This window comes from Pseudomonas sp. 14P5.3.2 (assembly GCF_057799175.1).
On the sequence record NZ_JBYOKU010000024.1, the window covers coordinates 1 to 57,671 of the forward strand.

Consider the following 57,671-nt stretch of genomic DNA (forward strand, 5'->3'; position numbering starts at 1 on the left):
CCCCCCCCCCCCCCCCCTCCCCCCCCCCACCCCCGCTCCCACAGGGTTTTGTGCATGGCAGGCATGAAAAAGGCGACCCGGAGGTCGCCTTTTTCAGTCGAGCGCGCGTGATCAGAACTCGTGATCAGCGTTGTCCGGGTTCAGGTCGCTGATGCCCAGCTTGCCGGCAGCCGCTTCGATCGAACCGGTCTGCTTGACCAGCGCAGCGATGGCGTCACGCACGATCTGGTTGCCAGCGGTATTGCCGGCAGCGATCAACTGGTCGTAGTGCTCACCCTTGTTGGCGTGATCGACCATGACCTGGATCTTGGCTTCGGTAGCGGCCAGATCGGCTTTCAGCGCGTTGTCGGCAGCCGGGTCGGCCTTGGCCACCAGCGACGACAGGCTGGCGCCGGTCATCTTGGTGCCGTCGGTGCGGGTGTATTCGCCCAGGTACACGTTACGAATGCCTTTGGCATCGTAGAAGTGCGAGTTGTGGGTGTTGTCGCTGAAGCAATCCTGTTCGTCTTCCGGGGAGTTGGCTTCCAGGGATACCTTCATGCGCTCGCCCGCCAGTTCACCCAGCGACAGGCTGCCCATGCCGAACAGCATTTTGCGCAGGCCGGTTTCGGCAGGCTCGGCTTCCAGGGTGGCGCGGTAGTTGTCAGCCACGTTCGGCTTCCAGTTACCGACCATTTCTTCCAGATCGCTGACCAGCAGTTGGGTCACCGCTTTGAGGTACGCACGACGACGATCGTTGTGACCGCCGGTGGCGCCCGCGCCTTCCAGGTAGTCGGAAGCAGGACGGTTGCCGGCGCCCGGGCCGGTGCCGTTCAAGTCCTGGCCCCAGAGCAGGAATTCGATGGCGTGGTAGCCGGTGGCGACGTTGGCTTCGGAACCGCCCAGCTCGTTCAGGCTGGCGAGTTTTTCCGGGGTGATGTCTTTGACATCGACCTTGTCTTCGCCGACCTGGACTTCAGTGTTGGCGATGATATTGGCGTTGGCACCCGGGTTACCCAGTGCGTGCTCGTAGGATTTGTCGACGTAGTCGATCAGGCCTTCGTCCAGCGGCCAGGCGTTCACCTGACCTTCCCAGTCGTCGATGATGGTGTTGCCGAAGCGGAATACTTCGCTCTGCAGGTAAGGTACGCGTGCGGCGATCCACGCTTCACGGGCGGCTTTCAGCGTCTCGGCATTCGGCTTGGCGAGGAAGGCGTCTACGGCGGTCTGCAGGGTTTTCGCGGTGGATTCGGCATCGCTGTAGACGGCGAAGACCATGTCGGCGTAGTGCGCGACCACAGCCTTGGCGGCGGCTTCGTCGACTTTCCCGGCTGCGGCAGGAGCAGCGGCAGCGGTGCTGGCGGCTGGAGTCGGCGTGGCCGCAGCGGCAGCCTTGTCTTTGCCTTCGCCGCAACCGGCGAGGGAAATAGCGATGGCCAGCAGACTGGCGGTAGCCAGAGGCATACGAATCATGGCGAACATCCTGCTTCGGTAATTGAATGGACAGGGCGCGGGGGTGCGCAAAGCTGCGACATAATGCAAATCTTTCGCATTATGTGTAAAGGGCTGTGGCTGGAAATATTTCTTGTTTACGCCTGTGTGATGGCGCAGATCAAAAGATCGCAGCCTCGTTTCACTCGACAGCTCCTGCAGGGGAATGCGATCCCTGTAGGAGCTGCCGCAAGCTGCGATCTTTTGACTTTATAAAATAGCCGCGTTGCTGCGTTGGGCTTGCTTGAGGTAGGCAGTCAGTTCCCGGGCAGGCAGCGGTTTGCTGTAGTGGTAACCCTGACCTTCGTGACAGCCTTCAGAGATGATGTAGGACTCCTGCTCGGCAGTTTCCACGCCTTCGGCGATCACCTGCATGCCCAGGCTCTTGCCCAGTTGAATGATCGCGCGAACGATGGTCGCATCATCGTCGTCATCCAGCAGATCCTGAACGAAGCTCTTGTCGATCTTGATCTTGTCCAGCGGCAGGCTTTTCAGATAACTCAGTGATGAGTAGCCGGTGCCGAAGTCGTCGATGGCGATCAGCGCCCCGGAACGACGCAGGCTGAGCAGATGTTGGGCGGCGGTGCTGATGTCTTCCATCAGGCCGGTTTCGGTGACTTCCAGCTCCAGGCTGCGCGGCGGCAAACGGTAGATCTGCAGCAGGTTGTTGACCACTCGCGGCAACTCGGCGTGGTGCAGTTGCACGGTGGACAGGTTGACCGCCATGCGCAGATCGACGAAGCCCTGATCGTGCCATTCGCGCAATTGCTTGCAGGCCTGATCCAGCACCCATTCGCCGATGGCAATGATCGTGCCGTTCTGCTCGGCCAGCGGGATGAACAGGTCCGGCGGCACCAGACCGTGCTCCGGGTGCTGCCAGCGAATCAGCGCTTCAACCCCGACCACGCGGTGATCGCGATAGCTGATCTGCGGTTGATAGACGAGGTAGAACTGATCGCGAATCAGCGCGTCACGCAGGTCTTTTTCCAGTTCGCGACGGCGACGCATCTCGCTGTCGACACTGGCGATGTAGAACTGATAACGGTTGCGCGAACGGGTCTTGGCCAGCGTCATGGTCTGCTCGGCCTTCTGCAACAGCTTCTCGGTGCTGTCGCCGTCCTCGGGGAACAGGGTGATGCCGATGGTTGCGCGCAGGCGGATTTCCTGATGGTCGAGGGCAAACGCCGCTTCCAGATCATCGAGGATGCTTTGCGCCAGCTCTGCCGCTTCGTAAGGTTGTTCGATATCGGCCTGCACCAGCGCAAACTGGTCGCCACCCAGACGGGCGAGGGCACCCAGGCGACCGCTATGGCCGCGCAGGCGGTCGGCCAGCGCCAGCAGCAACTGGTCGCCGGTCTGGTAGCTGAACTGCTCGTTGATCCCTTTGAAATCGTCCAGGCCCACGCACAACACCGCGACCCGGCGTTGCAGCTTGCCGGCGTCGACGAGAATCTTGTCCAGTTGCTGCTGCAATTGCTGGCGGTTCGGCAGACCGGTGAGGAAGTCGTACTGGGCCATGCGCAGCAGGCTGTTTTCCGCTTCGTGGCGCAGGTGCGTGTTGCGTTCGATGGATTCAAGCAACTGGTTGGCGGTGTTGATCCAGATGCCGAGTTCGTTCTTCTCGTTGCCCTTGATCTGCGGAATCTTGTGCTCGCTGGGGCGATCGGGATTGATTTCGGTCAGGTGCTCGATGATCCGCGACAGCGGCTTGGTCAGCAGCCAGTGATAGACCAGATACAGCACCAGGCCCATGGCCAGGGCGCGCAACACGCCGGAAATGAAAATGATCACCGAACTGACGATGAAACTCTCGCCATAGGTGGCGGTGTCGAGGGTGATGCTCAGGTCGCCGTAATACTCGCTGTACGGGCCGCGGCCAACCAGTTGGGTGGTGAAGGTGCGTTCCTGACCGAGGATCAGATCGGTCAGCCAACGGCTGTTGGAGTGCTGCAACTCGCGGGATTTTTGCGCGAGCATCGCTTCGTTGGGATGGCCGATGGAGGCCTGGCGCACGGCGTCGTCCTGGAACAGGCCTTCGATCACCTGCATGCCCATTTCCCGGTCCAGGCTGTACACGGCCTGAGTCGAGGGATCACGGAACATGTCGAGGATGCGCTGCGCATCGCCGGCCACCGCCTGGCGGGTTTTATAGGCATCGAAAACGATCTGGGCGCAGCTCAAGACCACGCCGACGATCAATGCCGAAAGGAGCACGACCCGGAGCAACTTCACCGACAAGCTGTTCTTGAGTTCCAGCTTCAAAGGGTTATTCCTTGTTCCGTGCGGGTAGCGTCAAGTTGCCATGAGTATTGGCAATCCCGTGTTGGCAGTCAAAGGGACAATCAAGCCCCGGAACATTTGCCCGTGGCCTTGGCCGAAATGCTGCTGTCTGGAGTCTCAGCTCTATTTGTACTGTGTCGGTAGTTTCGGCCCTCAACTTGAGCGGTGCGGAACAAATTTTCACTGATTTGATGGTAGCCCGCTACGGCGCGGCGGCAAGAGGTCGAAGGCTGCTTTCGTTGTGGGAAAACGGCCTGAGTGGGATTCGATGCGGTGCGGCTTTTTTCGGGCATAAAAAAACCCGGCCATAGCCGGGTTTTTTATCTGGCGCGCAGCTTAAGCGGTGAAGGTTTTGCCTTCGAACTGCTCAGCAACGAACTTCCAGTTGACCAGGTTCCAGAACGCTTCAACGTACTTCGGACGCAGGTTGCGGTAGTCGATGTAGTAAGCGTGTTCCCAGACGTCGCAGGTCAGCAGCGGGGTGTCGCCGCTGGTCAGCGGGTTGCCGGCGCCGATGGTGCTGGCCAGAGCCAGGGAACCGTCAGCCTTCTTCACCAGCCAGCCCCAGCCGGAACCGAAGGTGCCGATCGAGGTTTTGCTGAACTCTTCCTTGAACTTGTCGAACGAACCGAAAGCCGCGTTGATGGCTTCAGCCAGTGCGCCGGTTGGTTGACCGCCGGCGTTTGGCGCCAGGCAGTTCCAGTAGAAAGTGTGGTTCCAGACCTGAGCGGCGTTGTTGAAGATGCCGCCCGAGGAAGTCTTGACGATCTCTTCCAGGGTCTTGCCTTCGAACTCGGTGCCTGGCACCAGGTTGTTCAGGTTCACGACATAGGTGTTATGGTGCTTGTCGTGGTGAAATTCCAGGGTTTCCTTGGAAATGTGCGGCTGCAGGGCATCGTGTGCGTAAGGCAGCGGCGGCAATTCGAAAGCCATGATGATTCTCCTAATCAGGTCTGTTGCGGTGAGCGCAAGGCCGATCACGGGCGGCCAGAAATGCACCGACGAGTTTTTACTCTTTGCGGCGCAGGGTTCGGATCATAGCACCGGGGTCAAGGCTTAACCACGCAACAACTGTGTGGGATAGAGGTTCCAGAGCTGTTTGGAATAAATCACTGCGCCAATATCAATTGCCCTGCGACTGTAAACATCATCAACGCCACCACCAGATCGAGAATCCGCCAGGTACTCGGCCGCGCCAGCCACGGTGCAAGCCATGCGGCACCCAGTGCAAGAGTGAAAAACCACAGCAGCGACGCACTCGCCGCGCCCACGACATAAGCCCCCGGCACCGACTGCTGCGCACCGAGCGAGCCGATCAGCAACACCGTGTCCAGATAAACGTGCGGATTGAGCAACGTCACTGCCAGCGCGCTGAGCATCACCGCGCGCAACGAGCGTACGGTGTGGTTTTCGCCCTGATCCAGACTCTGTTTCGAGAACGCCCGGCGCAGCGCCTGGCTGCCGTACCAGATCAGAAAGACGGCGCCGCCCCAGCGCGCCACTGCGAGCAATGTCGGGTTCTGCGCCAACACCGTGGCCAGGCCGAAAACCCCGGCCGCCACCAGCAGCGCATCGCACGCCACACACAACGCCGCCACCGGCAGGTGATGTTCGCGCCGCAGGCTCTGGGCCAATACAAAAGCATTCTGCGTGCCGATCGCCATGATCAACCCGAACGCCACCAGCAGGCCGTTCACATAGCTTTGCCACATAACGATTACTCCGCGTTGGCTGCGAGATCGCGCAGTACGTGCATGGCGCGTTTGGCGTCGGCCTGTCCGACAAACAAATGGTCGTGGTAGTAACCGGCGATCACGTTGCAACTGATCCCGGCCTTGCCCAGTGCTGTGGCGAACGCAGCGGTGAGGCCGACCGCTTCCAATGCCGAATGCACGTTGAGGGTGATCCACGCCGCGACATAATCGAAACTGAACCCGGCGTGTTCCGCCTGAGAGCGTTCGAGGATCACGGTCAGGCCTTCCTGTTCACGAAAGCTGCCGACAATCTCCAGACCGTTGGGCAACTGAGCGTCACGCAGGGTGCAGAACACGTATTCACCGGCATTGAGCTGCGGGCTCATGCTGCGCAGCAACGTCGTGAGTGAGGTTTCGCCAGCCATTGCAGTGTTCCTTGATAAAGAGTGCTTGCTGGCTATTCTCCGGTCGAAAGCTGTATAAGAAAAACCAATAGTGCTGATCGCTCATTAGGAAAACTGATGTTCGACTATAAATTGCTTTCCGCGCTGGCCGCTGTGGTCGAGCAGGCCGGATTCGAACGCGCCGCACAGGTGCTGGGCTTGTCGCAATCGGCGATTTCCCAGCGGATCAAACTGCTGGAAGCGCGGGTCGGCCAACCGGTGCTGGTGCGCGGCACACCGCCGTCGCCGACCGAGATTGGCCGGCGGCTGCTCAACCATGTGCAGCAGGTGCGCCTGCTTGAGCGTGACTTGCAGACCCTGGTGCCGGCGCTTGACGAAGAGGGCGTGCCGGAGCGTTTGCGCATCGCCCTCAACGCCGACAGCCTCGCCACCTGGTGGGCCGAAGCCGTGGGCGATTTCTGCGCCGAGCAGCATTTATTGCTGGATCTGGTGGTGGAAGATCAGACCGTCGGCCTCAAGCGCATGCGTGCCGGAGAAGTCGCGGCGTGTGTCTGTGCCAGCGAACGCCCGGTGGCCGGTGCGCGCAGTGTGTTGCTCGGGGCGATGCGCTATCGGGCGCTGGCCAGTCCGGCGTTCATCGAGCGGCATTTTCCCGATGGCGTGCGTGCCGAACAGTTGCCGCGTACCCCGGCGCTGGTGTTCGGGCCGGACGATTTCCTCCAGCATCGTTACCTCGCATCGCTCGGTGTCGACGGTGGTTTCGAGCACCACTTGTGCCCGTCATCCGAAGGTTTTGTGCGTCTGACCGAAGCCGGGTTCGGTTGGGGACTGGTGCCGGAACTGCAAGTGCGCGAGCAGTTGCAACGCGGGACTTTGCGCGAACTGTTGCCAGATAAACCGATCGATGTGCCGTTGTACTGGCATCATTGGCGCAATGGCGGTCAGTTGCTGGGCTTGCTGACCGAACAATTGCTACGTTCTTCACCACGATGGCTGGTGCCCTTGGGCTGACGGTCAGCGTCAAGACAGACGTATCAGGTAAACGAAAGACATCGGAGCGTTACATGAAAATTCTGGTCACCGGCGCAAGCGGCTTCATTGGCGGACGCTTTGCGCGTTTCGCCCTGGAGCAGGGCCTGGACGTGCGGGTCAACGGTCGCCGGGCCGAGAGCGTCGAGCATCTGGTGCGCCGTGGCGCCGAGTTCGTCCCGGGCGATCTCACCGATGCGGATCTGGTGCGCGAACTCTGCGCCGACGTCGAAGCGGTGGTGCACTGTGCCGGTGCCGTCGGCTTGTGGGGGCGTTATCAGGACTTTCATCAGGGCAACGTGCAGGTTACCGAAAACGTCGTCGAAGCCTGCCTCAAGCAGCGCGTGCGGCGGCTGGTGCATCTGTCGTCGCCGTCGATCTACTTCGATGGCCGCGATCACCTCGGCCTGACCGAAGAGCAAGTGCCCAAGCGCTTCAAGCATCACTACGCGGCGACCAAATATCTGGCCGAGCAAAAGGTCTTCGGCGCCCAGGAGTTCGGCCTCGAAACCATCGCCCTGCGCCCGCGTTTCGTCACCGGTGCCGGCGACATGAGCATCTTCCCGCGCCTGCTGAACATGCAGCGCAAGGGGCGTCTGGCGATCATCGGTGACGGCCTGAACAAGGTCGATTTCACCAGCGTGCAGAACCTCAACGAAGCGCTGCTCAGCAGTCTGCTGGCGGCCGGTTCCGCGTTGGGTAAGGCCTACAACATCAGCAATGGCGCGCCGGTGCCGTTGTGGGATGTGGTCAATTATGTGATGCGCAAAATGGAAGTGCCGCAGGTCACCAAATACCGCTCGTACGGTCTGGCCTACAGCGTTGCGGCGCTCAACGAAGGCGTGTGCAAACTCTGGCCGGGACGCCCGGAGCCGACCCTGTCGCGGCTGGGCATGCAGGTCATGAAGAAAAATTTCACCCTCGACATCAGTCGCGCCCGGCATTATCTGGACTACGATCCGAAAGTCAGCCTGTGGTCGGCCCTCGACGAGTTCTGTGGCTGGTGGAAAGCCCAGGACATCCGTTGATACAAGTCGCCCGGCCGGCAATGAACCGCGCCGCCGCTTGAGGGTCAATCCCTGCGGCTGCGACGGTTATACTTCGCTGCATTCAGCCATCACCGCGTTCCACAAAGGTTGCCTCAATGTCCATGCGTAACGATGCCAACGACGATTTCGACGATGTACCGAGCCTGCGGGCCGACACCTTTGACGACGATGACATTCCGCCGACCGCCCGCACTTCCGTGCATTCGCGCACGCCGCCGGTAGTCAAGGTCAAGGCCGCGAGCACCGGGCCGTTGTGGGCGCTGGTTGGCGCGCTGTTCTTTGCTTTCATCGGTCTGGCCTGGTGGAGCTTCCAGCAGATTTCGCTGATGGAGCAGCAACTGGTGGCCACCCAGGAAAGCTTTGCGCGCATCAGCGAGGAAGCGGCGGGACGCCTGCAGGATATTTCCGGCAAGGTCGTCGCCAGTCAGAGCAACGTCAACAGCGACAGCGAAGCCTTGAAGCAGCAGATCAAACAGCTGGAAACCCAGTTGCTGGATCAGAGTAAACAGCAGCAAGGCGTGGTCGGTCAGACCAGCGATCTGGACAAGCGTCTGGCGCAGATGACCGCGCAGACCACCGAACAACAGAACGCCAATACCCAGTTGCAGGCTCAGGTCAAAGCCCTGAGTGCGGAACTGGCAACCCTGAAAAGCGCCCCGGTCGACACCGGCAAGTTCGATGCGCAGCTCAAGAGCCTGAGTGCCGACATTGCCGCGCTGAAGAAGCAAGGCAACCCGAGCGCGGCGATCGAGCGTCTGGAGCAGGAAATCATCGTCCTCAAGAGTGAACAGGACAACCGCCCGGCCGCTGCGCAGGGTGGCGGCAATACCGCCGAGTTCGACGCATTCCGCGGCCAGATGACCCGCAACATCAACACCCTGCAGGCGCAGATCCAGAACCTGCAGCAGCAGATCAATGCCCGGCCATAGGGCCGGAGTCAGGAACCTTTGTGGCGAGGGAGCTTGCTCCCGCTGGAGTGCGAAGCGCTCCCCTGCTTTCGTTCAGGTAGAGCGCATTTGCAGGTTTTGCGACTGCTTCGCAGCCGAGCGGGAGCAAGCTCCCTCGCCACAGGGGATACCGCAACTTCTGGATTCATCTTCGACCGCCTTCCTACCCCAAGCCGTCTACGCTCTTGAAACACCAACAAGAACGAGGGATGCGTTATGGGTTTTTTGCATAAAGTGGCGTGGCTCGGTGTGATGCTTTTGGTGGGGGTAGCGCAGGTCAACGCTGCCACCGCGCAAAAGGATGACAGCAAGGCCGCCATTGCGCTGCTGGAAAAGGCCCTGGCCTATTACCACGACAATGGCGACAAGGCCTTCGCCGCGTTCAGCCGTCAGGGCGAGTTCGTCGACAAGGATCGCTACGTGTTCGTGGTCGATACCAAAGGCGTGATGCTCGCCAGTGGTGGCCCATCCTCAGCCTTGATCGGCCGTGACGTCAGCGAGGTGCTTGCGCCGGATTTGCAGAAAGCCTTCAAGGACGCCTTGCTGGTGCCGGAAGGCAACGGCATTCAACAGGCCGAATACCGCTGGCAGAACTGGGCGGACGGCAAGGTCGAGCGCAAACATGTGTATTACCAGCGCATCGGTCAGCGCATTCTGGCGGTCGGTTATTACCTGCCGCGTGCTTCAGCCGAGCAGGCCAAGGCACTCCTCGACAAGGCTGCAACCGATCTGGGGAAAAACGAGAAGGGCACCCTGACGGCCATCAACTCGCTCAAGGGCGGTTATCTGCAGGATGACTTGTATGTGTTCGTCGTTGATTTGAACACTCAACGCTACGTTGCCCACGGCACTAACCTGCGCCTGATCAATACCGATTTCAGCAAGATCAACGACCCGGAAGGCAAACCGGTGGGCGAGCCGATTCTGGCGCTGATCGCCAAGCAGGATGACGGCGAATACGAATACCGCTGGAAAAACCCGGTGACCGGCAAGGTCGAGGACAAGCATGCCTACCTGAAGAAGGTCGGGCATTTTCTGGTGGCGGTGGGTTACTACAGCCCCTGAAAATACCTTTGCCCCCCTGTGGGAGCGAGCCTGCTCGCGAAGGCATAGTGTCAGCTGACATCACAGTTGAATGACACACCGCTTTCGCGAGCAGGCTCGCTCCCACAGGTTTCATGGCATCTGTGCCTATTTGGCGCCGTGCTCCCGCCCGCGCAGCAACTTGTTCGGCATCGCAATTGCCGCCGCCAGCCCCAACAGCGACACCGCCGTACTCACCCACAGCAAATGCCGGAACGTCACCGAAAGCTCGGCGCGCAAGGCGTGCTGTGCCTCACCCGGGGCGGCGTTCAAACCGTCGAGCAGCACATTGCCCGAATGCCCCTCGCTGATCAGCGCGTTGCTCGCCAGATGGGCAAAACTCGAGTCCTGCAAAAAGGCCAGCAACAGCGCCGACATCAACGCCACGCCCACCGCGCCGCCCAGCGAGCGGAACAGGTTGGTGGTGCTGGTGGCGACGCCGATGTCGCGCTGATCCACCGAGTTCTGCGTGCCGACCAGTGAGGTCGGGAACTGCATGCCGCCGGCAATCCCGCTGAGCAGCATGAACAGGCTGCTGACCAGCGTCGCGTCCGGTGGGCTGAACGCCATGCCGAGAATCGAGATCGGCATCAGCAGCGCGCCAGTCAGAATCTGTGGTTTGTAACGGCCGGTGACCGAGGTGCGGCGTCCGGCGAAATAAGCGCCAATCGGCAGCCCCATCGCCAGCGGCAGCAAGTGCAACGCCGCCGCATCGGCCCCGGCGCCGGTGACGCTCTGGAAGCGCAACGGCATCAACACGATCAGCGAGATCGCCTGGAAACTGGTGAAGAAAATCGTGCACCAGCACAGCAACGCATTGCGGTTGGTGAACAGGTGCATCGGCAGCAGCGGCTCCCGCGCCCGGCGTTCATGCCAGACGAACACCGCCAGTATCAGCACTGCACAGGCAAACAAGCCGAGCACTTCGCTGCTGCGCCACGAATGGCCCTGACCGACCTGAGTGATGCCCAGCAGCAGGGCGGTCAAACCGATGATCATCAGCAGCGTGCCGAGGTAGTCGATGATCGGCTTGCGCTGCGGAATCGGCAGCCCGCGCAGGTTGCGATTGGCAACCCACCAGGCGCCGAGCCCCAGCGGCAGGTTGATCAGGAACACCCAGCGCCACGACAGGTATTCGGTCATGTAGCCACCGAGCACCGGCCCGGCGACGCTGGCGACCGCGTACATGCTGCTGAAGTAACCCTGATAACGGCCGCGTTCGCGGGGCGGGACGATGTCGCCGATGATCGCCTGACTGACCGAAATCATCCCGCCGGCGCCGATGCCCTGGAGAATCCGCGCCAGCACCAGTTGTTCCATGCTTTGCGCCATACCGCAGAACAGCGAGGCGAGGGTGAACAGGCCCATGCCGAACAGCATCAGTTTGCGCCGCCCGTACAGGTCGCCGAGCTTGCCGTAGATCGGCACGGCCACAGTCATCGCCACCATGTACCCGGAAATTACCCAGGCCAGCAGGCTGACATCCTTGAATTGTGCGGAGATGGCGGGCATCGAGACGGCGACGATGGTCTGATCCAGCGCGCCGAGAAAGATCGCCAGCATCAGCGCGACCAGCACGCTGCGAATGGCCGGTTTGGGTGTTTCAGGCTGGTGAAGATTGGTCACGGGCGAAACCTGCGGGCAGTGAGAGTCCCGCGGATCGTCAGGCGAGCGGGAATGCTCGCCAGTGTAAGTCGGTAGGAAGCTATTCGATAGCCTCATAAGGAAGTCCGACGTAATTTTCTGCAATGGTTTTTCGCCCCGCTTCTGAACTGACAAAGTAGTCCAGTTCCGAGGCGCTGATGCGCTGACTGAAATCATCGTGTTCGTCGAAGCGATGCAGCATCGAGGTCATCCACCAGGAAAAGCGTTCGGCTTTCCATACCCGGCGCAGGCAGATTTCCGAGTATTTCTCCAACAAGTCCGTGCGTCCTTCGCGGTAAACCTTCAGCAGGATATTGAACAAAGTGCTGACGTCACTGGCCGCCAGATTCAGGCCCTTGGCGCCAGTGGGCGGGACGATATGCGCGGCATCGCCAAGCAGAAACATCCGCCCGTACTGCATCGGCTCGACGACAAAACTGCGCAGCGGCGCGATACTTTTTTCAATCGACGGGCCGGTCACCAGTTTCTCGGCAAGCGCCGTGGGCAAGCGGCTTTTGAGTTCATCCCAAAAGCGCTGATCGGACCAGGCGGCGACATTTTCCTCGGCCGGCACTTGCAGGTAGTAACGGGTGCGAGTGGCCGAGCGCATGCTGCACAGGGCGAAGCCGCGTTCGTGACGGGCGTACACCAGCTCATCGTGCACCGGCGGGGTGTCGGCGAGAATCCCCAGCCAGCCGAACGGATAGACTCGCTCGAAAATCTTCAGGCAGTCTTCGGGAATCGACTGCCGGGCCACGCCGTGAAAACCATCGCAACCGGCGATGTAATCGCAGTCGACGCGCCAGGTTTCACCGTCCTTTTCGAAAGTGACAAAGGCCTCGTCGCTTTTCATGCCGTGAGGAACGACATCGCTCACTTCATAAAACGACAGCGCCCCGGCCTCCCGACGAGCGGCCATCAGGTCGCGAGTGACTTCGGTCTGGCCGTAAACCATCACGGTTTTTCCGCCGGTCAAACCCTGCAGATCGATGTGTGCCAGACGTCCATCCAATGCCAGATCGAAGCCGGTGTGTACCAACCCTTCGGCATCCATGCGCGCACCCACGCCGGCCTGACGCAACAGCTCTACCATGCCCTGTTCAAGCACCCCGGCGCGAATTCGCCCGAGCACGTAATCGGGTGTCTGGCGTTCGACAATCAGGGTGTCGATACCAGCGTTGTGCAACAACTGACCGAGGAGCAATCCGGACGGACCGGCGCCGATGATGGCGACTTGGGTTTTCAGCGTTTTCATTGTTTTTATGACTCGCAAGCTTCACGCGACGGGAGCCGGTGAATGATTTTTATGGATCGAGTGCTTGCATTTTTCCCTTGCGGGTCTGTCAATTGAAGGTGAAAACTGAGCCGATACCTGTACATTCTGCCAATCGGTGCGATTATCGCCCGCAACCTCGAGGCCTGGATTGAAGTGATGAACAAGCCTGACCTGCCTTCGATTCCGGTGTTCAAGCTCTACGGTGAAAGCCTGGACTGGCCGACCCCTGACTTGCTGCACTGTGAAACCATTTCCAAACGCAGCCGCGAACATCAATGGGAAATCAAACCCCACCGCCACGCCGATTTGTGCCAGTTGCTCTTCGTCTTCAAAGGTCAGGCAGAGCTTGAAATCGAAGGTCAACGCACGCAGCTCAACGAACCCGCCATTCAAGTCCTGCCACCGTTGTCGGTGCATGGCTTCCGCTTTTCCGAGGACGTCGAAGGATTCGTCGTCACCCTCGCCAATCCGTTGATCAATCACTTGCAGGCGCAACTGGGCAATTCGGTGCACGCACTGGCCCAGGCCGAGCACTATCCGGCGGGCAAGGATGCGGAGTACCTGAACAGTCTGTTTTCAGCGTTGCAGGCCGAGTACAACGGCCATCAGCCAGCGCGGGAAATGCTCATGCATTCGCTGGTGAGCGTGATCATGGTCTGGGTCAGCCGACAGGCGATCGTGCGCCATAACGCCAGCCAGCGACCGCAACGCCAGCGCGAATACCTCAACGGGTTCATTCAATTGGTGGAGGAGACTTACCGCCAGCATGTGAAGGTCGAAGACCTCGCCCATCGCCTGGGGATTTCGGTGTCGCACCTCAACGGCACCTGCCGGGAACTGGCAGGGCAGCCGGCGCTGCAGATCATGCACGAACGCCAGTTGCTGGAAGCCAAACGTTTGCTGACCTACACCAGCATGACCATTTACGAGATGTCGGAGTTGTTGGGGTTTTCCGATCCGACCAACTTCACGCGCCTGTTCCGGCGCCGGGTGGGGATATCGCCAAAGGCCTTCCGCGACCGGCTGAAGGCCGAGCAGTGATCTGGTAAACGCTGCGGTCTCCTGTGGGAGGGGGCTTGCTCCCGAAAGCGGTCTATCAGTTTGCATCAATGCTGAATGACACATCGCATTCGGGAGCAAGCCCCCTCCCACAGGATCGCACTGCAGCTCAGGTCAATCAGCGCAGTGCATTAAGCGTCGCGTTATGCGGAATGCAGCGCTCGAAATTGCAACTCGCGAACTCGCGGGGCAGTTGTCGCAGTTGCTCGACCCGCCAGGCCGCGGTGCCGTACAGCGCCAGCGTAGCGGCGCAGGTGATGAAAATCGCGAAGTACCTTCTTGTTCTGATGTTCATGGCGTTGACCTCTGAACGCATACCCTGCGGTATTACTTTCAGCATAGGTCAGCGGTACAGAGTTGCCAGCCACCGCTCCCACAGGAATACCGGATTTACAGGCCTATATCCCATTTGGGATTTTCCGGGAATCGTTCGACGAGAAAATCCAGCATGCTGCGCAGCGCTGCCGGCATGTGCTTGCGTGACGCATACACCGCGTAGATGTTCATCTGCCGTGGCTCGGCATCCGGCAGCAGACGTACCAGTTCACCGGTATGCACGTGAACCCCGGCCTGATAGGTCGGCAGCATCGCCACCCCCGCGCCGGCCAGCGTCGCCCGCAACAGGGTGCTGGCTTCATTGGCGCTGATGTTACCCTGTACCGGCACCGACACCGGTTCGCCATCCTCCTCGAAATGCCACAGGCTCTTGCCGAAATACGAGTGCGTGAGGCAGTTGTGTCGGCCCAGGTCCTCGACCCGCTGCGGTGGCGGGTTATCGCGCAGATAAGCCGGTGCGGCGCAGACCACTGAGCGGCACACGGTCAGGCGTCGGGCGATCAGGTTCGGGTCCAGGTCATTGCTGGTGCGGATCGCCAGGTCGATGCGCTCATCCACCAGGTTCACCGTGCGGTCGAGCATCTGCAGATCGATGCTGACCCCGGGGTAACGTTTGACGTACGCCGCCATCGCATCGGCCAGTTGCGCCTGGCCGAACGAGGTGCTGACGCTGATACGCAGCAATCCTCGCGGTGCATCGTGCGGTTCACTGACTGCTGCCTGCATATCCGTCGAGAGTTCGAGCATCTGCCGACAGCGCGGCAGGATTTCACTGCCGGCGGCGGTCAGGCTCAACTTGCGCGTGGTGCGGTGCATCAGGCGCGCGCCGATCCAGTCTTCCAGCTCCGCCAGATAGCGCGACACCACCGGCCGTGACAGGTCCAGATGATCGGCGGCCGCCGACTGGCTGCCCAGATCCACCACCGTGACAAACACCCGCATTGCTTGAAGACGATCCATGATTTGCCCGCTTTCAGAAACAAACTATGTCCAAGCATCGCATTTTTTGTACCGAGTCAGGCAACTAAGCTCTGTCCCATCGCCAAACACGGCATTCGGACCACGGAGCAACAGATGATCGGCTTCACTACCCTCAAGCGCGTTTTGCTGGCCACCGCCACCCTCGGTTTCGCGGCCCACGCCGCTGCCGCCAACCTGACCCTGGATGTCTACAACCCGGGCACCAACGCGATTTTCCCGGTGACTTCGGTGCTGGTCAGCGGCGAGAAAGACGCGATCCTGGTCGACGCGCAATTCGGCAAGGCCCAGGCCGAGCAGGTGGTGGAAAAGATCCGCGCCAGCGGCAAGCACCTGACCACCATCTACATCAGCCACGGTGACCCGGATTACTACTTCGGCCTCGACACCCTGACTCAGGCTTTCCCCGACGCCACCGTGCTGGCCTCGCAGCCGACCGTCGATCACATCAAGCAGACCGTCGACGGCAAACTCGCCTTCTGGGGCCCGAAAATGGGCGCCGACGTGCCAGCCAAAACCATCGTGCCGGGCGTGCTCAAGGGCGACAGCCTGATGCTCGAAGGGCAGAAGTTGCAGGTGGTGGGACTTGAAGGCAAACAACCGGATCGCAGTTTCGTGTGGATTCCGTCGCTCAAGGCTGTGGTCGGTGGCGTCGTGGTCGCCGAGAACATTCATGTGTGGATGGCTGATACCCAGACCGCGCAATCCCACGCCGACTGGCTGCAAACCCTGCACTCGATCGAAACCCTGAAGCCGAAAACCGTGGTGCCGGGTCACTATCTGGGCGAGAGCAGCCGCTCGCTGGCCAGCGTGAAATTCACCGCCGACTACATTAAGGCTTTCGACGATGAAACCGCCAAGGCCAAAGATTCCGCCGCACTGATCAAGGCCATGCAAAAACGCTACCCGAAACTCGGCGAAGAAAGCTCGCTGGAGCTGAGCGCCAAAGTCGCCAAGGGCGAGATGAAGTGGTAACCCGATTGATCTGAAACAGAGGTCGAGAGGACTTTTGTGGCGAGGGAGCTTGCTCCCGCCCGCCTGCGCAGCAGGCGTAAAACCTGCCAATGCGTTGTATCTGAAACGGGCGGGGGAGTGCTTCGCCCTCCAGCGGGAGCAAGCTCCCTCGCCACAGGGAATACCGCTTCAAGATTAGATTTATGCCGTCGTTGAAACTCTCAAGCCAACTGGAGAATGTCATGAGCAAGATCGCAATCATTGGTGCCACCGGCCGTGCCGGTAGCCAACTGCTGGAAGAAGCCCTGCGTCGCGGCCATAGCGTCACCGCCATCGCCCGCGATACCTCGAAGATCGGTAACCGTGCCGGTGTGGTCAGCAAGAATGTCGATGTGCTGGATTCGGCGGCGCTGCAAGCCGCCGTCGCCGGTCACGACGTGGTGATCAGCGCCGCGCATTTCGCCACCGTACCGGCCAGTGCCGTGGTCGGCCCGGTGAAACAGGCGGGCGTGAAGCGTCTGCTGGTGGTCGGGGGGGCCGGTTCGCTGTTGCTGCCGGACGACACCCGAGTGATCGACAGCGCGGGTTTCCCCGCCGAATACAAAACCGAGGCCAGTGCGGGGGCGGCGTTTCTCGATGCGTTGCGTCAGGAGCAGGATCTGGACTGGACCTTCCTCTCGCCATCGGCAGAGTTTGTCGAAGGTGAGCGCACCGGCACCTTCCGCGTCGGCAAGGATCACTTGCTGATGAGTACCGAAGGTCGTAGCTGGATCACCTTCGCCGATTACGCGATCGCGCTGATCGACGAAGTGGAAACGCCGAAGCATTCGCGTCAGCGGTTTACGGTCGGCTACTAAGCAACGACGCGGAACAAATGTGGGAGCGGGCTTGCTCGCGAAGGCGGTGTGTCAGCGACATTTGAAGTGACTGACACTCCGCCTTCGCGAGCAAGCCCGCTCCCACAGGGGTATTAGTTTGTTTCAGCGGGTATGCGCCTGTTCCACCAGCCAGATCATCAACTCCTCCAACTGCGGCGATGCTTCCCCACCCTGCGGCATCACCACGTAGTACCCCAACCCCGTCTTCACCTTCAACTCAAACGGCATCACCAGCCGCCCGGCGCGCAGGTCATCGCCGATCAGCGACCAGTCGCCAATCGCCACACCCGTCCCGTGGGAGGCCATCGACATCGCCTGATCCAGCGTCTCGAAATGCTGCCCCGTGTCGACATTGCTCAATTGCAACCCGGCGGCTGTCAGCCATACGGTCCAGTCCTGGATATCGTGGGTGGGATGCAGCAGCAGATGCTGTTGCAGATCGGCCGGTTCGCTCAGCGCCGGTGGGCCCTTCAATAGCGCTGGCGAACAGACTGGCGTCAGTTGTTCATCGAACAGATGCAGGGCGGTCGACGAATTGTCCGGTGGCGTGCCGTAGATCACCGCGGCATCGAATGGCTCACGCTGAAAGTCCACGCCGTGGGCCAGTGTGGTGGTCAGTTTGACCGGCACATCCGGGCGTTCCTTTTGCCACTGCAGCAGGCGCGGCACCAGCCAGCGCATCACGCAGCTCGGCGCCTTGAGTTGCAGAGTTTGCCGCTTGAGACCGATCTGCTCGGTCGCTTCGCTGATCAGGCCAAAGATCTTCTCCACCCGTGGCAGCCACTCACGCCCTTCAGCGGTCAGCTCAAGGCCTCGGGCCAGACGAATGAACAACTCATAACCGAGATGATCCTCCAGCCCGGCGATCTGCCGGCTCACCGCGCCCTGGGTGATGTGCAACTGCTCGGCCGCCCGGGTGAAGTTGCAGCACTGCGCAGTGATCAGAAACGTGTGCAGGGCGGGCAGGGGAGGCAGTCGTTTCATGGGGATCCGAGGTATGACGTGAGGACATGGCTAGTATGACTTTTAATCGATTGTTGCCGCTACTCGCCGCCCGTTCAATGAGCCCATTCCACCCGGATCGATGTGGGAGCGAGCTTGCTCGCGAATACGGTTTTCTATTCAGCATCAATGTGGCTGATACACCGCTTTCGCGAGCAAGCTCGCTCCCACACTGGCACGGCGTATTGAACAACAAGAAGGGCAATCGGCATGGCGACGTGTGGCGAAGTACTGGTCAAGTTACTCGAAGGTTACGGGGTCGAGCAGGTGTTCGGCATTCCCGGGGTGCACACCGTTGAGCTGTATCGCGGCCTGGCCCGTTCGCGCATCAACCACGTCACTCCACGGCATGAACAGGGTGCCGGTTTCATGGCTGACGGCTATGCGCGCACCAGCGGCAAACCGGGTGTGTGCTTCATCATCACCGGCCCGGGCATGACCAACATCACCACCGCGATGGGCCAGGCCTACGCCGACTCGATCCCGATGCTGGTGATCTCCAGCGTGCAGACCCGCAGCCAGTTGGGCGGCGGTCGCGGCAAGCTCCACGAGTTGCCGAACCAGAGTGCGCTGGTCGGCGGTGTCGCTGCGTTCTCTCACACCTTGATGTCCGCTGCGGAATTGCCGGGCGTACTGGCGCGTGCCTTCGCCCTGTTCCAGGCCGGGCGCCCGCGTCCGGTGCACATCGAAATTCCGTTGGACGTGCTGGTCGAAGAGGCCGATGAATTGCTCGGCAGTGTTCCGGTGAACATCGATCGTGCCGGTGCAGCACCGAGTGCCGTCAGCCGCATGACTGAACTGCTGGCCAACGCCCGGCGTCCGCTGATTCTCGCTGGCGGCGGTGCCATCGACGCCGCACCCGAGCTGACCCGACTGGCCGAGCGCCTCGATGCTCCCGTAGCACTGACCATCAACGCCAAAGGCATGTTGCCGTCGAACCACCCGCTGCTGATCGGCTCGACGCAAACGCTGGTCGCGACCCGTGCACTGGTGGCCGATGCCGACGTGGTGCTGGCGATCGGCACCGAGCTGGCGGAGACCGATTACGACGTCACCTTCGCCGGTGGTTTCGAGATCCCCGGCAAGTTGCTGCGCATCGACATCGACGCCGATCAGACCGTGCGCAACTATCCGCCGCACGTGGCGTTGGTCGCCGATTCGCGCAACGCCGCGCAAGCGCTGCTCAGTGCGCTGGCACAGCAAAAACTCGCCGAACGCAGCAGCGATTGGGGTCAGGTTCGCGTCGCACAATTGCGCACTGAACTGGCCGCGAGCTGGGATGCGCCGACCCTGGCCCAGACCCTCTTTCTCGACACTGTGCTTGATGAACTGCCGGATGCGGTGTTCGTCGGCGATTCCACGCAACCGGTGTACACCGGCAACCTCACGTTCAACCCGGATCACCCGCGCCGCTGGTTCAATTCGTCCACCGGTTACGGCACCCTCGGTTACGCCTTGCCGGCGGCGATCGGCGCATGGCTCGGCGGCCGCATCAAGGGCGGCGCGCGCCCGCCAGTGGTGTGCCTGATCGGTGATGGCGGCTTGCAGTTCACCCTGCCGGAACTGGCCAGCGCAGTCGAAGCGCGCACGCCGGTGATCGTCCTGTTGTGGAATAACCAGGGCTACGAAGAGATCAAGAAGTACATGGTCAACCGTGCCATCGAGCCAGTTGGCGTCGATATCTACACCCCGGATTTCATCGGCGTCGCCAAGGCCCTGGGCTGCGCCGCCGAAGCGATCAGCTCGGTTGAACAGCTGCGTGGTGCGCTGCGTGCCGCCACTGATCGTCAGGGCCCGACCCTGATTGAAATCGACCAGACTCAATGGATGCAGGCGGTGGCCAAATGATCAATTTCCCAACCACACTCGATGGCCTGTACATCAACGGCCAATGGTCCGCCGGTCGCGAGCATCTGCGGGTGATCAACCCGGCCACCGAAGCGCTGCTGACCACGGTCAATGGCGGCGATGAACGCGCGGTTGATCTGGCCGTCAGCGCAGCCACTGAAGCGTTCAAGAGCTGGTCGAAAACCAGCGGTGCCGAGCGCGGCGCGATCCTGCGCAACATCGCTAATGGCGTGCGCAACGGTCGCGATCACCTGATGCAGCTGCAGTCGAGCAATAACGGCAAACCGCAGTTCGAAGCGTCCATCGACGTCGATGATGTGATCGCCACGTTCGAGTATTACGCCGAACTCGCCGAAGGTCTCGATGCGCAACAGGACAGCAACGTGCCGCTGCCCAGCGACGACTTCAGTGCGCGCCTGCGGCGTGAGCCGTGTGGTGTGGTCGGGCTCATCGTGCCGTGGAATTTCCCGATGGTCACCACCGCGTGGAAACTCGCGCCGGCGCTGGCTGCCGGTTGCTGCGTGGTGTTGAAACCGTCGGAAGTCACGCCGCTGCCGGAGCTGGAACTGGCGGCGATCATCGCCGAATCCGGTCTGCCCCAAGGCGTGTTCAACCTTGTGTGCGGCACCGGTCTGGCGGTCGGTGCGCCGCTGTCGGCGGATCCGCGCATCGCCAAGATCTCCTTTACTGGCAGCAACGCGGTCGGCGTGCAAGTGATGCAACGCGCCGCCGAAACGGTGAAGGGCGTGAGCCTGGAACTGGGTGGCAAATCTTCGCTGCTGGTGCTGGCCGATGCCGATCTGGAACTGGCGGTGGAGCTGGCCTGTGGCGGCGGTTTTTTCAACGCCGGGCAGATGTGTTCGGCCACCAGTCGGGTGTTGGTCGCCGATGAGCTGGCCGACGAATTTCTAATCCGATTGCAGGCCCGCGCGGAAAAAATCCGCGTGGCCGATCCGTTCGATCCTGAAGTGGAGATGGGCGCGCTGGTCAATCAGGCGCAGTACCAGCGCGTGCTCGGCCACATCGATCGCGGCTTGAGCGCCGGGGCGAAATTGATCTGCGGCGGCAATCGTCCGGCGGATCTGCCACGCGGGTATTTCCTGCAGCCGACGGTGTTCACCGAGGTGCCCCTCGACAGTGCGTTGTGGTGTGAAGAGATCTTTGGCCCGGTGCTCTGCGTGCGCAGTTTCAGCAGCGAAGCCGAGGCGATTGCATTGGCCAACGACAGCCAGTTCGGGCTGGTCGCCAGTGTGGTGACTCGCGATGCGGCTGCGGCAGATCGGGTGGCGAATGCGTTGCAGGCCGGGCTGGTGTGGATCAATGCGCCGCAGGTTATCTTTCCGCAGACCGCCTGGGGTGGCTACAAGCAGAGCAGCATCGGCCGCGAGTTGGGGCCTTGGGGGTTGTCTGCGTTTCAGGAGATCAAGCACGTGATCCGGGCGCTCTGAACGGCGTGTCGGGTCTTGGCGATCTGATCCGGATTTTTTGCTGAGCATTCCGGCCTCTTCGCGAGCAAGCTCGCTCCCACATTGGATGTGTGATCAACACTAGTCCACTGTGGGAGCGGGCTTGCTCGCGAAAGCGTCAGCGGCAGCAGAGCAGATTCCGGATCAGACCGACTGCCGCAACCGCGCCAGATCCCGCAACGGCGGCGCGCCAAACAAGCGGCTGTACTCGCGGCTGAACTGCGACGGACTTTCATACCCGACTCGATACCCCGCGGCCGAAGCTTCCAGCCCTTCAGCCAGCATCAGGCGTCGCGCCTCTTGCAGGCGCAGCTGCTTCTGGTACTGCAACGGACTCATCGCCGTCATTGCCTTGAAACGGTGATGCAAGGTCGAGACGCTGAGGTTCACTTCCTTCGCCAGATCATCGATGCGCAGCGGCTGCTCGAAGTTGCCGTTGAGCCATTTGATCGCCTGGCTGATGCGGTGGCTCTGGCTGTTGGCAATCGCGATTTCATACAAGCGATGACCCTGCGGACTGCGCAGCAGGCGATAGAGAATCTCCCGGCGAATCAGCGGCGCGAGCATGGCGATGTCTTTCGGCGCGTCGAGCAGGCGCGCCAGCCGCAGCACCGCGTCGAGCATCGCGCTGTCGATCTGCTCGACATACAGACCGCGTCCCGTGGGCCGGGTCGGCACACCCATCGGGCCGGCGTCGGCGATCAGTGCGGTGATTTCCGCCGGGTCGATGTCCAGGCGCACAGCGAGGATCGGCTCCTCCGGCGAGACATTCACCACCCGTCCGCTGAGCGGCATCGAGACCGAGACCACCAGGTAATTCAGCGGATCGTAATTGAAGTACTCATCCGCCAGCCGCACCTCTTTCCGACCCTGAGCCATGATGCACAGCGCCGGTTGCGCGAGTACCGGGGCGAAGTCGTGGGATTGGGTGTGGCGCGACATGAACAGCGAGCCGATGGCGGTCGCATAACTGCCATCGTCGGTGGTGTTGCGACGGATGATCGCCGCGAGTTCTGCGCGCTGTTTTTCCATGTCGGCATCGGGCGGGGCTTGGAAACGATCGAATGACGTCATGCACGGCATCCTCGGCAAGGGATCTGGAATGGGGCAGAGCATAAGTTTGTGCAAGCGCGAGCGGTAGACACATCCTGTCAAATGCTTGCCTGATTCTGCATGGGCTGGTTTTGCGCGTCGGCCATCAGCCCGCGACCGCCACCTTACCCCCTGCGGCGAATACCCCTGTAGGAGCTGCCGCAGGCTGCGATCTTTTGATTTTAAAAGCGAAAGTCAAAAGATCGCAGCCTGCGGCAGCTCCTACACAAAACGCGTATGACAGGGGTGTGACAGGGTTTTAGTGGTGGTTGCCGGACTTTTGTGCAGTCTCGCAGGATTGTGCAACGCAGCGGCAGGAATCGACTAACGGCGCCTTGTGCGCGGCCCTTAACCTTGGATCCTGTCGCAGCCCGTCCCCCGGCTGCCACGCGACTCCCTGGGAGGGTTGAACATGTCCAAGCAGATTCCCGTCAGTCATATGGCCTTCGTTCGAGCGCGCGCCGGACGCTCCGCTGAACTCGGTGTGCGCCTCAGTGCCTTGATCGAACCGTCGCGCGCCGCCCCCGGTTGCCTGAGCTTTGCCCTGCAGCATTCGCAATGCGATCCGGAGCTGTGGCTGGTCTCCGGTTTCTGGAGCCATCAACAGGCGATGACCGCGTATTTCAACAGCCCGTCGATGCAGATCTTTGCCGAGTTGGTCCAGGATCTGGTGGTCAACAGCCTGGATTTCCACACCTTCAAAGAGGTGTCAGCGGCGCAGGCGCTCGGACAATGTCCGGCACCGATACACAAACTCGCCGGTTGAGGGTTTAATGTCCGGCTTATTCGTCTGAGCCAGGATGTGTGCCATGGCACGTAAAGAGTTTGAACACTTCGAAGCAGTCTCCGCAGTCGTCCCCGTCGAGTTGGGCGGCAACAAGGGTTATCACGCGGCAATCGCGGTCAAGGCCCTGGTCGATGGCGGTGCGCCACGCTTCCACAAACTGCTGGGTGATCAGGTGTTTCCCGGCGCCATCGCTGCCGATGACGCGGCGACCCAGGAGCTGGACCGCCTCAAGGGTGTCACCGATGACGCCGAGCTGATCTGGTAACTGCGCTTACTTGCCCGCACCCGGGCGCCACATCTTGAACAGGGCTTCAGGCCCCAACTGGAAATAGTCCGCCGGCCCGCCGCCGCGCAGAATCGGTTCTGCCGCGGCGGTGTCGTAGATCCCGTCCTTCAACAGCCACTTGGCGATATGCACGGCGACCACTTCGCCGAGAATCAGCCAGCTCGGCACGGTTTCGCCATCGGCGCGCTGCAACTGAATGATCTGTGTGACCTTGCATTCGAAGGACACCGGGCTTTCGGCTACCCGTGGCACCGCAATCACCTTCGACGCCACCGGCGTCAGCCCGGCCAATTCAAACTCGTTGACCTCAGGCGCGACCATCGCGCAGCTCTGGTTCATCTGCTCGGCCAGCGGCCGGGTGGCGAGGTTCCAGGCGAACTCACCGGTCTGCTCGATGTTATTCAGGCTGTCTTTGCGCCCGACACTGGAAAAACCAATGATCGGCGGAATGTAATTGAACGCGTTGAAGAAGCTGTAGGGCGCCAGATTCAGCTGGCCGTGGGCATCCTGCGAAGAAATCCAGCCGATGGGGCGCGGGCCGACGATGGCGTTGAACGGATCGTGGGGCAGGCCGTGGCCATTGGCGGGTTCGTAGTAGTGGATGTCATCGGACATGGTGAATGAATTCCTGAGGCTGCGTTTCGGATGCGGCCATAGTGCAAGGACGCTCCACGTATTTCCAGTCAAGCGCTGATCCCCCTGTAGGAGCTGCCGAAGGCTGCGATCTTTTGATTTTGTTTTTTAAGATCAAGATCAAAAGATCGCAGCCTTCGGCAGCTCCTACAGGGGATTTGGGTGATTTGAGAATATGTGATGCTTCAGAAATGACTAAGCCCGGCCGAAGCCGGGCTGTGGAAGAACTGCTCATACTTAGCTGATGGCTGCAGCAGTACCGGTCTTGTCGAAGCCGTCAGCTGCGACGGTTTTGCCGATGTTGGTTTTATCAAAACCATCTGCGGCGTAAGTGCCCGAGTGGCCGGTTTCGATGACGGCGGAACCGCCGGTAATAAAGTCGGAGGATTTGGTTTTGTCCGAGCCATCGGCAGCGAAGGTGTTGGCGGCCAGTACGGACAGGGTCAGGGCGAGGATCAGTTTGGTTTTCATGTTCTTTACTCCAGATTCGTTGGTGGGTGTGTCTTGCATGGGTTTAATGCTACGCCAAATAAATTGATTGAAAATCGCAAATTAATGCTAAAAACAATCGATTAACTTGATATTAAGGGCGGCGCGTTGAAATCGCTTTCGTCGTCGGAGCGAGCGTCGCGCAGGTCATCGATCAGGTGATTGCAGAATGAGGGGGCAGCATTAATCAGCGATTAATCGGTGTTAACCGAAGGTGAGGGATTTTTCATACTTGCGATTGGCAAGCGGGTGCTGCCGAGTTGTCCTGATTGATCTGGAACCAGGGTGCGCCCCTCGCGAGCAAGCCCGCTCCCACAGAGGAGTGCATTCCAGTGTGGGAGCGGGCTTGCTCGCGAAGGGGCCCCTACAGCCACCGTTGCAGTGGCTGTGAAAGCCCGATCAGTCAGTCACGATCCGCGAGTGTTTCTGCGTGTCTTTCATGGTGATGTACACCAGCAGCGACACCGCGATGCACGCAGTCACGTACCAGTAGTAACCGGTCTCCATGCCGATGCTCTTGAACCACAGCGCGATGTATTCGGCGGTACCGCCGAAGATCGACACGGTCAGCGCGTACGGCAGGCCGACGCCCAGCGCGCGGATTTCGGTCGGGAACAGTTCGGCTTTCACCACGGCGTTGATCGAGGTGTAGCCGCTGACGATGATCAGTGCCGCCATGATCAGGAAGAACGCGCCCCACCAGGTCTGGATGGTGTGCAGGGTCATCAGGATCGGCACGGTGAAGATCGTACCGAGCACGCCGAAGGCGATCAGGATCGGACGACGACCGATCTTGTCCGACAGGCCACCGATGATCGGTTGCAGGCACATGAACAGGAACAGTGTGGCAGCAGAAATGGTGGTCGAGTCGGAGATGCTCATGCCGACGGTGTTCACCAGGTATTTCTGCATGTAGGTGGTGTAGGTGTAGAACGCCAGCGTACCGCCCATGGTCAGGCCGACCACGGTCAGCAGTTCTTTCGGGTGACGCATCAAGGTGCGCATCGCGCTTTCCTTGGACTTCTCTTTCTTGGTGAACGACTCGGTTTCTTCCATGCCGCGACGCAGGTACAGCGCAACGATCGCGCACAGTGCGCCGATGGCGAACGGAATACGCCAGCCCCACGCGTACAGCTGTTCGGTGGTCAGCATGTTCTGCAGCACGATCAGCACGCCCAGCGCGATGAGCTGGCCGGAGATCAGGGTCACGTACTGGAAGCTGGAGAAGAAACCGCGACGTTCCTTGGTCGCCATCTCCGACAGGTAGGTGGCCGAAGTGCCGTATTCGCCGCCGACCGACAGGCCTTGCAGCAGTCGGGCAAAGACCAGCAGGATCGGCGCGCCGATGCCGATGGTTTCGTAGTTCGGGCTGAGGGCGATCAGCAATGAGCCGAAGCACATCAGGTAGACCGAAGCCATCAAGGCTTTCTTGCGACCGACCTTGTCGGCGTACAGGCCCATCAGCCAGCCACCGATCGGACGCATCAGGAAGCCCACGGCGAAGATCGCGGCGGTGTTCATCAGTTGCGCGGTGGTGGAACCGGCGGGGAAGAAGGTCTTGGCGAAGTACAGCGAGAAGGCGGCGTAGACGTACCAGTCGTACCACTCGACCATGTTGCCGACCGAGCCGCTGAAGATCGATTTGATCCGGCTGGCGGTGGTTCTTTGTTTGGCGGGCGCGGCAGCCGACCCAAGGGGCAGGGCGTTGGAGTTATCCATTGAAGGATCCTTCGTTTAATTGTTTTTGTGGAGCGCGTAAAAACGCAGCCTGCCGGGGCTATAGCAGGAGCTGTGCCAACGGGGAGAGGGGCGGTTTAGAGGGGGGTAGCGGGATTTAATGAGCGGAAATCCGCTTATGGATGGATTGTGGTGAGCGGAAAATTGCTCATTCAGGCTGCTGATGGATCAATGTTGCCTGTGCCGGCCTCTTCGCGGGCTTGCCCGCGAAGAGGCCCGATCAAACACTGCAGAACTCAGCTGCCCGGAACAAACATCTCCCGGCTCAACCCATGCCGCTGCAGCTTTTCATTGAAGGTCCGGCGCGGCAGCTGCAGTTCTTCAAGCACTGCTTTCACATCACCCTTGTGCCGGGTCAGCGCCGCGCGCAGGCATTGCGCTTCAAACGCTTCCTGCTGCGCGGCCAGTGACTGGCCGGGGTCGATGCCTTGCACCGGTTCATCGAGGCCCAGTACCTGCCGCTCGGCGACGTTCGCCAGTTCCCGCACGTTGCCCGGCCAGTCGTGGCTGAGCAGGTGACTCAATTGCGCCCCGCTCAACGGCGGGAAAGTGCGGCCCAGACGCTGGGCGGCGCTGAAGGCGAACGATTCGAACAGCAGCGGAATGTCTTCGCGCCGATCGCGCAGCGGCGGCAGACGCAGTTCGGCGACGTTCAGGCGATACGCCAGGTCTTCGCGAAAACGTCCAGCCCGGGCCTCGTCCAGCAGATCAGGCTTGGTCGCGGCGACGATCCGCAGATCGACGTGAATGCTCTGGTTCGACCCCAGCCGCTCCAGCTTCTGCTCCTGCAACACCCGCAGCAGTTTCACTTGCTGGGCCAGCGGCATGCTTTCGATCTCATCGAGAAACAGCGTGCCGCCGTCGGCGTATTCCAGCTTGCCGATGCGCTTGCCGGAGGCCCCGGTGAACGCGCCGCTTTCATGGCCGAACAATTCCGCTTCGAACAACTGCTCGGGGATCGCCGCGCAGTTCAGCGCCACGAAGGGCTTGTCGGCGCGCGGGCCGAAATCATGCAGGCAACGCGCGATCAATTCCTTGCCGCTGCCGGTTTCGCCACGGATCAACACGTTGACCGGCAGCGCCGCCAGATCCAGCACTTGCCGGCGCAAGGTCTGCATGCCACGCGACACGCCGAGCAGCGTCGCATCGAGTCTGGCGCGGTGGTCGGCCTGCTCGTGCAGGGCACGGTTCTCCAGGACCAGCCGACGCTTGTCGAGCGCCCGGCGCAGGCTGCCGAGCAGGGTTTCCGGGCTGAACGGTTTTTCCAGAAAGTCGTAGGCGCCGTCGCGCATGGCTTCGACCGCCATCGGCACATCGCCGTGACCGGTCAGTAGAATCACCGGCAGATCGGCATCACGTTTCTGCACTTCGGCCAGCAACTGCAGACCACTGAGCCCGGGCATGCGCACATCGCTGAGGATCACCCCGGGAAAGTGCGCCGGTAGCGCGGCGAGGCAATCTTCGGCGCGGCTGAACAGCTGCACCGCGAACCCCGACAGGCTCAGCCATTGCTCGACGGCGCTGCGAATGCTGCTCTCGTCATCGACCACCATCACTGAGTTGAGCATCAGATGTGTGCCTCCAGATCGATCGGCAGGGTCAAGGTGAATATGGCGCCGGACTCGCCATTTTCGGCACTCAGCCGCCCGCCGGATTCATGCACGATGGCAAAGGATACCGCCAGCCCCAGGCCCAGGCCGTCACCCACCGGTTTGGTGGTGAAAAACGGGTCGAACACCTGGTTCAAGTGCTGTTCGGCAATCCCGCCGCCGTTGTCGATCACGCTCAGGCGCCACAGTTGCTCGTCGGCCTCCAGGCGGATTTCCAGACGCTTGCACGGTTTGCCCTGCATCGCATCGAGGGCATTGCGCAGCAGGTTGATCAGCACCTGCTCGAGGCGGATCGCGTCACCCCGCACCCAGGCCGGACGCGTCAGGTGCAGCACCAGACTGACCTGTTCGTCACGCAGGCGGGCGTCGAGCAGTTGCAGCGATTGATCAACCACGGTCGCCAGATCCAGTCGTTCGCGCAGGCCGCTGGGGCTCTTGCGGGCGAAGGTTTTCAGGTGGCCGGTGAGCGACGCCATGCGCGTGAGCATGTCGTCCACCGGTTTGAGCGCCTTGTACGCATCATCGACGCGGCCATGTTCGAGCAGCAAGCGCAGGGTCGCCAGCTGCATGCGTTGTGCGGTCAGCGGTTGATTGATTTCGTGGGCGAGTGCGGCGGACATCTGCCCCAGTGCGGCAAGCTTGGCCGATTGCACCAGCCCATCCTGTGCGGTGCGCAGATCGCGGGTGCGTTCTTCGACCAGCTGTTCGAGTTCTTCGCGGTTGCGCTGACGGACTTTCGACAGGCGCCAGCGCTGGTTGAGGAACAGCAGCAGAAACACCAACGCCAGCCACACACCCGCAGCGGCCAGCCCGGCATTGCGCAAATCTTCGAAGGCCACTTGCGGGCGGCGCAGCAAGTGCAGGGTCCAGCCTTCGGTGGTCAGCGGCAGCGATTCCCACAGGTAGTCCGCCGTTCCGTCCGGGCCTTCGACCCGCCGCAGGTCGCTGTTGTCGTCGAAGTGGCGCAAGGACAGATGCGTCAACGGCAGCAGTGATTGTTTGTCGTACTGCCGGGTGCGCTTGATCTCAGCCATGTCGCGGCTGTCCAGCGGCCGCAGAGAGCGATAGCGCCAGCCTGGCTGGTTGGCGATGAAGATGATCCCGCGCGCATCGCTGACCAGCAGCGTGTCGCTGCCCTGGCTCCACTCGCGCTCAAGCTCCGGGAATTCCAGCTTGACCACCATCGCGCCGAGGAACTCATTGTTGTCGCCCAGCACCGCGCTGGACAGGAAGTACCCGGGGATGCCGCTGGTCACGCCCACCGCGTAAAACCGCCCGCTGCCCTGAGTGCGGGTCTGGCTGAAGTACGGGCGAAAACCGTAGTTGTGGCCGACGTAGCTGCTGGGCAGGCGCCAGTTGCTGGCGGCCACCGCGAGGCCGGTGTGATCGAGCAGTTCGAGGGTCGATGACTGCGCCGCGCCGTTGATCTTCTCCAGTTTCAGATTCAGCGCGTCCTGTTGCTCGGCACTCACCGGCCCGCCGAGCGCCCCACGCAATTGCGGATCCAGCGCGAGCACGGCGGGCAGGGCGCGATAGCGGTCAATCAGGGTGTGCAGCGCATTGGCGTACAGCGTTAACTGCTGGCTGGCGCGGGCGGCGTCCTCTTCCAGCGCCTGACGTTCGGCGTGGCGGATGGCAAGGGTCGCGGCAATGGCCGCACCGGCAATGATCAGCAGGGTGTACAACGACAGACGCAGGATACGGGAAGTCGGCAGCATGCTGGGCTAATGGATAAGGGGACGGGCGGGCACGATAGCATGTGCTCGTCCGTCGTTCTCATTTGTGCGCGCGCAGGTCAGACAGATGTGAATTGGCTGGATCTGGAACGCAGCATAGTTCGCGTGTATTCCAGCTCGTTGATCACGGCCGCCGTGGCATGCCATAGATTTTGCGGTGTATCGCCTTCGTTTCGGCTCAATAGCCCATAGGTATTTATTGCCGTGAAGCCACCGGCTTCGAAGGCGTTTTCGATGTCGAGCATGTTGGCGGACAAATAATCGATCAGCCCACTCACATTGGCGATGCCCTCGGCAGATTTTTCAGCGCTGAGCTCTTGGCTGGCTCCGGCGAATTCATGAACTATTTCAACTGCACCCAAAAATACGCTCGCTGTGGCGCTGATTTCGGCGGCGGCTTGCGGCAGTATTTCCTTGGCACCGACACTGATCAGGGTGGACGTCGCTTCCTTGGAGGCCTTGAGCGCTCCCTTCTGCGTATCGGGGATCATTTTTGCGTACTTTTGCTGCAGGTACTCGATCGGTGCCATGGTTTTATATTCGGCTTTCTCGACAATTTTTTCCTTGGACAGGCGGCTGGCCTTGAATTTGATCGAGGCACTGGCGCCCGTGCGCTCGGCGGCGTAATCCCACAATCCACTGATCAGTTTCTTCGCGCCAATGCCCATCGCGACCCCTACGACATTACCCGCGCCGGGAGCGACGGCGGCCAACGCCTGTGCGCCAATGCCGACCAGAATGCCGCCACCGTAGGACACTATTTGTCCTGTCAGATGCACACCGGTGCGGCGCAGGGCGGCACCTGTTAATTGCGCTGGCGAGCGCTGATTGAGTACCTGCTGCTGGGCATCCAGACCCCGGCGCAGCGACAGTGCCAGAATGTTCAGGTGACGTCCGACCTGTTGTGACAGGTTCTCCTTGCCCCGGGTGCGCTGCCTTCTCTCGGCGCTCTGCGCTTTCCTCTGATCGCGCTGATCGGGGGTTTCGATAGCCAGAAAGTCATCCAGCCCCTGGCCATCGGTGTCGATGTAACCGACCGGGTTGTTGGCGACAAAGGCATAGAGATTCAGCCCGTCGATATCTCCCGCCGGATCGGCGCTGATCCAGCGTTGCAACCAGGGTGCATAGTAGCGGGCGCCATAGTAGTAGAGGCCACTACCGTCCATTTCCCGTCCCGAATAGCGCAGGGTTTTATAGCTCGCTTCCAGCGCCGAACGGGCAGCCCACCAGGCTGTGCCGCCAAACGCGTAATAGTGCTCCAGGCTGATGACGCCCGCATGGCGATCCAGTTCCAGCGCGCAGGAGCCGAGGTGGTCGTCGAGGCTGTAACGCATCTGATCGTCCTCGATGGCTGCCGGTCGACCGCTGAGCCAGTGCAGGCAACGCGCCCCCGGCAGGGCGATGACATGCAGCTGCTGACCATCGCTGCGGGTGTGAATTTCCAGGCCCGGCAGGTAACGTACCTCGCGGCGATGGGTGATCGACGGCGTGTGGCTCAGCGCGCATTTGTAGACGCGCTCACCCTGGCTGTAGCGGTAGATTTCTTCGTCGTCGGGCAAGCCATTGGCGTGTTGCAGCAGGGTGGCACGGGCCAGTTGATCGTAACTGTTCCACTCCAGAGGCAGGGCGCCGGGCTGCAGTTTCAACTGGTTGCCATGGTGGTCGAAGTGATCGCTGAACACCGGGTCGGGGTCAGCGGTTTTCCAGCGCAGCCCCCGATTGCTGTTCGGGTCGATCTTCATCTCTTGGCAGAAGTTGTGGCCCTCGCGCACGTGGACAAGCTCGACGAGATTGTTGCCCGCATCGTAATGATAATGCTCGGTGTAGTTGAAGCGCCGTCCGGGGTCGATGGGCTCGATCAGTTGCGGCAAGCCTGGCGACTGTTGCGGGATCTGGCCTTCGAAGCCGCGACTTTCGATCAGCCGATACAACGAGTCGTAGACGAAGTGGCGATTGCCATCGACGCGCTGATTGGCGAAATACACGGTGCCCAGGGTGTGGTCTTCGATGCGTAAGATATTGCCGACCGGGTCGTAGGTGTAATGCAGATCCTGCAGCGGTTTTTCCTGGTCTTTACCTGCCAGCAGGTGCAGCAGGCGGCCGTCGACGGGATCGTAGACGCGGCGGCTGCGAACACCATTGCCGGCCAGTTGTTCGAGTGGTTGACCGGAAGCGTTGTACGTGGCTGCGTCGAGCACCGTTCGCGCGGCGTTCGCTCCGGCAATCCATAGCGACGCCTGATGCAACTGTCCGGCGACGTCGTAGCGTGAGCATTGTCGATGACCGCCGGCATCGGTGAGCTGCAAGACGTTGCCGTGCGCGTCGAACGCCATTCGGGTGATGAACGTGGTGGGCTCGCCGGCCAGGGTGCAGGCTTCGCTGAGTGCCTGGCCGCCCAGACTGTAGCTGTCGATGAGCACCGTGGCGCCGGGGTCCGAGCGCTCACTCAGTTCACCCCGCAAGTTATGTTCGGGGGCCGCGTTGTGGTCGGCATAGGTGTAGCGCTCGACATCGGCTTGCGCATTTTCGGCAACGGCAATCAACCGCAGCATCGGGTCGTAATCGTAACGCCACCGGTTGCCGCGTTGATCGTGGCGTTGCCGCAGCTCATTCGCCAGACCGGGCAGGCTGATGCGCCAGCCGGCATCCACGCTGTCGACTTTCAGCGCCATACCGCTCAAGCCGTACACGGTGCTCAGACCGGCGGTGGTGGCTGTGTCGAACAGGCGTGGGTCCCACTGTTCGATCAGCCGTCCGGCCGCGTCATGCCGTTGCCGACTGATGAGGGTTTGCTGCGGCTGGCTATCATCCGCCCGCAGATAATCGACCTGACGCACCGTCAGGCCACGTCCATCAGTGACTGTCAGCTGTGGGGTGCGCCAGTGAATGTTGCGGTTCATGATCAAGGGTCGCCCGCTGTTGTCCGGGTCATGGTCGGCTCCCGGAACCGGCACGGTAGCGTTCACGGATGGCGGGGACTTTTTCCCGGTACATGCTCAGGAACTCGCGGGCGATTGCGATACTTTCTCGGGCGCGGCCTGTCTGGCGTGTGAGGTCTGCCTGACGTACGGTTCTGGCTTTTGTCGTACCGACACGGTTGAGGGCCAGATCGAACAGGTAGTCACGCGTGTGGTGGCGCTCATCGTAAAATTCGCTGATACCCAGTTCGGCGAAGGCTGCGTTGTTCGCAGCCGACAGTTGCGAAACCAGCGTATCGAGCTCATCCAGGGTGTCGTGGATTTTCCCCAGTTTCATCGATGACAGACCTTCCTCCGCTTCCTGGGCCTGCTGGGCGATGCTGCCCATGGCCATGGCTTCGCCAACCCCGGGCACGTAGGCGCCGGCAACTTTGCTGATGCTGTCCACCGCCAGTTGCTGCAGGCCTTCGCGGCTGCGTACGTCATATTTGTCACGGGGCGGAAGCAATGGCGCAGGTTGCCCGACAGCCTGAACGGCATCCCGGTTGAAGGTGGAGGTTTGCGGGACAATCGGGGTATTCAACGCCATTTTGTCTACCAGCGTATCGAACGTCGCGACGCCTTTGTCGGCCACCTGGTTGCCCAGCGTCAGCCCGATCAGATCACCGGATAGCTGCGGCAGTGCTTCGGCGGCAAACGTGGCGGCATTGAACGAAGTGAACCAGCCAGTGGCGGCGCTGCCGATTTGATAGAGCGTGTTTTTTGCCAGCGTCCGGCGCCATTGCCCGGGATGTTGCAGGTCGATGAGTTGACCCTGTAGCGTCTGCATCCCGCTGTCGATGGCGGACAGTTGCTTCGCGTTCCCGCTGATCAGGCGCTTGAGTTGCTGGGGCGAGCGGTTGTAGCCGCCGTCATCGAAATAGCCGATCGGGTTGTTGCCGACGAACGCGTACAGATTCAGGCCGTCAATGTCGCCCCCCGGATCAGCGCTGATCCAACGCTGCAGCCACGGCGCGTAATAGCGTGCGCCGTAGTAGTACAGGCCGCTGACGTCCATTTCCTTGCCCGAATAACGCAAGGTCTTGTACTCGACCTCTACGGCCGAGCTCGCGCTCATCCACGCGGTGGCGCCAAACGGGTAATAACCTTCGTGACTGATCAGGCGTGCCTGCCGGTCCAGTTCCATCACGCATGAACCCAAGTGATCGTCGAGGGTGTAGCGCAACTGGTCGTCGGCAATGCCCGGCGGTTTGCCGCTCAGCCAATGCAGGCAACTGACGTGGCCCGAGCCTGTGGCGAGGTCGATCACGTGCAGCTCCTCGCCGTTGTCCTTGCTGCGGATTTCCAGCCCGGGCAGATAACACACCTCGTGAAAGTGCTGACTGGAACCGGCGTAGGTTTCATGGCGTTTGTAGACGCGCACGCCCTGGCTGTAGTGATAAAACTCGGCGTCATCAAGAGCGTTTTCGCGTTTGATCAGGGTCACTGCCGCCAGTTGATCGCGGGCATTCCACTGCAGCGCCTGTCCCGGTTGCAGAGTCGTGAGGTTGCCATGGCGATCGAACAACCGGTCGAAATCCGGTTCGGGATCACCTTCGTTCCAGCGCACGCCACGGTTGCTGGCCACGTCGATACGCATTTGCCGGGTGTAGCAGGCGCCGTCACGCACGTGGCACAGTTCCGTCAGGTTGCCGCCCTGATCGTAGCGGTAGGTCTGCAGGTAATTGCGCCGATCGTTGGGATCGCTCGGCTGTGGCCGGCCGGGAAGGTCGCTGGGGGCGGCGTCGTCGTAGCCGCTGGCGCTGATCAGTCGATACAGCGAGTCGTAGCTGAATGCACGTTCGCCGTCGACCCGCTGATTGGCGAAATGACTGGGGCTGAAAACGTGATCGAGGATGCGTGTCGGGTTGCCGACCGGATCGTATTCATAGGTGAAGTCTTGCAGCGGTGATTCCGCACCCTTCTGCGCCCATTGCCGCAGCAGGCGGTCGGTGCCGGGTTCATAACACCAATAGCTGTCGACGCCGTTGCCGGCCTGCTGCGCGATGATTTGTCCGGCGGCATTGAAGCGGGCGTCGAGCAACACCGCTTGCCAGTCGCTGTGTCCGGCCAGCAGCAGTTGCAGATGCCGCAGCTGGCCGGCAAGGTCGTAGCGCGATTGCTGGCGGTGGCCGCCGGCGTCGGTCTGTTCCAGCACCGCGCCCAGTGGACTGAAACGGCGTTGCGTGACAAACAACCGGGCATCGGCAAAGCGGCGGCTTTCGCGCAGCGCCTCACCGGCCAGGCTGTAGCTGTCCAGGCTCAGGCTGCCGGATGCATCGAGTTGCTCCAGCAACCGACCGCGCTGGTTGTGATCGGCCGAGGCGCGGGCGTCGGCATAGGTGAAGGTCTCGCTGTGCGGTTCGGCGCTGTTGCTGATCTCGACGTTGCGCAGTTGCTCGTCGTAGCGGTAGCGCCAGTGCACGCCGCGCGCATCCCAGCGCTGCAAGGCTTGTCCGGCCAGCCCGGGCAGGCTCAGGCGCCAGCCGCCATCGACGCTGCTGATCTTCAATGGCTGGCCGCTGAGGTCGTACAGGCTGGCGACACCGGGTTCACTCAGGCGCGGGTCGAACCGCGCCACCAAGCGGCCGGCGGCGTCGTACTGCTGGCGTGTGACTTGGGTCTCGGCGCGCTCATCGGCATGGGCGCGCAGGTAGGCAATCTGGCGTACGGGCAAGCTGCGACTGTCGATCGCGATCAGCGACGGTGTGCGTCGATGCAGATTGGCGTTCATCACTGCAACGTCTGTGCTGATGTCGGCGGTTGCAGCAGGACAGACTCGTCAGTGTCATTGAAGTCCTCTTTGGCCAGGTACCACGGATGGTAATGCTCGCGGGAAAAATAGCCCTTGGCGTTGATCAGCTTGATTGCACGGCCGAGCGGGTCATAGAACAGCTGGTCGAAGTAGCCGTGCTGGCGCAGGGATTGATCGTTGACATAGCCATGGCTGTCGGCAAAAAACGGCCGGAACTGCCGCACTGCCAGCCCTTTGTTGTTGTACTCGACCCGTGCGCTGACCCGCCAGCGCGAATCGGTGTGTTCCTCGCGCAGCTGTCCGCGATCGACGATCAGCGACCCATCTTCGGCCACTGCATAGGCGATTCCGGGCTCTACCCGTTGCAGGGTTTGCAGCGGCCGGCCAAAGCCGTCCACGTAGCTGATGATGATCTGCACCAATGCCGGCACCGGATCATCGGGGTAGCGGTCGGCGTTGAATACCGCGCTGTGCACCGGTTGGCGTGCAACCCTGGTCATGAGTTTGCGCAGCGCCAGTTCTGCCGGCGTCGGCGCCTTCAGTTGCGCCAGCCGGCGACGCGCGCTGGCGCGAATGTGCAGGCTCGGCAACACATCGCCGCTGGCCTGCCACTGCGCCAGCAGATCCGGCGTGGCGTTGACCACGGACGGCAGCCGTCCCATCCAGCTGAACAAATCCTTGCGCAAGATACTCGCGGCTTGTTGCACCGCCGCCGCCGGGTCGGCGATGGCTGAATCTGGCGTCAGGTCCAGAGGGCGAACGTATTCGCTGAGCGGGCGGAAGCCGGCGGCGACCGCGTTTTCGGTGCCATGGAAACTGCTGGCCAACGGTTGGCCGGAAGGCTCGTAGAGCGCTTCCTGAATATTCTCGTTGGCGTCGATGATGCGCACTGGCGCCAGGGCGTGGTAGTCGTATTCGCAGCGGGTGACGCAGCCATCGGGCAGTTCGACGCTTTTGATCAGCAGGTGGTATTCGTCGTACTGCGCCTTGGTCCAGCCGTGGCTCAGGGTTTCGCGGTATTCAAAGACCCGGAAGAAATCGTCGGCGCTGGCGTACTTCGCGTAGTTGAACCTCGCGGACCAAAGGTTCTGTGAGGCCTTGGTTGCCGCCGGTTTTTCGAACAAGCGCGGCATTTCGGTGTAACCGATGTTCTGCAACTCGACCCGGATATCGAACGGCGGCGGCAGACTGGCGTAGGCGTCGAGGGCCGTCTGGTCAAGCTGTGCCAGTTCCATCGGCCCGGCCAGCGCTTCGAAGTCGGCTGCACCGTCGGGCAACAGGCTGCCGCCCTCGGTCTTGAGATAGCGTTGCACGGTTTGCCCGGTCAGCACCCTGAGCGCGTTCCATTGCGGCGAGTCTTGATGCGCCTTGAGTAATTCCCATGACACCTCCTGTGGGGTGAGGCCCTCGGGGTGCTTGCCTTTGGGCAGTATCAGCGCATTGCTGCGTTGCTGAAAGGGCAGGCCCAGACGCCACTCTTGCAACTTCTCGTGCAGATCGATCGCGCGCGCGCGCGTTTCGTTGAGATAAAAAAACTGCTGCGCCGGGTCATGCGCGTCCCGCCACCACTGTTGTTCATCGGGATCGTCGAAGGGCGGGGCATCGGCGGCGGTGCGACGTCGCGCGTAGCTGACGGTCAGGCTGTGCGTGGCGTGGCCGAACTGGCTGCTATTGAGCAACACTTCATGACGGCACAACGGGTCATCAATGTAACCGTCGTACTGATAGCTGATGGTTTCCAGCGGCAATGGCAGCAGCACGCTGGCCGGTTCGTGTCGGCCTGCGGGCTGCACGTCACGCACCAGATAACGGCGCTCCTCAGCCGCGAGCAGCCGTGTGCTGGCCGGGTCGTCGCTGTCGGCCCAGGTTTCGCTGCGGGCCACGGCGCCGGCCAGCGCCCGAGCGATTCTATAGCGTGTCGCTTCGTCCGCCGGTGTCACCGGTTCATCGCATTCATCGTTGGGGTGATAGCGGCTGAAGACCGTTGGCTGCAACGCGTGCGCCTCGGCATCGGCATCGAAGTAGCCGTGTCTTGGCCGGTCCATGGCTTGCCCGGTGAGGAACCAGGTCAAGACCCGCACCGGTGCCGTGAAGCCGACGTCGTCATCGCCGCTGGCGCTTTCGCTGTCAGTCTGTTGCAGATGGCCGAAGCCACTGAATTCGCGCTCGATGCTGTCGTAGAACCCTTCGCGATAGAGGCACGCCTGCGTCAGGCAATTGCCGGTGATTTCATCCAGCTGCTGTTGCCGGCTGACCACTTGCACCGCGAACGGCAAATGGCAGACCGGTGTCTCGGCGGGATGTTCGATCAGCCACTGCTGTTTTTCGTCCAGCCATTCCTGAGCGGAGCTGCGGTACACCACCTGCGTGGCGCAGCCCATATTGTTGTTGGTGGCCGTCAACAGGTAAGGCTTGGCTGCGATGAAATCGTAACGCCAGTGCTGCGGGGTCATGTGTGGCACGGTCAGGATCAGGCTGGCACAACCCAGGCCTTGCAGGTCGGCAAAACTGACATGGCACAGGCGGTCGTAGCTCACGCCCTCCGGCCACGGTACGAAGACGGGTGTCTGTTCCAGACCATTGCCGCCGCGATTGAGGTAGATCTCGAAGCCGGAGGTTCTCAGGTAAAACAGGGCCGGTGCACCGGAGCCGTCGATGTCGGCGATCCTGATTTGCTCGACGTTGAACTCGGCATATTGGAAGGGCAGTGCACTGATCACCCGACCTGTGCCGAATTTGCCATGTCCCAGATTGGGCCAGCATTTGATTTCGTTGTGGCGGATCCGGCACAGCTCGCTCATGTCGCTGCCGAGCATGTTGCCCAGAAACACCAGCTCGGTGGGTGAGTTGCTGAACAGCGGCAAACTGTCCTCATGGTCTTCACGAGGCACTTCTTCGGCGCTGGAAAAACCGTTTTCCCGGCGGTTGGCATACAGGCGCACGGCGCGTGGGCCGATCATCGCCAATGAGTTGAGGCCATCGCCCACCAGGTCGCCCAGTTGCGAAAGGGTGTTGAAAAACTCCAGTGGCATCCCGGTAAACGGCAGGAACGGCGCCCAACTGCGGTCGGCGTTCAACGTGCGATAACCGCTGATGCCCGGTTGGGCGACGATCCAGTCCAGCCGCCCGTCGCCGGTCAGATCGAGCAATATCTGCCGGGCGGCGCTGTTGCGATTCGCCACCGGGATCTGCTCCAGCGCCGACCAGGCGCCATAGGTAATGGCGTCCGGCCCTGATGGGGCGCGCAACGGTTCGCGGTAATACCAGCACTGATCGTAGCGGCAGAGGAACCCCGGCACGCCTTCACCGTACAGATCCACGCACTGGTAAAACTGTCCATCCTCAATGCCCGGCATGTTTTCTTCGGCGAACAGCCGTGCAGCGGTTTTGTTGATCTCGAAGGGCGAGTAATCGAACTCCACCGGCGGGGTCGTTTCCACTGCGCCGCTGGCATCGAAGGCCTGATAGTGAGCGGCGGTGATCCGGTTGTAAGTCCAGGGGCCGGCGTCCGGCGGATACTCCAGCAACAGCCGCCGCACCAGCAGCGGATAGTCTCCGGCGGGCCGCGAGAAGTGGTGGAACATCAGGATTTGCCGGCACAGACGCCGCGTGCCCAGCTCGAAACCCTGGCCATAGCTGGAAAAGGGATCCTGGCGTTTCCCCCACAGTTGCAGGCTGTCGCCACCGTACACGGGGGCCTGCGTCAGATCGCGGGTGCGCTCGCCGTAGTCAAACAGCAGATGAAAGTGCCAATCCAGTTCGGCCGGATCTTCCACGGTCCAGCTGTACAAGTGCTGGCTGGCGCTGACGTTGCCGTAGAACACCGCGCGCAGGTAGCGCTGGGCGCGGTAGTCGTGGATCGGGTCGGGGTCCTGATCATCGGCCAGGTAGTCGAAGCAGATGTGCTCGCCGCGCGGGTTCATGCTTTCGCACAGCAGCCAATGGCTGACCCGCAGCGCATCGTCCGGATCGGCCCGGCGCGAGGCGCTGGTCTTGCCGTATACCTGCAATGAGCCGTCAGCCCCGTGGATCAGCCAGAAGGGTGGCTCGGCTGCCGTTTTCGTTGCCCGTTGCCAACGCTCGCGGAGGGCAAAGTCACCCTCGACCCTCGGCCAGTAACGGACCACGTTGTGATAGCCGACTTCAATCCCGTTATAGGATTTTTCCAGGCGCGACTTCGGTGTGCCATCGTCGTTGAGTTCAGGCAACCACTCTTCACCGTCGTCACCGATGATTTCATCGAGATCGGTATACCGCGGTACGCCTTTTTGGGTACGACGGCTGATCTGACCAATACCCAGGCTCCAGCCGACGCCGAACGGCCCGTTGCCGGCCTGGCTGTTGTAAGTCAGGGAGAGTTGCGGGTCCCAGCCACGTCCGACGGACAGGGGCAGCGGCAGTTCAAATGAAGCGGCGCCGGTCGCGCCGACCGCGCCCCAGCTTTTGCCGATCGTGGTGATCGATGCGCTGCTGGCGATGGACGGGGTGATGATGCTCAGCTCTTGATCGGCCATGGTCGGATCCATTGCACACGCGAGGCGCGTGGGTGGATAGACGCTAACAGCAAGCGGGGACGTCGTAACCTGTCAGATCTGACAGGTGCCAAATAGCCATTAATGTGCAGGGCGGCCGCACGGGCATGCGCGCACAAAAAAAGGCCGGCCCGTCATACGACGGACCGGCCTTTTTCACGGCTGCGAAGCGCTTACTGCACTTCTACCGCTAGGCTTTCGGCGATCTTCTGTTGCCAGATCGCCGGGCCGGTGATGTGTACCGACTCACCGTTGCTGTCCACCGCGACAGTGACCGGCATGTCCTTGACCTCGAACTCGTAGATCGCTTCCATGCCCAGCTCGGCGAACGCCAGCACCTTGGACTTCTTGATCGCCTGGGCCACCAGGTAAGCGGCGCCGCCCACGGCCATCAGGTACACGGCCTTGTTGTCCTTGATCGCTTCGATCGCGGTCGGGCCACGCTCGGACTTGCCGATCATGCCCAGCAGACCGGTCTGCTCGAGGATCTGCCGGGTGAACTTGTCCATCCGCGTCGCGGTAGTCGGACCTGCCGGGCCAACCACTTCGTCACCGACCGGATCAACCGGGCCGACGTAGTAGATGAAGCGACCTTTCAGATCCACCGGCAGGGTTTCGCCCTTGTTCAGCATCTCGACCATGCGCTTGTGCGCCGCGTCGCGACCGGTGAGCATCTTGCCGTTGAGCAGGACGGTTTCGCCCGGCTTCCAGCTCTGCACTTCTTCCGGGGTCAGGGTGTCGAGGTTGACGCGACGGGCCGACGGGCCGGCTTCCCAGACGATTTCCGGGTAGGCGTCCAGCGATGGCGCTTCCAGCGAGGCCGGGCCGGTACCGTCGAGCACGAAGTGCGCGTGACGGGTGGCGGCGCAGTTCGGGATCATGCACACCGGCAGGGAGGCGGCGTGGGTCGGGTAGTCCATGATCTTCACGTCGAGCACGGTGGTCAGGCCACCGAGGCCCTGGGCGCCGATGCCCAGTTGGTTGACCTTCTCGAACAGCTCCAGACGGATCTCTTCGATGCGGTTCTGCGGGCCACGGGCTTTCAGTTCGTGAATGTCGATGGACTCCATCAACACTTCCTTGGCCATGACCGCGGCTTTCTCGGCGGTGCCGCCGATACCGATGCCCAGCATGCCCGGTGGGCACCAGCCGGCGCCCATGGTCGGAACGGTTTTCAGCACCCAGTCAACGATCGAGTCGGACGGGTTGAGCATGGCCATTTTCGACTTGTTCTCGGAACCGCCGCCCTTGGCCGCCACGTCCACTTCCACGGTGTTACCCGGGACGATGGAGTAGTGGATGACCGCCGGGGTGTTGTCCTTGGTGTTTTTGCGAGCGCCCGCCGGGTCGGCGAGGATCGAGGCACGCAGGACGTTTTCCGGCAGGTTGTAGGCGCGGCGCACGCCTTCGTTGATCATGTCGTCCAGGCTCATGGTCGCGCCATCCCAACGTACGTCCATGCCCACCCGCACGAACACGGTGACGATGCCGGTGTCCTGGCAGATCGGCCGGTGGCCGGTGGCGCACATGCGCGAGTTGATCAGGATCTGCGCGATCGAATCACGGGCCGCTGGCGATTCTTCGCGCAGGTAGGCTTCGTGCATCGCCTGGATGAAGTCCACGGGGTGGTAGTAGGAAATGAATTGCAGGGCGTCGGCAACGCTCTGAATCAGGTCATCTTGCTTGATCACGGTCATGAGTCGCGCTCCTCTAAAAGACGGGAACATTCAATAAGGTGCTTGCAGCTTGGGTGCATCGGTCGGTTGCAAGCACCTTTCAAGGCACGCCGGGGCTGCTGGCGCGACGCTAAAAAGGCGCGGCAGTATACCGCGCCTCTTCGGGGCATACACGCGTCGGCAGTCATTCGTTGGTCGCATGGTTGGGCGAATATCGAACATCGGGTTTGCACTTCAATACCCACCCCCTCACCCCAGCCCTCTCCCCCAAGGGGGAGAGGGGGGAAGGGAGCCGATTTGTGGCGAATTCAAAACCTGAGTTCGGCATGATGTATCAGGTCGGCGTATCTCAAATAAACAATGCGGTCAGTTCCCTCTCCCTCGGGGAGAGGGCTAGGGTGAGGGGCTTTTGAGGCCACACTTTTGACGTCAATTTTCGAGCCCGAAAATCGGTGGTCATTTATCGACCGCCCCTCTAAAGTGGCATCCGGTCTGTAGAGTAGGACACTCGGTCAGCCTCCTATCGCACGGTGAGTCAACGATTGACCCATAACGCCATTCAACGCCTTTTGCTCAAGCGCTTTGCCCTCGCTGCCGCCACTTACGGATTGGCTTTGCTGCTGCTGTGGCTGGCGTTTTTTACCGGGCATTACCCGCAATCGTTGAACAGCGTGGCCATCGGCAGCGCGTTGGTGGTCATCTGCCAGGCCACGCTGTTTGCGCTGTTCTGGTCCGGGCGCAACCTGCGTTTTTCCGACCCCAGCATGACCGAAGCGCAAGTGTTGCTCGGGCTCGGCTGGCAGACCTGGCTGATCGCTCACCTGGATGAAGCACGCGGCGCGTTTCTGGTGTTCTACGTGCTGATCCTGCTGTTCGGTCTGTTCCATTTATCCCGGCGCGCGTTCATTCGCTGTGCGCTGCTGGTGTTCTTCAGTTTTTGTGCAATCACCCTTTGGGATGGCTATCACTTCCGTCTGCCGGATCCGGCGCTGGCGGCGTTGCAGGTGTGCATTCTGGCGATGGTGCTGGCGTGGCTGGTGATTTACGCACGCTTCGTTCAGGTTTCACGGCAACGCATGCGCCAGCGCCGGTTTGCCTTGCAGGCGCACCAAGACACCCTGCGCGGGATGATGCGCCAGCTCGAAGACCTGGTGGCCACCGACGAGCTGACCGGACTGTTCAATCGTCGGCATTTTCTGCGCCTGGCCTCACGTGAACTGGATGAGATGGAGCCGGGCGTGGTGCATGGTCTGGCGCTGATCGACCTCGATCACTTCAAGCGCATCAACGATCTGCACGGCCATGCCGCCGGCGACCAAGTGTTGCAGGCGTTCGCCGGCGTGGCGGGTGCCTGCCTGCGTGACGGCGACGTGCTGGCGCGTTACGGTGGCGAGGAGTTCGTGGTGTTGCTGCCCGACTGCGATGCCGAACGCCTGACGGCCTGTTGTGAACGCCTGCGCATTGCTTTTACCGACGTTGAACTGGTGGGCCTGAACGTGCGCAACCTCAGCCTGTCGGCGGGCATGACCCTGCTGGAACTGGGCGATGATCTGGACGACGCCTTGCAGCGCGCCGATCAGGCGCTGTACCGGGCCAAGCGCGACGGGCGCAATCGCTGTGCGGCGGCGTGGGAGAACGTGGATGCCTGAACTTCGGGTCGGTGACCGGCAATGGTCGGTGGCGGCGGGCAGCAATCTGCTCGACGCCCTTAACCAGAACGGCGTCGCGGTGCCTTACAGCTGCCGCGCCGGCAGTTGCCATGCCTGCCTGGTGCAGTGCGTGAACGGCCTGCCCGCCGACAGCCGCCCGGATGCCCTGAGCGCCGAACAGCGTCAGGAGGGCTGGCGGCTGGCCTGTCAGTGTCAGGTCACAGAAGACCTGCAGGTGCACACCTTCGACCCGATCAGCGACGGGCGCCCGGCGGTGGTCGAGGCGCTGGACTGGCTCAGCGACAACGTTCTGCGTTTGCGCCTGACTCCGCAACGTCCGCTGCGCTATGCCGCCGGGCAGCATCTGGTGTTGTGGATCAACCACATCGCCAGACCCTATTCGCTGGCGAGCCTGCCGCAGGAAGAGCGCTTTCTCGAATTTCACCTCGACTGTCGCCAGCCCGGCGAATTCAGCGATGCGGCGCGGCGCCTGCAGATCGGCGATCCGATCCGCCTCGGTGAACTGCGCGGCGGCGCGCTGCATTACGACCCGGACTGGCACACCCGACCGCTGTGGTTGCTGGCGGCCGGCACCGGGCTGGGGCCATTGTTCGGCGTGCTGCGCGAAGCCTTGCGTCAGGATCACCAAGGCGCCATCCGTGTCATTCACCTGGCCCATGACACGCGCGAGCACTATCTGGCCAAACCCCTGGCAGCGCTTGCCGCGCAGCGCGAAAACCTTAGCGTCGAGCTGTGGACGGCGGCCGACTCAGCCGCCGCTTTGGCGCAACTGCGCCTTGTTTCCCGGCAGACCCTGGCCTTAGTCTGCGGCTCAAGCGCCAGTGTCGACGCCTTTGCCAAACGTCTGTACCTGGCCGGACTGCCGCGCAATCAACTGCTGGCGGATGTGTTTCTGGCCCGCGGTTGAGCGCAGATCCTTCTCTGGTTGAGGGCGCTTCTGTGGCGAGGGAGCTTGCTCCCGCTAGGCCGCGCAGCGGCCCCAAAAGCCTGTGAGCGCTGCGCACTCAAGCGGGACGGTGCGGCGATCCGACAAGCTCCCTCGCCACAGATGAACCTTGTAACCAGCCATGTTGAGACACGCCATGACCGAAGCCATCCTGCTGGAACGCGAACGCGGTTTGCTCACCCTGCGCCTCAACCGCCCGGACAAGAAAAACGCCCTGACCCGCGCGATGTACAGTCGCCTCGCCGAGGCCTTGCAGCAGGCCGACAACGATCCTGAAATCAACGCCGTGCTGATCACCGGCAGCGCCGAGTGCTTCACTGCCGGCAACGACATCGCCGACTTCATCCAGCAACCGCCGAGCGACCTCGATAGCCCGGTGTTCCACTTCATGCTCAACCTGCTCGAATGCCGCAAACCGGTGATCGCCGCGGTGGCTGGGGCAGCGGTGGGCATCGGCACCACGTTGTTGCTGCATTGCGATCTGGTTTATGTCAGCCGCGATGCACGGCTGCGTATGCCGTTCGTCAATCTGGGGCTGTGCCCGGAGTTCGGCTCCAGCCTGATCCTGCCGCGGTTGCTCGGGCATGCCAAAGCGGCAGAGCTGTTGCTGCTCGGCGAGGGTTTCAGCGGTGAACAGGCGGCGCAGTGGGGCATTGCCACCGAGTCATTGGGCAGCGGTGAAGCGGCATTGAGCAAGGCGCGGGAAATGGCCATGCGCTTCGATGAACTGCCCGCAGAGGCGGTGCGTATCAGCAAGCAATTGCTGAAAGCGCCGGAGCGCGAGTTGATCCGTAAAGTGATCGAGGAGGAGGGCATGTTGTTCACCCAACGCTTGCGCTCGCCGGAGGCATTGGCGGCGTTGACCGGGTTTATCAAACGCCATTGAGATCTTCGGGTGGCTGTACTGTCCTCATCGCGAGCAGGCTCACTCCTACAGGGGGAACGCATTTCAAATGTAGGAGTGAGCCTGCTCGCGATAGCATTGAATCAGCCAACACATCTTCAGGATCAGAATGCAAAAAGCCCCGGCATTCACATGCCGGGGCTTTGATGAGTCAAGACATTAATCCGCGTGCAATAGGACGTCTGCCCAAATCACCATCTTCGGGGAATGAAGACATTATGATTTTTTCATGAGAAATAACTGTACTGTCGTAGGCAGGAACTATTGTTTCTCTGTATTCAAACCAGCCCCCATTGCCATATTCTTTATCGTGAGCGCCGTTGGCTAAAAAGCGAGTAACCGCATAATGGTTCAGGGTGCCTTTTTTTGTAATTCCTGTAACCAGAAACTTTCCACTAGAAAGAAAGTCTGCTTTGGAGAAGTAAGTGTCTTTTGAATTGATCCGGAAAAAAACGGGTTCTCCGCCGTTGAATTGAATGTTGGTGTGGCCATTTTCTTCGAGGCTGATTAATAAGCCCTCATGGCTGGTCGAGCCTCTTTCAACTTTCGCACCCAGACAGAGGATGCGATTGTTGGTTTGATTTGTCGTGCTTGAAAGAGTGAAGTAGCTGGTTGTATTGCTGGGTTTTATTAACTTGAATCCGTCCGTTTGAAAGTCAGTGATCAGTTGCCCCTCTTTATCGTGTTTTACCAGAATAATGGCTTCAGGGATGCCCCCGTACTCGTGCCTGACGACGCCGGCACTAATGTAGTCGCCTGTACTGGTGATCGTGAGGCTTCTAAGCACAGTAAAATTAAACTTGTCATGAGCGACTTTGATAAAGCCGGTTTTATTAAATGTTGTGTCAAGTTTTCCATCTTGGGTGACTCGGATTATAAAGCTGCAGCCTTTGAAGAAAGAGCCAGAGTCATGGAGTAACAAAAGACGTCCATCGGCAAGCATTATTGAATTGGAAGTGGAAGGTGTAGTTGTATTCGATTGGGTATGTTTGAGTAATCTCGAGTCGGCGATTTTCTGACGTTTTTCATTGTAAGCGTCTTTGTTTGATGAGTCCTCACTGACGTCAGGGGTATAGAAAATGAACGCTCCTTTTTCGCCAAATGTCTCATCAATGGTGCCGTTCAAATTAAGACGGATGATGGTTTTGTCGTATCTCGGACCTTCGTTGTAGTAACCATTTCTCCGCTCACCAGGATTTTTCCTTCTGAGAAAGCAATTTGCTCAGCGAGAAGGTCGGCTCGATGAGTGCCAATAGTTTGGCTATAGAAAAACCCGTTGTTGCCGAAACTCTCGTCGATAGCGCCACGCTGATCAAGACGGGTGACCGTGTAGAACGCGCCATGGTCGCCGTACGCCTCGCCAGCGACGTAAATCATGTCATCAGGCCCGACCGTGACCACGGTTGAATGGTATTTCGGATAGTCAGGAAGCGGTGAAGTCAGATACTTGAATCCGTCTTCACCAAATTCAGGATCAAGCTTGCCGGACATAAGTGAGGAACTCGACTGTTGGGAAGTCATGGCCATTTCCTTGAGATGAGGAGCAACAATGTTTACCGGAATTACTCAGGGCATCGCCCTTCAGTCAGGCAAGTACCGCAAGATCACTGGATTTCCAGGATTCTCGTTGTTGGGGACTAAGGGAATGGCACTCACGAGGATTTTTCCATCAACGGGTTGCAAGGCAATTCTCGCGATATACCTTCCTTTTCCATCGGTTGGTAGAGTTTGTTTGACGTAACCCTCTCCATTGGCAAAGTCGGCATCCAGTGTCCCGTTGCCGTTAAAGCGGGCTACGACAAGCTGGTGAGTCATGGGCATGAAAGTGCCTGTCGACCCCACGACGACAGACCGGCCGTCCTCTTGAAATGCGCCGGCCTCCCACTGTGTTTCCTTGGCCAGGGCCGTCAGCAACGGTCGACCCTGATGGAATTGAATGTTCGGTTCACCATTGGGCTCGGAGCTGATCAGCAACGCTTTAATATCTGGAAACGCGCCCGCTTTACCAACGCCGAGAATCCGTCCATTGTTCTGTCGGACAAGTTGTTCGAAAGTTGAATCCCGCACATCGAACACCACAAAACCGTTTTGCAACTTGCCAAACGAATTATCGGGCTCGCCATTCTTGTGCAAACAGGCAAGCATGGCATGGTGAGTTGATGCAGCGAGCGTCAAGCCTCCAACCACATATTTCTCTTGCTTATCGTCAACCAGCAAGCTCTGCAACAGACTCGTTGGATTATGAGGGTTTTTGATATGGATAAAGCCTGTAGGGGAGAATGTTTTGTCCGGAGCTCCCTCTGGCGTCAGGCGTATGATCCATCCATAGTAATGAATAGTGAGAATCTTGCCGTCACGCAAGATCACCATACCCGTCTGGTCAGCGGCAGAGCTTTCCAGAACTTCAATTGGTTGCGAGGAAAGCGAACCGAGTTCCAGACAGACTTGGCCATCTTCGCCAAACGTTTTATCCAGTGATCCATTTTCTTCCAATCGGTAAAAATAAGAAAAATTGGTAGAAATAGACGATGTAGATGTGGCGTGAACGATAATCCTGCCATCTTGCAAAGCAAACGAGGAAAGGCCGGCAAACTCGGGAAGCGGGTGTTGGAATAAACCGTTCTCGCCATAATCAAGATCAGGATCGCCATTTAGATCCAGACGGCCCAGGGTGAAGTAGCTGGAATTTCCTTTGGAGGAATGCCCGCCGAAATAGATCCAGGAATCCTTTGCCAGCAGTTGTTTGATATGGATAGTTCCGTAGTCCGGATTTCCGTTGACTATCGTCACAATCCCGCTGTCGCCGAAATCGGTATCGAGCATCCCGCCGTAGGTTTTTTGACTAGTCATTTTTTCGACCTCGTGCAATTGCAGAAAAAGCAGGTCGTCAGCTCATCGCACGATAGAAAAGCGTAAAAACTCTGAAGATTAATGATCGGACGAGGTTCGATTAAAAGCTTCCAGCGTCACCGGCACAACTGTCAGGTCTGACAGTTGCAGGTCCGCCCAGCAGGTGGTAGCGGGTAATAAAAAAGCCCCGGCACTCACATGCCGGGGCTTTGTTTTTTCAGCGAATCACTCAGACCTGTGGGTCGCCCACGTGCAGGATTTTCATGCCGTTGGTGCCGCCGGTGGTGTGGTAGCTGTCGCCCTTGGTCAGGATGACCCAGTCGCCTTTTTCCACAACGCCGCGCTTGACCAGCTCGTCGATTGCCTTCTGGCTGACTTCGTTCGGCGCCAGCGAGGCCGGGTCGAATGGCACGGTGTACACGCCACGGAACATCGCTGCGCGAGCCTGGGCTTCGCGGTGCGGGGTGAACGCGTAGATCGGCACCGAAGAACGGATACGCGACATGATCAGCGGGGTGTAGCCGCTTTCAGTCAACGCGATGATCGCTTTCACGCCCGGGAAGTGGTTGGCGGTGTACATGGTCGCCAGGGCGATGCTTTCGTCGCAGCGCTCGAATTCCTTGCCGATACGGTGGCTGGAAGTCTTGCTGGTCGGGTGCTTTTCAGCGCCGACGCAGATACGCGCCATCGCCTGCACGGCTTCCAGCGGGTACAGACCGGCAGCGGATTCGGCCGAGAGCATCACGGCGTCGGTGTAGTCGAGCACGGCGTTGGCCACGTCGGACACTTCGGCGCGGGTCGGCATCGGGTTCTGGATCATCGACTCCATCATCTGGGTCGCGACGATCACCGCTTTGTTGTGGCGGCGTGCGTGCAGAATGATCTTCTTCTGAATGCCCACCAGCTCGGCGTCGCCGATTTCCACACCGAGGTCACCACGGGCAACCATCACTGCGTCGGAAGCCTTGATCAGACCGTCGAGGGTTTCGTCATCGGCCACGGCTTCGGCGCGTTCGATCTTCGCCACCAGCCAGGCAGTGCCGCCGGCTTCGTCGCGCAGTTGACGGGCGTAGTTCATGTCGGCCGCGTCACGCGGGAAGGACACCGCGAGGTAGTCGACTTCCATTTCGGCGGCGAGCTTGATGTCGGCCTTGTCTTTTTCAGTCAGGGCCGGCGCGGTCAGGCCGCCACCGCGACGGTTGATGCCTTTGTGGTCGGACAGCGGGCCGCCGATGGTCACGACGCAGTGCAGTTCGGTAGCGGTGGCGGTTTCGACGCGCATGACCACGCGGCCGTCGTCGAGCAGCAGCTCGTCGCCCACGCCGCAGTCTTTCACCAGATCCGGGTAGTCGATGCCGACCACTTGCTGGTTGCCTTCGGTCAGCGGATGGCTGGTGGAGAAGGTGAACTTGTCACCGATCTTCAGCTCGATGCGCTTGTTGGCGAATTTGGCGATACGGATTTTCGGGCCTTGCAGGTCACCCAGCAGGGCGACGAAGCGGCCGTGCTTGGCGGCGAGGTCACGCACCAGCTTCGCGCGAGCCTTGTGCTCGTCGGGGGTGCCGTGGGAGAAGTTCAGACGGGCGACGTCCAGACCAGCCAGAATCAGCTGTTCGAGAACTTCCGGCGAGTTACTGGCCGGGCCAAGGGTAGCGACGATTTTGGTACGACGGACGGACATGCAAAGACTCCTGAGTTCAAGCGCCAGCGAAGGCTACTATGCTCCGAGGGTGTAGTCATTGTTCGAATGCACTACTTATCGTTTTCTTTATTGAACGTGGCAACTTTGGGACAAACGCGCCTGAAGATTTCCGACCAGGGGTCGATACAGAACTCAAGACAGGAGAACCCCCATGCGATTGTTGCCCATTGCCGCCCTTGCCCTCAGCGCCCTTGCCGCCTCGGGATGTACCCGTTGGGCGATGAACCACCATCTGAACAACGCCTACAGCGCCTATGACCGGGGCAATTGCGAGCAGGTGATGCTCGAACTGTCCAAGGTCGAACGCGACAGCCGGGCGCGTCCTTATGTGTGGCCGGAAGTGTCGATGATGCGCGGCCAATGCCTGGAACGGCAAAAAATGTACATCGACGCGGCGCAGACCTACCAGTTCATCATCGCCTCGTACCCTACCAGCGAATACGCCTTCCGCGCCCGTGCGCGCCTGGAAACCCTGCAGAGCCTGGGCCATTATCCGACCCGCAGTTCGGCAGCGGTGGTACCGGCACAGCGTTTCTGATGGTGGTTGTCATACAAAATCTGGCCTGTTGTACAAGCTGAGCTATAGTCCAGTGATCCGGTTCGGAGCCTGACTTTGAACCGGGGCAACACCTGCGACTGGTCGTTGTTGAGGCGATGGCGTATTGGCGACCATCCCACCGGAAGCGGGGAGAGCGCGGCTGCCATACAGGCGCGTTCCGAAGCAAAGGTGCGGCTCTGTGATGGAGCCTTGCATGGCGAACTGCGCATGTTTACCGACCGCCGAATCGAACGGCATCAGTTGCCGTACTTCCTCAGAGTGTTCAACAGCGTCACCGACAAACCCATCGGCTTTCTGGGCAACGTGTCTGAAGACGGGCTGATGCTCATCAGCCAGTTGCCGATGATGATCGGTGCCGAATTCCATCTGCGTCTGAAAATCCCCGCCAGCGATGGTTGCCAACAGGTGATCGACCTCAATGCGTGCTGCCTGTGGTGCCACGAAGACGCGACCCCCCTGCATTACGACGCCGGGTTCAGCCTGCAGCGCCCGCCCCCGGAATATGCGCAACTGGTGCGGGCATTGAAGCAGTACTTCAGTTTTCAGCCTCTGCCGGCGTCTGCCTGACGTCTGCGGTGCTCTCTCTATTGCCATCGCGGGCAAGCCTGCTCCCACAGTGTCCGGTGTTGATCACAGGAGGTGTACACACCGCCAATCCCTGTGGGAGCGGGCTTGCCCGCGAAGGCGTCAGCACAGACAACATCTGTCTATAGGCTAACCCAGAGCAATCGCCCGCTCACTGTCCAGCGTCTTTTCCGCCAGCAACAACCCCATCTCGCTCAACTGATAAATCGCCATTGCCAGATGCCGTGGTTTGTCTTCCAGGCTGTCCGCCAGATCCAGCAGCAGAATGCTCACCGACGAAAAGGTTTCGTAGGTCTGGATGGCGATGGCTTCGGGATTGAGGTCGGGGGCAACGCGGAACATCTGCATGCCGCGATCCACGGAATTGCGCGAGGGCGGTTCAGGTTTGAGGTAGTGATCGAGGGCACGCTCGGCGGCTTCGTGGAGCTTTTTTGAATCGGGGGATTGGTAGGGGGAGGTATCAGCCGGATTTGTTTCGGGCGGATTAGGGGTTGCTTTGAACATGATCGTATTGCCTCTAAGTCGGGCCACGACCGATTCGCGACTAAACGAATTAGGGTGGCGGCTGTAAGCAGGTTAGTCGACCGGGAGGCATACGAAATACCGGCGCGCCCGAGGGCGCCCTGCGAACAGCCACCATCGAGTGCGGGGATAGGGAATACCCGACTTGATGACGCTTATGCACATTCGTATACCCCCCGGGCGACTAAACCCGACCACTGATTGGCAGCGGCACGGACCACGTTACGGGGCATCACCAGAGCGCACAAGCCGGCGGATTCTGGCGGATCTGTAGGCAAAGGCGCAAGGCGTTGTAGTTTGCTGCGCGTGTCGAAGTAGGGCGTGGCAAGCGTTAGCTATTTTGGTGAGCAACCAACGTTTTTTTAGACGTATTTGATCTTTTCAACTGTCAGTTCTGACAGTGGTGACACGCAATCAGCGCACGTATGTTGATCCCACAACGTGAGCGACTGATTGCCCGGAGCACTGCTGACATGAACGACACGCTTGACGACGAAAAAGGCAGTACCTGGCTGGATGCCGAAAAAGTTCAGATCAGTGCTGCTCAGGTCACGGAAATGGAAGGCGGATCGCTCCGGGAGCAGGGCGACGGTGAGCAGTTTTCCGAAGTGTTCTGGGCGCAAGCGGTCGAAACAACGCTTTACCAGACCCACCCGCGGGTGCCGACACTGCAAACTCAGATGGTTTGCCAGTACCAGTTCGAGAACAACCGGATCTATGTGAGGACCTTGCGTTACAGGATGACCACGCGATATGGCCCCGTATACAGGGCAAACATAGATCTTGGCCTGCAGGCCGGCACATGGGTGCGCAAGAATTCCCCTGACGAAATGCGACAAGACGAGGAATGGCATAACTATGTTGTGTATATCGACTCCCCGCTCGGGCCTCCTGATTTTGGCGTTACCCTGGCAATCCGGGTCGACTATGACGGGCGGGATAATGACGTGGGCCCGACTGAAGGCTGGGGGCTGGATATTTACCCGGCGCAGAAACCGATCATCGAGGTACCCGCCAATAACGCAGAAGTGACGATGCCGTTCTCTGTGGCCGGAAAAAACGGCTTCTTTGGCGGCAGAATTCATCTGAAGTACCTGTACGACAATACTGAAACCATATTCCGCGAGCTGAATGTGGAGCAGGATGGAACCTGGGGGGGCACCACCAGCCTGCCGGACAATATCCTGTCTTTCCACGCCGAGCAGGTCATTCGCGGAGAGTATTCGGGTAACTCCAACACCGTCACCATCCGGGTGGCCCCACCGTACGTGGCACCCCGCATCGAGTCCCCGGCAAACGGTGCAGTGCTCAACCTGGCCAACGGCTTACTGATCAAAGGGCGCGGTACTCGGGGCAAAGTCATCGATGTGATGACACCCGGGGGCGCCGTTTTACACGCCACGGCAGTCGTCCAACCTGATGGTTCATGGGAAGGCCGATTCAACGAGGCCAACTATCCTGTCGGCGGACGCGTCGAAATGACCGCTGGCCACCGTGACATGAATGACTGGACCGCCGTGCAATCCTTCACGTTGCTGCTGCGGCCGACAATCACGACGCCGGCCGAAGGTGCGGTGACCGATCCGAGAGGCCCGATAGCAGGGGGCAGGGCTGTATCAGGCGCGATGGTCGAAGTCGTCAAGGATGCCGAGCATTCATTCAGGATTGGCCAGGGCACGGCAGGTGCCAATGGGGTCTGGAATGTCACAACGTTCATCCAGGACATGCCGCCCGGAGCGTTCACCATTGTCGCGCGGCAAACAGTGTCCGGCGTTGCCTCCGAGTTCAGTTTGCCCCATTCATTCAAAGTCCGCCCTCCAGCACTGACGGCTGTCAGCGTCACCTACCCATCCCTCACCACCGTCGAGTTCTCAGGTACCGGTTTCACCGGCGCCACGGTCGGGATCACGATCGTGAGCGGCCCGCAAGGTGCAACAGCGCCACCTGACGTGGTTGTGACCGCAGGCACCTGGAAAACCACTTCACAGAACTGGCCCATCGGTACCTACGAGCTGACGGCTGTGCAAAAAGTCTGGGACAACGTTGGAGGCTATATCCTGTCGCAGGCGTATCGGTTCACCGCTTCCTCGAAGCTGCTGCCGCCCACTGACATTACCCATACCGTGAACGAATACAGACCGACCTTCTACGGAAAGGGCATAGCGGGGGCATCGGTCCTGGTGAAGGATAAAGCTGACGGCACGGCGCTGGCTCCGGCAGCGTTGGTCACCGCTCAGGGCTGGTCGACCACGGCCAATGCGCCCTGGACGCCAGGTTCGACGCGCACGGTGCTGTTTGTGCAGACACTGGGTAACGCCGAGTCGGAGCCGGTGGAATACCCGGTCAAGATCGATCGTTACCCGGCACCGTTCGACCTGCGCTTCAGCGTTGTTGACTACATCCCGATCCTCACCGGCAAGGGCATCAACGGGGCGACGGTGGTGGTCACGGACAAGGTGACCGGTGCGCAGCTGGCGCCGCCGGCAACGGTAACATCGCAGAACTGGACGACGCGGCCTGCAAGCCCCTGGGAGCCGAACACGACCAAGGTCGTGCTCGTGGTTCAGAAGAACGGCAGCCTGGAATCCGATCCGGTGGAGATGAGCATCAGCGTGCCGTTAGTGGCGCCGCAGATCAGCGTCATCGAGGACGACGGGCTGTCGCCGAAAATCTCCGGCAGATGCTGGCCCGGCGCAGTACTGAGGCTGACCTACAGCGATGACACCACCGTGCATGACCCCGATGGCGCCAGTGGCAACTGGACCTTCAAACGCCCGGCCGGGTTTGCGCCGGACAAGGAACATACCGTCACGGTGATCCAGACCGTCGCCGGCACCCCTTCGCCGGCGGCCTCGCAAACCTTCCGGGTCAGTCCGGAAAAACTGCTCATCACCGAACCTGCGGAAAACACCGAGGCCGGTCGCACCCTGCTCGTGCGTGGCGAACAGGGGTTCAATGGCGCCACCTTGCAATTGCGCGATGCCCAGTTCGGTTGGGCATTGGGCGCGCCAAAAAAACTGACCAGTCACGGTGCATGGTTCGTTGAACTGAGCGGGCTGGAATTTCGCACCTACCAGATCGATGCCACGCAAACCATCGGCGACCGGCCTTCAGCGCGCAGCGATGTGCGCACTTTCGACGTGGTGCTGCTGCCGCCCGTCATCGAGGTGCCGGCACCGGGTCAGGCCCTGCCGCGCACCGCCATGCTCTCGGGAACCGGCGATCCCTATGGCCAGGTGTCGGTCTGGCGTGAAGGGGTGCCGGAACCGCTGCTCGATAAAATACCGGTCAGTGCCGAGGGCCAATGGCAGGCCGAGGTGGTGCTGCCGGTCGGCACCTACACCCTCAAGGCCAGGCAATTCCTTGATAACAGGGAGTCGAAGGACAGCCCTTCGCTCACCTACCGCGTGGTGCCGGCCGCACCGTTTATCGAAAGCCCGGGTCGGGACACGTTTGTCGGTCGCAGCGTGGTGGTGTCCGGGTTCGGCGATCCGGAGGACACGGTGACGGTGTCGCTGACGAACAGCAAAGGCTCGGTACTGGGCAGCGCCCCGGTGCTCGAGGATCGCACCTGGACGCTGACGCTTGCGCTGAGTCAGGCGGCTGGACGCTACAACCTGCAAGCGGTCTCTTCGCGCGACGGCTACGAGTCGGACGCTTCCGCTGCGCACCCGGTATTGCTTGGCACTTATCTGCCCGGGATTGATGAGCCGGCGGCAGGCGCCTGGGTTGCAGGACAGTTCGAGTTGGCCGGCACCGGCCGCGCGGGAGTGGGGCAGGTGGTGAGTTGGTACGACCCCGGACAGATTCTCAGCGCCAACATCGCCGTCACCGCGCAAGGCTGGCGCAGCCAGGGTGGACAAGGCCTGCGCGCCGGTGGCCACTGGTGCCGCTTCCAGCAGACCGTCACCGACGGCGCGGATGGCTCGACCCTGTCCGACTGGGTCGAGAGCGGACGTTTTGACAAGATCGCAACCCCACCGGGAGCCGGCCATGAATGAGCCTGTGATTCGCCCTGTCGAACAATTGCTGTCGCAGGTGTTCGATGCCGAACAGCGCAAGACCTACGCCGATCTTTCCACTTACCTTGAGAGCGGCGGTTCGATTTTTCCGCTGGTGGAGCGCGGCGTGCGCGGGCTGGTCCGGGACTATCAGCTGCAGCCCGAGGACGCCCAGGCGTTTCTGCGCAGAGCCAACGCCCTGGCGGTGTTCGTGCGGCGCCAGTTCATTGAACACACGTTGCGCGGTTCGGCCACCCAGCTCACGCGTCCTGACAGTGGGCTGTTGTCGATGGTGAACGGGCCGAGTTTCGAGCAACTGTTCAGCCCCGGATTCGGCGATTTGTGCCCGCCGCAGGCACTGGAATCGATCGCATCGCCGGTGGCCTATCTGATCGAGTTGCTGCGCTGGATCCGGGACTGGATCTTTGCCGAGGCTAAAGAGGGCAAGTTGGATTTGCATGATCGTCGCCAGGACCTGAAGCGTCTGCAGGTCGACTTCAGTGCGGTGCATCAGTCGATCTCGGCGCTGGACATCATCGTGCCGGTGCTGGAAACGTTCATCGAGGAAAACAAGGACAAGGACACGGATCTCGAAGACGCACTGATCACCGCCCGCTACCCCAACGGCCTGCCTTATTACCAGCATTGGGTCACGCTGGATTTCGCCGCCCGTCAGCAGGGGATGTCGGTGGGCAACTTTGCGCACATGGTGGATCTGGCCTATCCGTATTTTCTACAGCCCGAGGCCTGGGACAACGATGCCGGGCGGGCCCTGAGCCATGCCTCGCGGCTGGGGCCGTACCAGCGTGAGTTACTGACGCAAGCCCCCACCCCGGACGTGGAGAAGGAGAGAGAGGCGTATTACCTGCACAATTTTGGCGCGGGGAATTTGGATTGGCAGAACCTCAATCAAGTACCGTTTTTCGGTGAACGCACCCGCCTGAGCGCGCAAGACCTCGAGGCCTTGCTGTCGATTCGCGAGTTCGCCCCGACACGCTCGGCCCATGTCACCTACGCCGCAAGCGCGCCACTGGCGGGTGACGAGAGCCAGCTGAGCGGTTCGGTGTATCTCAATGCTGCCGAATCTCCAGCGCTGAGCATCAACTACAACGACGCAACGTTTGCGCATCGTCTGACCGAGGACCCGATCCGCATCGATCGCTACGAACGCATGAACCGCAAACTGCGTCTGGATCAATGGCTGGGCTTGCCGCCCGAACAGGTCGATGCCCTGCTGGTGGCGGCGATCAACGCAGAAAAACGCGGTAAGCCGCCACAATTCTCCTGGTGGATTTCCACCCACACGGTGCATGCCGTGGGCCTGTTCCAGTCACTGCGCGAGCGTTATGACTGCCCGGCCGAGGACTTTGCGGCGTTTATCGATGACCTGTCGCTCTATGGCCGTGGCCCGGTGCTCTCGCTGTTCGACCGTACTTTCAACAGTCAGGGCAGCTACCGTCAGCCGTTGTTGCTGGACAACGGATTGTTTACCGTGCTGCCGGGGCAAGGCGTGACCGACCTGACCGTCAGCCAGTTGTGCAGTGGCTTGAACATCGACCTGCAGACCTACGCTTATCTGGCGGTGGTCATTGCCCGGGCACATGGGCTGGGTGACCAGCTCACACGTACCCCGGAGGTGATTTCGAGTTTCTACCGCCTGGTGAAATTGCCACGGCTGCTCGGTATTACGCCGGTCGAAGGGGGGCTGATGCTGACCCTGCTGGGCGGTGAGAACTGGCTCAATGGGCTGGCAGGCAAACCGCGCATCATCGAGCGCAGTGACAACGATAGTGTTCCGGACGCGCTCAACCTGATTTATGCGTTGCACTCTTGCGTGTCCTGGTGCAGGGAGCGCGACCTGCCGGTGCAATGGGTATTGCAACAGGTATCGCCGCTTCAGGCATTGGCGGTTGCCTCCGAGGCGGAGCGGAGCCTGTTCGAGCAGCTGCGCAATCTGCTGCCTTCGGCACTGTTCAGCAATGCCGGGTTGCAGGCGGCGGGGGTGCCCTTGCAGCCAGGCCTGGACTGGCTGCATTTTCTCGGTGACCTGGTCGACGCTTCCGGACTGATCGTCAATTCGTCGTTGCCCGAAGCGGACTACCTGAATTTTGCCCGGGAAAAACTCGATCAGGCCATCAAGGACGGGCTCGGTGAGGTCGACGCCGACACGCTTGCGAGTATTGGCGAGCGCATGCTGAACGTGTTGTTGCAGGCGCGGGAAGCACAAGTCTCGGTCGCCCGGGAA

Annotated in this window: 43 protein-coding genes (1 of these 43 running past the window's edge); 18 read left to right on the forward strand and 25 right to left on the reverse strand. The window is 60.7% G+C overall.

Annotated elements, in window-relative coordinates; all coding sequences use genetic code 11:
* Window positions 1-111 precede the first annotated feature (111 nt).
* The 5 genes from AC27VU_RS18980 to AC27VU_RS19000 form a co-directional block, all read right to left on the reverse strand.
* Complete coding sequence (locus AC27VU_RS18980) at window positions 112-1,452, reverse strand: imelysin family protein (protein ID WP_003227663.1); 1,341 nt, start codon at window positions 1,450-1,452, stop codon at window positions 112-114.
* 228 nt (window positions 1,453-1,680) lie between these two features.
* Window positions 1,681-3,732 (reverse strand): putative bifunctional diguanylate cyclase/phosphodiesterase, encoded by a 2,052-nt coding sequence (locus AC27VU_RS18985; RefSeq protein ID WP_003227662.1) that lies wholly within the window; start codon window positions 3,730-3,732, stop codon window positions 1,681-1,683.
* 354 nt (window positions 3,733-4,086) lie between these two features.
* Window positions 4,087-4,683 (reverse strand): superoxide dismutase, encoded by a 597-nt coding sequence (locus AC27VU_RS18990; RefSeq protein WP_003227660.1) that lies wholly within the window; start codon window positions 4,681-4,683, stop codon window positions 4,087-4,089.
* Between the two features lie 176 nt (window positions 4,684-4,859).
* Window positions 4,860-5,462, reverse strand: a complete 603-nt coding sequence (locus tag AC27VU_RS18995; protein ID WP_103486325.1) for a LysE/ArgO family amino acid transporter — start codon at window positions 5,460-5,462, stop codon at window positions 4,860-4,862.
* Window positions 5,463-5,467: 5 nt separating this feature from the next.
* On the reverse strand, window positions 5,468-5,869 hold the full coding sequence (locus tag AC27VU_RS19000) for an ACT domain-containing protein (protein ID WP_488724655.1): 402 nt from the start codon (window positions 5,867-5,869) through the stop codon (window positions 5,468-5,470).
* A 96-nt stretch (window positions 5,870-5,965) separates the two neighbouring features.
* Here AC27VU_RS19000 and AC27VU_RS19005 point away from each other — a divergent pair, with 96 nt between their 5' ends.
* From AC27VU_RS19005 to AC27VU_RS19020, 4 genes are all read left to right on the forward strand, one after another.
* Window positions 5,966-6,859: a LysR family transcriptional regulator ArgP gene (locus AC27VU_RS19005; protein WP_003227656.1), complete on the forward strand. Its 894-nt coding sequence runs from the start codon at window positions 5,966-5,968 to the stop codon at window positions 6,857-6,859.
* 53 nt (window positions 6,860-6,912) lie between these two features.
* Window positions 6,913-7,905: an NAD-dependent epimerase/dehydratase family protein gene (locus AC27VU_RS19010; protein ID WP_047296149.1), complete on the forward strand. Its 993-nt coding sequence runs from the start codon at window positions 6,913-6,915 to the stop codon at window positions 7,903-7,905.
* Window positions 7,906-8,021: 116 nt separating this feature from the next.
* Complete coding sequence (locus tag AC27VU_RS19015) at window positions 8,022-8,855, forward strand: hypothetical protein (protein WP_003227652.1); 834 nt, start codon at window positions 8,022-8,024, stop codon at window positions 8,853-8,855.
* Window positions 8,856-9,089: 234 nt separating this feature from the next.
* Window positions 9,090-9,938 (forward strand): cache domain-containing protein, encoded by an 849-nt coding sequence (locus tag AC27VU_RS19020; protein ID WP_473018053.1) that lies wholly within the window; start codon window positions 9,090-9,092, stop codon window positions 9,936-9,938.
* 126 nt (window positions 9,939-10,064) lie between these two features.
* On the opposite strand, the gene AC27VU_RS19025 is transcribed toward AC27VU_RS19020, so the two are convergent.
* Both AC27VU_RS19025 and pobA read right to left on the reverse strand, forming a co-directional pair.
* The gene (locus AC27VU_RS19025) at window positions 10,065-11,582 is read right to left on the reverse strand and encodes an MDR family MFS transporter (protein WP_488724656.1); all 1,518 of its coding nucleotides are present in this window, start codon (window positions 11,580-11,582) and stop codon (window positions 10,065-10,067) included.
* 79 nt (window positions 11,583-11,661) lie between these two features.
* Window positions 11,662-12,855: a 4-hydroxybenzoate 3-monooxygenase gene (gene pobA / locus AC27VU_RS19030; RefSeq protein ID WP_488724657.1), complete on the reverse strand. Its 1,194-nt coding sequence runs from the start codon at window positions 12,853-12,855 to the stop codon at window positions 11,662-11,664.
* Between the two features lie 177 nt (window positions 12,856-13,032).
* Here pobA and AC27VU_RS19035 point away from each other — a divergent pair, with 177 nt between their 5' ends.
* On the forward strand, window positions 13,033-13,917 hold the full coding sequence (locus AC27VU_RS19035; protein ID WP_103486318.1) for a helix-turn-helix domain-containing protein: 885 nt from the start codon (window positions 13,033-13,035) through the stop codon (window positions 13,915-13,917).
* 136 nt (window positions 13,918-14,053) lie between these two features.
* Here AC27VU_RS19035 and AC27VU_RS19040 read toward each other — a convergent pair whose 3' ends face one another.
* Both AC27VU_RS19040 and AC27VU_RS19045 read right to left on the reverse strand, forming a co-directional pair.
* Window positions 14,054-14,230, reverse strand: coding sequence for a hypothetical protein (locus AC27VU_RS19040; RefSeq protein WP_003227641.1), 177 nt, complete (start codon window positions 14,228-14,230; stop codon window positions 14,054-14,056).
* A 95-nt stretch (window positions 14,231-14,325) separates the two neighbouring features.
* A complete protein-coding gene (locus tag AC27VU_RS19045; RefSeq protein ID WP_488724658.1) occupies window positions 14,326-15,231 on the reverse strand; it encodes a LysR family transcriptional regulator in 906 nt (301 codons plus the stop codon).
* Window positions 15,232-15,345: 114 nt separating this feature from the next.
* On the opposite strand from AC27VU_RS19045, the gene AC27VU_RS19050 reads away from it, so the two are divergent.
* Both AC27VU_RS19050 and AC27VU_RS19055 read left to right on the forward strand, forming a co-directional pair.
* Complete coding sequence (locus AC27VU_RS19050; protein ID WP_488724659.1) at window positions 15,346-16,224, forward strand: MBL fold metallo-hydrolase; 879 nt, start codon at window positions 15,346-15,348, stop codon at window positions 16,222-16,224.
* 221 nt (window positions 16,225-16,445) lie between these two features.
* Complete coding sequence (locus AC27VU_RS19055; RefSeq protein WP_226499499.1) at window positions 16,446-17,060, forward strand: NAD(P)-dependent oxidoreductase; 615 nt, start codon at window positions 16,446-16,448, stop codon at window positions 17,058-17,060.
* Window positions 17,061-17,183: 123 nt separating this feature from the next.
* On the opposite strand, the gene AC27VU_RS19060 is transcribed toward AC27VU_RS19055, so the two are convergent.
* Entirely contained in the window at window positions 17,184-18,065 is an 882-nt protein-coding gene (locus AC27VU_RS19060) for a LysR substrate-binding domain-containing protein (RefSeq protein ID WP_103486315.1), read from the reverse strand.
* Window positions 18,066-18,293: 228 nt separating this feature from the next.
* On the opposite strand from AC27VU_RS19060, the gene AC27VU_RS19065 reads away from it, so the two are divergent.
* On the forward strand, window positions 18,294-19,931 hold the full coding sequence (locus AC27VU_RS19065) for a 5-guanidino-2-oxopentanoate decarboxylase (protein WP_488724660.1): 1,638 nt from the start codon (window positions 18,294-18,296) through the stop codon (window positions 19,929-19,931).
* Window positions 19,931-21,379 (forward strand): aldehyde dehydrogenase family protein, encoded by a 1,449-nt coding sequence (locus tag AC27VU_RS19070; RefSeq protein WP_488724688.1) that lies wholly within the window; start codon window positions 19,931-19,933, stop codon window positions 21,377-21,379. The genes AC27VU_RS19065 and AC27VU_RS19070 overlap by 1 nt, the downstream gene beginning before the upstream one ends.
* Window positions 21,380-21,541: 162 nt before the next feature.
* Here the strand turns inward: AC27VU_RS19070 and AC27VU_RS19075 are convergent, their stop codons facing one another.
* Window positions 21,542-22,471, reverse strand: a complete 930-nt coding sequence (locus AC27VU_RS19075; RefSeq protein ID WP_003227633.1) for an AraC family transcriptional regulator — start codon at window positions 22,469-22,471, stop codon at window positions 21,542-21,544.
* Between the two features lie 430 nt (window positions 22,472-22,901).
* On the opposite strand from AC27VU_RS19075, the gene AC27VU_RS19080 reads away from it, so the two are divergent.
* Both AC27VU_RS19080 and AC27VU_RS19085 read left to right on the forward strand, forming a co-directional pair.
* A complete protein-coding gene (locus tag AC27VU_RS19080; protein WP_003227631.1) occupies window positions 22,902-23,255 on the forward strand; it encodes an antibiotic biosynthesis monooxygenase family protein in 354 nt (117 codons plus the stop codon).
* Window positions 23,256-23,298: 43 nt separating this feature from the next.
* Complete coding sequence (locus AC27VU_RS19085) at window positions 23,299-23,541, forward strand: hypothetical protein (protein ID WP_103486312.1); 243 nt, start codon at window positions 23,299-23,301, stop codon at window positions 23,539-23,541.
* Window positions 23,542-23,547: 6 nt separating this feature from the next.
* On the opposite strand, the gene AC27VU_RS19090 is transcribed toward AC27VU_RS19085, so the two are convergent.
* The 9 genes from AC27VU_RS19090 to AC27VU_RS19130 form a co-directional block, all read right to left on the reverse strand.
* The gene (locus AC27VU_RS19090) at window positions 23,548-24,177 is read right to left on the reverse strand and encodes a flavin reductase family protein (RefSeq protein WP_003227627.1); all 630 of its coding nucleotides are present in this window, start codon (window positions 24,175-24,177) and stop codon (window positions 23,548-23,550) included.
* A 255-nt stretch (window positions 24,178-24,432) separates the two neighbouring features.
* Window positions 24,433-24,666, reverse strand: coding sequence for a hypothetical protein (locus AC27VU_RS19095; protein ID WP_488724661.1), 234 nt, complete (start codon window positions 24,664-24,666; stop codon window positions 24,433-24,435).
* Window positions 24,667-25,083: 417 nt separating this feature from the next.
* The gene (locus AC27VU_RS19100; RefSeq protein WP_003227623.1) at window positions 25,084-26,403 is read right to left on the reverse strand and encodes an MFS transporter; all 1,320 of its coding nucleotides are present in this window, start codon (window positions 26,401-26,403) and stop codon (window positions 25,084-25,086) included.
* Window positions 26,404-26,657: 254 nt separating this feature from the next.
* On the reverse strand, window positions 26,658-27,989 hold the full coding sequence (locus tag AC27VU_RS19105) for a sigma-54-dependent transcriptional regulator (protein ID WP_488724662.1): 1,332 nt from the start codon (window positions 27,987-27,989) through the stop codon (window positions 26,658-26,660).
* Window positions 27,989-29,749: an ATP-binding protein gene (locus tag AC27VU_RS19110; RefSeq protein ID WP_103486344.1), complete on the reverse strand. Its 1,761-nt coding sequence runs from the start codon at window positions 29,747-29,749 to the stop codon at window positions 27,989-27,991. Before AC27VU_RS19110 ends, AC27VU_RS19105 begins: the two co-directional genes overlap by 1 nt.
* A gap of 77 nt (window positions 29,750-29,826) precedes the next feature.
* Complete coding sequence (locus AC27VU_RS19115; RefSeq protein WP_488724663.1) at window positions 29,827-32,667, reverse strand: RHS repeat domain-containing protein; 2,841 nt, start codon at window positions 32,665-32,667, stop codon at window positions 29,827-29,829.
* A 28-nt stretch (window positions 32,668-32,695) separates the two neighbouring features.
* The gene (locus AC27VU_RS19120) at window positions 32,696-35,458 is read right to left on the reverse strand and encodes an RHS repeat-associated core domain-containing protein (RefSeq protein ID WP_488724664.1); all 2,763 of its coding nucleotides are present in this window, start codon (window positions 35,456-35,458) and stop codon (window positions 32,696-32,698) included.
* Window positions 35,458-39,993, reverse strand: coding sequence for a SpvB/TcaC N-terminal domain-containing protein (locus AC27VU_RS19125; RefSeq protein ID WP_488724665.1), 4,536 nt, complete (start codon window positions 39,991-39,993; stop codon window positions 35,458-35,460). The genes AC27VU_RS19120 and AC27VU_RS19125 overlap by 1 nt, the downstream gene beginning before the upstream one ends.
* A 191-nt stretch (window positions 39,994-40,184) precedes the next feature.
* Window positions 40,185-41,708, reverse strand: coding sequence for a fumarate hydratase (locus AC27VU_RS19130; protein ID WP_003227616.1), 1,524 nt, complete (start codon window positions 41,706-41,708; stop codon window positions 40,185-40,187).
* Between the two features lie 521 nt (window positions 41,709-42,229).
* Between AC27VU_RS19130 and AC27VU_RS19135 the strand changes: the two genes are divergently transcribed.
* The 3 genes from AC27VU_RS19135 to AC27VU_RS19145 all read left to right on the forward strand — a co-directional run bounded on the left by AC27VU_RS19135 (window position 42,230) and on the right by AC27VU_RS19145 (window position 45,189).
* Window positions 42,230-43,336, forward strand: a complete 1,107-nt coding sequence (locus AC27VU_RS19135) for a GGDEF domain-containing protein (RefSeq protein WP_003227615.1) — start codon at window positions 42,230-42,232, stop codon at window positions 43,334-43,336.
* A complete protein-coding gene (locus tag AC27VU_RS19140) occupies window positions 43,329-44,264 on the forward strand; it encodes an iron-sulfur-binding ferredoxin reductase (protein ID WP_488724666.1) in 936 nt (311 codons plus the stop codon). The genes AC27VU_RS19135 and AC27VU_RS19140 overlap by 8 nt, the downstream gene beginning before the upstream one ends.
* A gap of 175 nt (window positions 44,265-44,439) precedes the next feature.
* Complete coding sequence (locus AC27VU_RS19145; RefSeq protein ID WP_488724667.1) at window positions 44,440-45,189, forward strand: enoyl-CoA hydratase-related protein; 750 nt, start codon at window positions 44,440-44,442, stop codon at window positions 45,187-45,189.
* Between the two features lie 169 nt (window positions 45,190-45,358).
* On the opposite strand, the gene AC27VU_RS19150 is transcribed toward AC27VU_RS19145, so the two are convergent.
* The 4 genes from AC27VU_RS19150 to pyk form a co-directional block, all read right to left on the reverse strand.
* Window positions 45,359-46,348 (reverse strand): hypothetical protein, encoded by a 990-nt coding sequence (locus tag AC27VU_RS19150; RefSeq protein WP_488724689.1) that lies wholly within the window; start codon window positions 46,346-46,348, stop codon window positions 45,359-45,361.
* On the reverse strand, window positions 46,330-46,728 hold the full coding sequence (locus AC27VU_RS19155) for a hypothetical protein (RefSeq protein ID WP_488724668.1): 399 nt from the start codon (window positions 46,726-46,728) through the stop codon (window positions 46,330-46,332). The genes AC27VU_RS19150 and AC27VU_RS19155 overlap by 19 nt, the downstream gene beginning before the upstream one ends.
* A 60-nt stretch (window positions 46,729-46,788) precedes the next feature.
* The gene (locus tag AC27VU_RS19160) at window positions 46,789-48,057 is read right to left on the reverse strand and encodes an NHL repeat-containing protein (RefSeq protein WP_488724669.1); all 1,269 of its coding nucleotides are present in this window, start codon (window positions 48,055-48,057) and stop codon (window positions 46,789-46,791) included.
* Between the two features lie 229 nt (window positions 48,058-48,286).
* Entirely contained in the window at window positions 48,287-49,738 is a 1,452-nt protein-coding gene (gene pyk, locus AC27VU_RS19165; protein WP_003227610.1) for a pyruvate kinase, read from the reverse strand.
* Window positions 49,739-49,910: 172 nt separating this feature from the next.
* On the opposite strand from pyk, the gene AC27VU_RS19170 reads away from it, so the two are divergent.
* Window positions 49,911-50,297 carry a tetratricopeptide repeat protein gene (locus tag AC27VU_RS19170; protein WP_262143666.1) on the forward strand — a complete coding sequence of 129 codons (387 nt, stop codon included), beginning with the start codon at window positions 49,911-49,913 and terminating at the stop codon, window positions 50,295-50,297.
* Between the two features lie 228 nt (window positions 50,298-50,525).
* Complete coding sequence (locus tag AC27VU_RS19175; protein ID WP_045122830.1) at window positions 50,526-50,885, forward strand: PilZ domain-containing protein; 360 nt, start codon at window positions 50,526-50,528, stop codon at window positions 50,883-50,885.
* Window positions 50,886-51,032: 147 nt separating this feature from the next.
* Here AC27VU_RS19175 and AC27VU_RS19180 read toward each other — a convergent pair whose 3' ends face one another.
* Window positions 51,033-51,407 (reverse strand): DUF6124 family protein, encoded by a 375-nt coding sequence (locus AC27VU_RS19180; protein ID WP_488724670.1) that lies wholly within the window; start codon window positions 51,405-51,407, stop codon window positions 51,033-51,035.
* Window positions 51,408-51,898: 491 nt separating this feature from the next.
* On the opposite strand from AC27VU_RS19180, the gene AC27VU_RS19185 reads away from it, so the two are divergent.
* On the forward strand, window positions 51,899-55,426 hold the full coding sequence (locus AC27VU_RS19185; RefSeq protein WP_488724671.1) for an Ig-like domain-containing protein: 3,528 nt from the start codon (window positions 51,899-51,901) through the stop codon (window positions 55,424-55,426).
* Window positions 55,419-57,671, forward strand: partial view of a Tc toxin subunit A gene (locus tag AC27VU_RS19190; RefSeq protein WP_488724672.1) — the 5' portion only. Its footprint extends 1,353 nt past the window's final position; only the first 2,253 of its 3,606 coding nucleotides appear in the window; it begins with the start codon at window positions 55,419-55,421; its stop codon lies off the right edge, out of view. Before AC27VU_RS19185 ends, AC27VU_RS19190 begins: the two co-directional genes overlap by 8 nt.

Bases quoted from the DNA above. Each gene is read 5' to 3' on its own strand.
- AC27VU_RS18980 (WP_003227663.1), bottom strand. From the start codon at position 1,452: ATGATTCGTATGCCTCTGGCTACCGCCAGTCTGCTGGCCATCGCTATT.
- AC27VU_RS18990 (WP_003227660.1), bottom strand. From the start codon at position 4,683: ATGGCTTTCGAATTGCCGCCGCTGCCTTACGCACACGATGCCCTGCAG.
- AC27VU_RS18995 (WP_103486325.1), bottom strand. From the start codon at position 5,462: ATGTGGCAAAGCTATGTGAACGGCCTGCTGGTGGCGTTCGGGTTGATC.
- AC27VU_RS19000 (WP_488724655.1), bottom strand. From the start codon at position 5,869: ATGGCTGGCGAAACCTCACTCACGACGTTGCTGCGCAGCATGAGCCCG.
- AC27VU_RS19005 (WP_003227656.1), top strand. From the start codon at position 5,966: ATGTTCGACTATAAATTGCTTTCCGCGCTGGCCGCTGTGGTCGAGCAG.
- AC27VU_RS19010 (WP_047296149.1), top strand. From the start codon at position 6,913: ATGAAAATTCTGGTCACCGGCGCAAGCGGCTTCATTGGCGGACGCTTT.
- AC27VU_RS19015 (WP_003227652.1), top strand. From the start codon at position 8,022: ATGTCCATGCGTAACGATGCCAACGACGATTTCGACGATGTACCGAGC.
- AC27VU_RS19020 (WP_473018053.1), top strand. From the start codon at position 9,090: ATGGGTTTTTTGCATAAAGTGGCGTGGCTCGGTGTGATGCTTTTGGTG.
- pobA (WP_488724657.1), bottom strand. From the start codon at position 12,855: ATGAAAACGCTGAAAACCCAAGTCGCCATCATCGGCGCCGGTCCGTCC.
- AC27VU_RS19035 (WP_103486318.1), top strand. From the start codon at position 13,033: ATGAACAAGCCTGACCTGCCTTCGATTCCGGTGTTCAAGCTCTACGGT.
- AC27VU_RS19040 (WP_003227641.1), bottom strand. From the start codon at position 14,230: ATGAACATCAGAACAAGAAGGTACTTCGCGATTTTCATCACCTGCGCC.
- AC27VU_RS19045 (WP_488724658.1), bottom strand. From the start codon at position 15,231: ATGGATCGTCTTCAAGCAATGCGGGTGTTTGTCACGGTGGTGGATCTG.
- AC27VU_RS19050 (WP_488724659.1), top strand. From the start codon at position 15,346: ATGATCGGCTTCACTACCCTCAAGCGCGTTTTGCTGGCCACCGCCACC.
- AC27VU_RS19055 (WP_226499499.1), top strand. From the start codon at position 16,446: ATGAGCAAGATCGCAATCATTGGTGCCACCGGCCGTGCCGGTAGCCAA.
- AC27VU_RS19060 (WP_103486315.1), bottom strand. From the start codon at position 18,065: ATGAAACGACTGCCTCCCCTGCCCGCCCTGCACACGTTTCTGATCACT.
- AC27VU_RS19065 (WP_488724660.1), top strand. From the start codon at position 18,294: ATGGCGACGTGTGGCGAAGTACTGGTCAAGTTACTCGAAGGTTACGGG.
- AC27VU_RS19075 (WP_003227633.1), bottom strand. From the start codon at position 22,471: ATGACGTCATTCGATCGTTTCCAAGCCCCGCCCGATGCCGACATGGAA.
- AC27VU_RS19080 (WP_003227631.1), top strand. From the start codon at position 22,902: ATGTCCAAGCAGATTCCCGTCAGTCATATGGCCTTCGTTCGAGCGCGC.
- AC27VU_RS19085 (WP_103486312.1), top strand. From the start codon at position 23,299: ATGGCACGTAAAGAGTTTGAACACTTCGAAGCAGTCTCCGCAGTCGTC.
- AC27VU_RS19090 (WP_003227627.1), bottom strand. From the start codon at position 24,177: ATGTCCGATGACATCCACTACTACGAACCCGCCAATGGCCACGGCCTG.
- AC27VU_RS19095 (WP_488724661.1), bottom strand. From the start codon at position 24,666: ATGAAAACCAAACTGATCCTCGCCCTGACCCTGTCCGTACTGGCCGCC.
- AC27VU_RS19100 (WP_003227623.1), bottom strand. From the start codon at position 26,403: ATGGATAACTCCAACGCCCTGCCCCTTGGGTCGGCTGCCGCGCCCGCC.
- AC27VU_RS19105 (WP_488724662.1), bottom strand. From the start codon at position 27,989: ATGCTCAACTCAGTGATGGTGGTCGATGACGAGAGCAGCATTCGCAGC.
- AC27VU_RS19110 (WP_103486344.1), bottom strand. From the start codon at position 29,749: ATGCTGCCGACTTCCCGTATCCTGCGTCTGTCGTTGTACACCCTGCTG.
- AC27VU_RS19115 (WP_488724663.1), bottom strand. From the start codon at position 32,667: ATGAACCGCAACATTCACTGGCGCACCCCACAGCTGACAGTCACTGAT.
- AC27VU_RS19120 (WP_488724664.1), bottom strand. From the start codon at position 35,458: ATGAACGCCAATCTGCATCGACGCACACCGTCGCTGATCGCGATCGAC.
- AC27VU_RS19125 (WP_488724665.1), bottom strand. From the start codon at position 39,993: ATGGCCGATCAAGAGCTGAGCATCATCACCCCGTCCATCGCCAGCAGC.
- AC27VU_RS19130 (WP_003227616.1), bottom strand. From the start codon at position 41,708: ATGACCGTGATCAAGCAAGATGACCTGATTCAGAGCGTTGCCGACGCC.
- AC27VU_RS19140 (WP_488724666.1), top strand. From the start codon at position 43,329: ATGCCTGAACTTCGGGTCGGTGACCGGCAATGGTCGGTGGCGGCGGGC.
- AC27VU_RS19145 (WP_488724667.1), top strand. From the start codon at position 44,440: ATGACCGAAGCCATCCTGCTGGAACGCGAACGCGGTTTGCTCACCCTG.
- AC27VU_RS19155 (WP_488724668.1), bottom strand. From the start codon at position 46,728: ATGACTTCCCAACAGTCGAGTTCCTCACTTATGTCCGGCAAGCTTGAT.
- AC27VU_RS19160 (WP_488724669.1), bottom strand. From the start codon at position 48,057: ATGACTAGTCAAAAAACCTACGGCGGGATGCTCGATACCGATTTCGGC.
- pyk (WP_003227610.1), bottom strand. From the start codon at position 49,738: ATGTCCGTCCGTCGTACCAAAATCGTCGCTACCCTTGGCCCGGCCAGT.
- AC27VU_RS19170 (WP_262143666.1), top strand. From the start codon at position 49,911: ATGCGATTGTTGCCCATTGCCGCCCTTGCCCTCAGCGCCCTTGCCGCC.
- AC27VU_RS19175 (WP_045122830.1), top strand. From the start codon at position 50,526: ATGTTTACCGACCGCCGAATCGAACGGCATCAGTTGCCGTACTTCCTC.
- AC27VU_RS19180 (WP_488724670.1), bottom strand. From the start codon at position 51,407: ATGTTCAAAGCAACCCCTAATCCGCCCGAAACAAATCCGGCTGATACC.
- AC27VU_RS19185 (WP_488724671.1), top strand. From the start codon at position 51,899: ATGAACGACACGCTTGACGACGAAAAAGGCAGTACCTGGCTGGATGCC.